Origin of the sequence: Prevotella sp. ne3005 (genome assembly GCF_900110085.1) — a bacterium.
Taxonomy (GTDB): domain Bacteria; phylum Bacteroidota; class Bacteroidia; order Bacteroidales; family Bacteroidaceae; genus Prevotella.
Window position 1 is genome coordinate 113,113 of record NZ_FOCK01000008.1, and the last position, 53,800, is coordinate 166,912.

Here is a 53,800-nt window from a genome sequence, read left to right on the forward strand (position 1 = left end):
TGTGTTCAAGGTCGGCGTAGTTCTCATGTAGCCAACGGCCGTACCGTATTAGTGCATGTATGTAATAGATGACAAAGACGATCATGACAGCTATCTGCCAGTAAGTCGTCACCTCAAAGCCATAGAACTCGTCGTGCCTGATAACACCCACGGCAGCAGCAACGACGATTGGCAATTGAGCCAAGCCCCACGGCCAGAGAGGGCGCTTACGATCCTGCAACATATGCAGCAGAAGGGCCATCACAAGTGGCACAAGGGTGACATGGTCGAGCGTAACTGCCACGATATTGCGCACCAAACGGTCGTCTGCCAGCCAATAGACGCCAAGCACATACCACCATACGTGGCTCAGTGCTGCCGTGATGAAGAAGGCAGCTGTCCATAGACGCAGCGCCATCGGGGGAGTAACATCTGGCGCAATGGCGTTGCTACGTCTTAGCCACAGATAGAGACCTATTGCCAAGGCCAATATGGCAACGCCGCCGTAGAGCATGAGAAAGAGGGTATCTTGAAGACTCTGTTGCGCGTACATTTATATTAATAGATTATTATTCTTCGTCGGTGGCAGCAAGCCCGGAGCGGTATTCTGCTGGCGTGATGCCATAGCAACGCTTGAACTGCTCACGAAAGTTGGGAGCAGTAAGCCCCACCTCACGGGCTATCTCGGTAATACTCTTCTCCGGATGTTTGGTAAGCAGGTCGTAAGCGACCTCCATGCGGATGGAGTTAATGTATTGTGGAAAAGACATTCCATCGGCAAAGGTATTGAGCTGATCATTCAGATGATGACGCCCAATATTAAAGCGCTGCATAATATCCTCACGCATTAGGTTGACTTGTGCGTAAAGACGTTCCTTGCGGATAACCGAATCGATGGTTTTAAATAGATCTTTATCCATTTGGTTGATATTTCATCTGCAAAGATACTCATAATTTATGGGATTTTGATGAAAATATATGCACGCATTTGGTACGTGTCCCAAATGCGTGCATCGGAAACGGGATAAACACCTCTTATCTTATAGATTCTGACGGTATTCAACAGGAGTCATACCATATTTACGTTTGAATTGTTCACGGAGGTTGGCAGGTGTGAAACCTACTTCGGTGGCGATGGCCGAGATAGTCTTAGCAGGTTCGTCGCGAAGCAGATATAGCGCCTTTTCCAGCCTGATTGTATTGACATACTGCGGGAAGGACTGGCCGTCAGCGTGCTCCGCCAGCAAGTCGTTCAATGTATGTCGACTGATGTTGAAACGATCGCAGATATCCTGGCGCTGCAGGCCGACATTGGCATAGAGGTGTTCATTACGGATAGCCGTGTCGATATGCTCAAAAAGCTCCGAATCGGCATCATTGACAGCACTCGAGTCGATGGGCTTTGGCTGCATGGCGTTAATCATGCGCACCAAGGCATGGTTCTTTTCACTGACAATACGCTTCTGACGGAAGAAGTAGATGGCAAAGGCGATAGCCAACAGAGCAACAAGAGCCACAGCGAGGCTAACGATGTGCGAACGCTCAGCCTCGGCTTCCTTCTCCCGAATCTCAAGTTGCTGTTCCTGGGCATGGTAGCGAGCGGCGTAATCGTGTGCCTCACTTCGGTGCAGGCTATCACTGACCATCTTGGAGAGAGCAGCATAGCGCGTTTGGTAATCGTAGGCCTCCGCGATACGACCTTGGGCACGGGCAGCGATGGCACGTGAGCGGAGGATGACAGTATAGTTATTGTTGAATGTGTCAGCACCCAAGCGATGCTCTATCTCATTGTAGGTACTCAAAGCCTCATCGTACATACCAAGTGCCATCTGCGTAGAAGTAATAAAGCGACGCGCTGCGAATGTCTGGCCGTAGCCGCTATGGTCGAAAAGCGACAGATACTCGCGGGCTTTCTCCCTTTCATTCATCAAGGCATACGCATGGGCCATGAATCCCCATGCCTGGGCACGGCTGAAGTCCAGATAACGATCGCGGTCACTAGGGCTATCGCTCCACGAAAGGCGATAGCTGTCCTCAGCATAGTCCTTGGCATGATGCTCATAGTGGTCGAGACGGTCGAGGATACGCTGCGCTAACGGGATAATTTCGTCGTAGCGCTCCAAGTCGTTGAGAGCATTAATCTTTCGTTTTACAGCAACGATGAACGCATCCATACGGTCAATACTGCCCGCGGCATCAAGATGACCTATGGCCTCGTCGAGTTTCGCGATTCCTTCATCCACTTGTCCCAGATAGGTCATGACGAGTCCAATATCGGCCTCCGTGCGCCATTGCTCAGTCTCTTCTCCCTGTTTTTGGCAAAGTTCGGCCTTCTTCGTAGCCCAGCGCAGATACTGCTCGTCATCGTGCTTGGCACGACTAGCAGCGATGAGCATATCGAGAACCCCCTCTTGCTCACTAGGCTCATTACGCACGGAGTCGTGGAGAAGCAATGCCTTGCAGATGATGATGGCCGAGTCTTGGCGTTGCTCCATGAGTGACTTACTATATATCTTGGCGCGGATGAACTGACCACGGTAGTCGCTGATGTTTCCAAGGAGCAACGCCGAATCGAGCAGAGCGAGTGCCCGTTCAGGCTGGGTGGCATAAGTCACTAACACCGAATCAGCCTGGTAAGGCGTATCATCCAAGTGCGGCAAATGTCTCACAGACTTATCATCTCCACAACCCATGAAGGTCAGGAGTGCGCCACACGTGATAAGAAAAAGTACAATCTGTCGCATAACGTATTTATCGAATAAAGCGACGCATCGGGGATACGTCGCTTCATTATTGTCATCTGAGATATTACTATACCTTGATCTCTACCTCAACACCGCTGGGGAGCTCGAGCTTCATCAGGGCGTCAACAGTCTTAGCCGTTGAACTGTAGATGTCAATCAGACGCTTGTAGTCTGACAGCTGGAACTGCTCACGAGCCTTCTTGTTAACGAAGGTAGAACGGTTCACGGTGTAGATACGCTTGTGTGTGGGAAGGGGGATAGGACCGCTGATGATAGCACCTGTGGCCTTAACAGCCTTCACAATCTTCTCTGCTGACTTGTCAACCAATTTATGGTCGTAGCTCTTCAGCTTAATACGAATTTTCTGACTCATGTCTTTAATTTTAAATATTTAATTTTAATATAAGGAGGCCGCTAAAGAGTCATTTGCTCAGCGGCACTCCGGATTTGCTTGTTTATACCAGGTCGGCGCGGCCCTTAACCTCCTCGAGCACAGCCTTAGCCAAAGCGCTGGAGAGCGGTGCGTGGTGATCGTACTCCATAGAGCTGGTGGCACGACCAGAGGTAATGGTACGCAGGGCAGTTACATAACCGAACATCTCTGACAGAGGAACCTGAGCCTTAACAACACGGGCACCACTACGAGCCTCTTCCATGCCTTCCACCTGGCCACGACGCTTGTTCAGGTCGCCAATCACATCACCCATGTTCTCCTCAGGTGTTACCACCTCAAGCTTCATGATGGGCTCCATGAGTACTGGCTTAGCCTGAGCGCAGACTGCCTTGTATGCCATCTGGGCAGCAATCTCGAATGAGAGCTGGTCAGAGTCAACGGGGTGGAACGAACCATCAACCACAGTCACCTTCAGTGAATCCATAGGATAGCCACCGAGGATACCGTTCTTGAGCGATGCCTCGAAGCCCTTCTGGATAGCGGGGATGAACTCCTTGGGGATGTTACCGCCCTTAACCTCATTGATGAACTGCAGAGGTCCATTCTCCTTGATGTCGTAATCCTCATCAACAGGACCAACGTTCACAATGATATCGGCAAACTTACCGCGACCACCTGACTGCTTCTTGTAAACCTCGCGGTAACCCATAACAGTCTTGGTAATGGCCTCCTTGTAGTTAACCTGGGGCTTACCCTGATTACACTCAACCTTGAACTCACGCTTCAGACGGTCGATGATGATATCGAGGTGAAGCTCACCCATACCAGAGATAATGGTCTGACCACTCTGCTCATCGGTACGAACAGTGAACGTCGGGTCTTCCTCAGCCAGTTTGGCGAGACCGTTATCAAGCTTGGCAACATCAGCCTGAGACTTCGGCTCGACAGCGATAGAGATTACCGTGTCGGGGAAGGTCATTGACTCCAGTACGATGGGTGCATTCTCATCACAGAGGGTATCACCAGTACGGATATCCTTGAAACCTACACCTGCACCAATGTCACCAGCGTCAATCGACTCCATAGGAATCTCCTTGTTTGAGTTCATCTGGAACAGACGGCTGATACGCTCCTTCTTACCTGAACGGGGGTTGAAGACGTAGCTTCCGGCAGTGATCTTACCAGAATAGACACGGAAGAACACCAGACGGCCCATGTACGGATCAGTTGCGATCTTGAAGGCGAGTGCTGATGTGGGAGCAGCCTCTGAAGGCTCACGGTCTTCCTCTTCCTCAGTGTTGGGGTTGGTACCCTTGATCACCTCCACGTCAACAGGAGCGGGCAGGAAGGCACATACGTAGTCGAGCAGAGGCTGTACGCCCTTGTTCTTATAGGAAGAACCAAGCAGCATAGGTGTGCACTGCATAGAGATAGTACCCTTGCGGATAGCAGCGATGATCTCATCTTCTGTGATAGAATCAGGATCGTCGAAATATTTCTCCATCAGAGCCTCGTCATACTCTGCAGCGGCCTCAAGCAGCTTGTTACGCCACTCGTCGCACTCTGCTGCCAGATCAGCGGGGATTTCCTCAACGTCATACTCAGCACCCATGGTCTCATCATGCCACAGGATGGCCTTCATCTTGATCAGGTCAACAAGACCCTTGAAGTTCTCCTCAGCACCGATGGGCACCTGAATCACAACAGGATTTGCACCCAGGATGTCCTTCATCTGCTGAACAGTCTCAAAGAAGTCAGCACCAGAACGGTCCATCTTGTTTACATAACCGATACGGGGCACATTGTACTTGTCGGCCTGACGCCATACAGTCTCAGACTGAGGCTGCACACCATCGGCTGCAGAGTAAGTAGCCACAGCACCGTCAAGTACACGCAGTGAACGCTCCACCTCAGCGGTGAAGTCCACGTGTCCCGGAGTATCAATGAGGTTAATCTTGAATGTCTTATTGTTCCATGTCCAGTTACAAGTGGTGGCAGCAGATGTAATAGTGATACCACGCTCCTGCTCCTGGGCCATCCAGTCCATCGTAGCGGCACCATCATGCACCTCACCAATCTTATGAGTCTTACCTGTATAGAACAGGATACGCTCAGAAGTGGTGGTCTTACCTGCATCGATGTGGGCCATAATACCGATGTTACGAGTCAAATGTAAATCGCGATTTGCCATTGTCTTGTTTATCCTTTAACTTCTTTACCTTATTATAATACCTATCTTAGAAACGGAAGTGGGCAAATGCGCGGTTAGCCTCAGCCATACGGTGCATATCCTCCTTACGCTTGAAGGCACCACCCTGGTTATTGAAGGCATCCATAATCTCAGCAGCCAGCTTGTCGGCCATGGACTTACCACTGCGCTTGCGGGCAAAAGCGATCATATTCTTCATAGACACACTCTCCTTACGATCGGGACGAATCTCGGTCGGTACCTGGAAGGTTGCACCACCAATACGGCGGCTCTTCACCTCCACCTGAGGAGTGATGTTGTCGAGGGCCTGCTTCCAGATCTCCAGGGCAGACTTCTCCTCGTTCTGCATCTTTGCCTTCACTGTCTCCAGTGCATTGTAGAAAATCTCATACGACTTAGTCTTCTTACCATCGTACATCAAGTGATTCACGAACTTTGAGACCTTCTGGTCGTTGAACACGGGATCCGGCAGGATCACACGCTTCTTTGGTTTTGCTTTTCTCATTGTTTGTTTTGAATGATTAAATTCTGCTTGGGGGCTGTTCTTACTTGTTCTTCAACGCTCTCACATGAGCATTTACTCAACCTTATAACATTTCTCCAGCAAAACGGATTAAATTTGATTTCTTTTGGCTCGACTGACCTTCTCCGGCCACTTCTTACTTCTTAGCCTTAGGACGCTTAGCACCATACTTTGAACGGCGCTGTGTGCGGTTTGCTACACCGGCAGTATCAAGAGTACCGCGAACGATGTGATAACGTACACCTGGCAGGTCCTTTACACGACCACCGCGAACGAGCACGATGGAGTGCTCCTGCAGGTTGTGTCCCTCGCCGGGGATGTAAGAGTTAACTTCCTTCTGATTTGTCAGACGAACACGGGCTACCTTACGCATAGCCGAATTAGGCTTCTTCGGGGTTGTTGTGTAGACACGTACACAGACACCGCGACGCTGAGGACAATTGTCCAGCGCGGGTGACTTTGACTTGTCAACAATCACCTTTCTGCCCTTTCTTACCAATTGTGAAATTGTAGGCATAATACTTTAATTTTTTAATTTATTATATATATATTGTTTATATTCAGCACTTTACAACGCCTATCCTCGCTCAGAAGGGCGTTTCGGGCTGCAAAGGTACAACTATTTTCCGATTCCACCTAATATATAATAAAGAAAAAGTGTCATACCTTGTTTGATTTAACAAGATATAACACTTTTTACTTTAATTAATAGCTAATTGCTATCTGATTACTTCTCATCGAGGACGGTTTCCTCAGCGAAATCGAGTACATTCTTGCGATTTGCCTGGATGCGCTCATACTCTTCTTTGGAACCGACGATAATCTTTTCAAACTCACGCAGGCCAGTACCGGCAGGAATCAGGTGACCGCAGATCACGTTCTCCTTCATACCCTCCAGATGGTCGACCTTTCCGCGGATGGCAGCTTCGTTGAGCACCTTCGTGGTCTCCTGGAACGATGCGGCTGACATGAACGACTTGGTCTGCAATGCGGCACGGGTGATACCCTGGAGAATCTGTGTAGACGTTGCGGGAACAGCATCACGCACCTGAACAAGTCTCAGGTCACGGCGCTTCAGCATAGAGTTCTCGTCACGCAGACGGCGGGCCGTCACAATCTGACCCTTCTGCAGGTTCTCGGAGTCACCGGCGTCGGTCACCACCTTCTTACCCCAGATACGGTCATTCTCCTCGGCGAAGTCGAGCTTGTCGACGATTTCCTGCTCGAGGAACGAAGTGTCGCCCGGCTCATTGATCTGTACTTTACGCATCATCTGACGAACGATAATCTCAAAGTGCTTATCGTTGATCTTCACACCCTGCAGACGATACACATCCTGTACCTCATTCACGATATACTCCTGAACGGCGGTGGGACCCTTAATAGCCAGAATGTCGGCAGGCGTAATCACACCGTCAGAAAGCGGTGTACCGGCACGTACGGCATCGTGCTCCTGTACCAGAATCTGTTTGGAGAGTGATACGAGGTAACGGCGCTGCTCACCAGTCTTTGAGGTAACAATGATTTCGCGATTACCACGCTTTACCTTACCCATGGTAACCTCACCATCGATTTCGCTGACAACAGCGGGGTTCGATGGGTTACGAGCTTCAAAGAGCTCAGTGACACGAGGCAGACCACCAGTGATATCACCACCCTTGGCAGCAGCACGAGGAATCTTCACGAGAGTCTCACCAGTCTTGACGGTCTGGCCATCCTCAGCAACCACGTGACCACCCACCGGGAAGTTATAAGTACCAATGATCTCGCCATCAGCACCAATCACGTCACAGGTAGGCACCTTCGAACGGTCTTTAGATTCTGTAACGATTTTCTCTGTCAGACCTGTGGTTTCATCAGTCTCAGCACGGAAGGTGACACCTTCGATGACATCGTTGAACTTAAGACGACCGGCATACTCGGTCACGATAACGGCATTGAACGGATCCCACTGGGCAATCTTATCGCCCTTCTTCACCTCGTCACCTCCATGGAAGTAGAGTGAAGAACCATAAGGCACATTCACGGTAGAGAGGATAATCTTGGTATTCGGATCGACGAAACGGAGTTCACCCAAACGGCTAACAACCATCTCACACTCATGACCGTCCTCATCAAACGGAACCGTGCGGACTTCCTCCAGCTCAATCATTGCGTGTTCATATTTACATACGATGCTGGCATTAGCAGCAGCGTTGGCAGCCACACCACCGGCGTGGAACGTACGCAGTGTCAACTGAGTACCCGGCTCACCAATAGCCTGGGCAGCAATCACACCAACAGCCTCACCCTTCTGTACCATGCGGCGTGTAGCAAGGTTACGACCGTAACATTTCATGCAAACACCCTTCTTCGACTCACAGGTGAGCACGGAACGGATCTCGACGCTCTCAATCTCAGCCTTCTCAATAGCCTCTGCGATGGGCTCGGTAATTTCCTCACCAGCCTCAACGATGACCTCACCGGTCTTAGGATTGATGACATCATGGACCGACACACGGCCAAGGATACGCTCCGACAGACTGGAGATAATCTCATCACCACTCTTCAAGGCTGAACACTGCAGACCACGCAGGGTGCCACAGTCTTCCTCAGTGATGATCACGTCGTGAGACACGTCTACCAGACGACGGGTCAGGTAACCGGCGTCGGCCGTCTTCATGGCGGTATCGGCAAGACCCTTACGGGCACCGTGGGTAGAGATGAAGTACTCCAACACCGACATACCCTCCTTGAAGTTCGACAGAATTGGGTTCTCAATAATCTGATGTCCTTCGGCACCTGCCTTCTGAGGCTTAGCCATCAGACCACGGATACCAGAAAGTTGTTTGATCTGGTCCTTACTACCACGGGCACCAGAGTCCAGCATCATGAATACGGCGTTGAAGCCCTGGTCGGCCTCAGTCATCTGCTTCAGCAGGATGTTACCGATATCATTGTTGACGTGCGTCCAGGTATCGATGACCTGATTATAACGCTCATTGTCGGTAATGAATCCCATGTTATAGTTGTCGGTAATCTGACGTACCTCCTCATTACCTTTCTTGATCAGGTCAGCCTTCTCCTTCGGGATGATAATGTCATCGAGGTTGAACGACAGACCTGCCAGATATGCCATACGATAACCAAGGTTCTTGATACCATCGAGGAACTCGCAAGCCTCAGCAAAGCCAACGTTCTTGATCACATTGGCGATAATGTCGCGCAGGCTCTTCTTGGAGATGACGGTATTCACGAAACCAACCTCCTTCGGAACGATGCCGTTGACGATGACACGACCTACGGATGTCTCGATCATGTGGCGCTCGGGGTTGCCGTCAACGATATCGTCGACAACCACCTTCACCAGTGCATGAAGATCACATTTGCCCTCATTATGGGCGATGATAGCCTCTTCGGGACCATAGAAGGTCAGGCCTTCACCCTTGGCACCCGGACGAATCTTGGTGATATAATAGAGACCAAGCACCATATCCTGTGAAGGCACCGTAATAGGAGCACCGTTGGCAGGATTCAGGATGTTATGGCTCTGGAGCATCAGAAGCTGAGCCTCAAGGATAGCCTCATTAGAGAGCGGGAGGTGTACAGCCATCTGGTCACCGTCGAAGTCAGCGTTGAACGCCGTACATGCCAGCGGGTGAAGCTGGATTGCCTTACCCTCGATGAGCTTCGGCTGGAAAGCCTGAATACCGAGACGGTGCAGTGTCGGTGCACGGTTCAGCAGAACGGGGTGACCCTTCATCACGTTCTCAAGGATATCCCAGATGACCGGCTCACGACGGTCCACAATCTTCTTGGCGCTCTTCACTGTCTTCACGATACCGCGCTCGATGAGCTTACGGATGATGAACGGCTTGTAGAGCTCGGCTGCCATCAGCTTTGGCAGACCGCATTCACCCATCTTCAACTCAGGACCTACGACGATAACCGAACGAGCAGAGTAGTCAACACGCTTACCGAGCAAGTTCTGACGGAAGCGGCCCTGCTTACCCTTCAGAGAGTCAGACAATGACTTCAGAGGACGGTTAGAGTCACTCTTCACGGCCGAAGACTTACGGCTGTTATCGAAGAGAGAATCGACAGCTTCCTGAAGCATACGTTTCTCATTACGGAGAATCACCTCAGGGGCCTTGATCTCCATCAGTCTCTTCAGACGGTTATTACGAATGATAACACGACGATAGAGGTCGTTCAGGTCGGATGTAGCGAAACGACCACCATCCAGTGGAACGAGCGGACGGAGCTCCGGCGGTGTCACAGGGATAATCTTCATGATCATCCACTCAGGACGGTTGATACCCTTCTCTACACTCTGACGGAAAGCCTCTACCACCTGCAGACGCTTCAGAGCCTCATTCTTACGCTGTACGGAAGAGTCACTGTTGGCACGGTCGCGCAGTTCATATGACAATGAGTCAAGGTCAAGGCGGATGAGCAGGTCATAGATGGCCTCTGCACCCATCTTGGCGATGAACTTATTGGGATCGCTGTCGTCCAGATAGTCATTATCAGCCGAGATCTGGTTGTCAACGATATCATTATACTCCTCCTCAGACAGCAGGTCAAAGACATTGGAACCGATGGCATCGTTACCCTCAGCATCCTTCTTGCCTGCCATGGCACCTGGCTGAATCACCACGTAACGCTCATAATAGATAACTGCATCGAGTTTCTTAGTAGGCAGACCGAGCAGATAGCCAATCTTATTGGGAAGGCTACGGAAATACCAGATATGCGCTACGGGCACAACAAGTTCGATGTGACCGGCACGCTCACGACGCACCTTCTTCTCTGTCACCTCTACACCGCAACGGTCGCAGACGATGCCCTTATAGCGGATGCGCTTGTACTTGCCACAGGCGCACTCATAGTCCTTTGTAGGACCGAAGATGCGCTCACAGAACAGACCGTCACGCTCCGGCTTGTAGGTACGGTAGTTGATGGTCTCGGGTTTGGTAACCTCTCCGAAGCTGCTCTCGAGGATTTCTTCGGGTGAAGCAAGTCCGATGGTAATTTTCGTGAAATTACTCTTTACTTTTGAATCTTTCTTGAAAGCCATATTTCAATTTTACCTTTTTTCTTGTTTACCTTATATTATTAATCAAGCGTGATGCTCAGGCCGAGACCGCGCAACTCGTGCAGCAGCACATTGAGTGACTCGGGAATACCCGGCGTAGGCATGGGCTCACCCTTGACAATGGCCTCGTAAGCCTTCGAACGGCCTACGGTATCATCAGACTTGATGGTCAGAATCTCCTGAAGCACATGGCTTGCACCGAATGCCTCCAGAGCCCAGACCTCCATCTCACCAAAACGCTGGCCACCAAACTGTGCCTTACCACCGAGCGGCTGCTGGGTAATAAGACTGTACGGACCAATCGAACGGGCGTGCATCTTATCCTCAACCATGTGACCGAGCTTCAGGAAGTAGGTGATACCTACCGTTGCCGGCTGGTCGAACATCTCACCCGTCTCACCGTCATAGAGGTGAGTAGAGCAGAGACGAGGCAGGCCTGCCTTGTCGGTCCACTCTGCCAGGTCGTCCAGCTTGGCACCATCGAAGATCGGGGTAGCGAACTTCACACCGAGACGCTTACCGGCAGCACCGAGGATAGCCTCGAAGATCTGACCGAGGTTCATACGTGAAGGCACACCCAGCGGGTTCAGCACGAGGTCAACAGGACGACCATCCTCAAGGAACGGCATATCCTCCTGACGCACCACCTTCGACACGATACCCTTGTTACCGTGACGACCGGCGAGTTTGTCACCCACACCAATCTTACGTTTCTTGGCCACATAGACCTTTGCCATCTGCAGAATACCGTTGGGCAGCTCGTCACCAATGGTGATGGCAAACTTACGGCGCTTCAGCTCTGCATCCAGCAACTTGTATTTCTTCATAAAGTTGATAATCAGCTTGGCTATCAACTCATTCTTATGCTCATCATTTGTCCAGTTGCTGATCTGAACGTCACCATACTCGAGGTTACGCAGGGCGGTAGCAGTGAACTTACTGCCCTTGGTGATAATCTCAGCACCAGTATAATCCTTCACACCCTGAGAGGTCTTACCCTTCGTCAACTCCAGGAGCTTGTCAATCAGGATATCCTTCAGGTCGCCAACCTTAGCATCATACTCCTCGTCAATCTTAGCCAACGTGATCTTATCCTGCTGCTTCGACTTACGATCCTTGATGGCACGGGCAAACAGTTTCTTATCAATGATAACACCCGACAGTGAAGGATTGGCCTTCAGTGAAGAATCCTTTACGTCACCGGCCTTGTCACCGAAGATGGCACGGAGCAACTTCTCCTCAGGTGAAGGATCGCTCTCACCCTTCGGCGAGATCTTACCAATCAGGATATCACCAGGCTCCACACGAGCACCGACACGGATGATACCATTCTCGTCGAGGTCCTTGGTAGCCTCCTCAGAGACATTGGGGATATCAGCCGTGAACTCCTCAACACCACGCTTGGTCTCACGAACATCCAGCGTATACTCATCCACATGTACAGAGGTGAGCACATCCTCGCGAACGATACGCTCGTTAAGCACAATGGCATCCTCATAGTTGTAACCCTTCCAAGGCATGTAAGCCACGAGCAGGTTACGACCCAGAGCCAACTCACCATTCTCCGTAGCATAACCCTCAGTCAGGATGTCACCCTTCTTCACACGCTGGCCCTTCTCACAGATAGGACGCAGGTCGATGGTCATGTTCTGGTTCGTACGGCGGAACTTAGCGATACGATACTCCTTCAGAGCGGGCTCGAAGCTGACGAACTCTTCGTCCTCGGTACGGTCGTAAAGGATACGGATCGTAGTGGCATCCACGTACTCAACCACACCCTCACCCTCTGCAGTCACCATCGTACGAGAGTCTTCACAAACCTGCTTCTCGATACCGGTACCTACGATAGGAGCCTCATTGTGAAGCAGAGGCACAGCCTGACGCATCATGTTCGATCCCATCAGTGCACGGTGGGCATCATCGTGCTCCAAGAACGGAATCAACGAGGCTGCAATAGAAGCGATCTGCTGCGGAGAGACATCCATCAAGTCCACATCTGTGGGAGGTACCACGGGGAAGTCAGCGTCCTGACGACACTTCACAACCTCACGGATGAACGTTCCGTCATCATTCAGCGGAGCATTACCCTGACCGATGATGTGCTCAGACTCTTCCTCTGCGGTGAGGTAGACAATCTCATTGTTATCGAGGTTGGCAACACCATTCTCCACCTTACGGTAAGGAGTCTGGATGAAGCCGAGTTCATTAATCTTTGCATAGACACACAGTGACGAGATCAGACCGATGTTCGGACCCTCAGGGCTCTCAATCGGGCAGAGACGACCATAGTGTGTGTAGTGTACGTCACGTACCTCAAAGCCTGCACGCTCACGTGACAGACCGCCAGGGCCCAGGGCGGAGAGACGGCGCTTGTGGGTCACCTCAGCCAGCGGGTTCGTCTGGTCCATGAACTGTGACAGCGGGTTGGTACCGAAGAACGAGTTGATCACGCTGGAGATAGTCTTCGCGTTGATCAGGTCTGTCGGCTGGAACACCTCATTATCACGTACGTTCATACGCTCACGGATGGTACGGCTCATACGGGCCAGACCGATGGAGAACTGATTAGACAGCTGTTCACCAACGGTACGTACACGACGGTTTGACAGGTGGTCGATATCATCGACGGCTGCCTTGGAGTTGACGAGCTGGATCAGGTACTTGATAATCTCAATGATATCCTCCTTGGTCAGCACGCGCACATCCATATCGGTGTCGAGACCAAGCTTCTTATTAATACGGTAGCGACCCACATCACCCAGGTCATAGCGCTTGTCAGAGAAGAAGAGGTTCTGGATCACCTCACGGGCGCTGGCATCATCTGCAGGGTCGGCATTGCGCAACTGACGATAGATGTAGAGCACGGCCTCCTTCTCAGAGTTCGATGTATCCTTGGCCAGGGTGTTGAAGATAATAGAGTAATCCTGGGCCATCGACTCGTCCTTATGTACGAGGATGGTCTGGGCACCACTCTCCAGAATCTGCATCATGTTGTCCTCGGTAATCTCGGTCTCACGCTCCATGAGCACCTCATTACGCTCGATGGAAACAACCTCGCCAGTATCCTCATCCACGAAATCCTCGTTCCAGCTCTTCAGCACACGGGCAGCAAGCTTACATCCCTGCACCTTCTTCAGGGCAGTCTTGTTCACCTTCACCTCCTCAGCGAGGTCGAAGATCTGCAGGATGTCCTTATCAGTCTCATAACCGATGGCACGCAACAAGGTGGTAACGGGCAATTTCTTCTTACGGTCGATATACGCATACATCACATTATTGATGTCGGTAGCGAACTCGATCCATGATCCCTTGAACGGGATGATACGTGCAGAGTAAAGCAGCGTACCGTTGGCATGTACACTCTGTCCGAAGAACACGCCGGGAGAACGGTGCAACTGAGATACAACAACACGCTCGGCTCCATTGATAACGAACGTACCATTGGCGGTCATATAGGGAATCGGTCCCAGGAACACATCCTGGACAACCGTATCAAAATCCTCATGATCCGGGTCAGTACAATACAGTTTCAGCTTAGCCTTCAAAGGCACACTATAGGTCAGGCCACGCTCCAGACACTCGTCGATGGAGTAGCGGGGCGGGTCAATATAGTAATCCAGGAACTCAAGAACGAAGTTATTACGCGTGTCGGTGATAGGGAAGTTCTCTGCGAACACCTTATACAAACCGTCATTCTTGCGTTCCTCAGGCGGAGTGTCCAACTGCAGGAAGTCTTTGAATGACTTTAATTGCACATCAAGGAAATCCGGAAACGGCATGGGATTCTTGACGCTGCCAAAGTTTACTCTGTTATCAATGATTTTTGAAGCCATATTTTATTTCTTCTTGTTGATTCTTACAACCGGTTTATCCGGAACAATCCGGATTATCCGGATCAAGAGACAAAAAATGGTCGGGAACTCTCTACTGGAGAGCCCCCAACCACATAGGTATTGTTGTGCGAATTACTTCAGCTCAACCTCAGCACCAGCAGCCTCGATGGTCTTCTTCAGATTCTCAGCCTCGTCCTTAGACAGACCCTCCTTAATGGTAGCGGGGGCACCGTCAACCAGATCCTTAGCTTCCTTCAGACCAAGACCACAAGCCTCCTTAACGGCCTTTACAACCTGGAGCTTAGCAGCACCTGCAGACTTCAGAACAACGTCGAAAGAAGTCTTCTCCTCAGCAGCAGCGGCCTCGCCACCAGCTGCAGGACCGGCTGCAACAGCAACAGCTGCAGCTGCGGGCTCAATTCCATACTCGTCCTTCAGGACTGTTGCCAACTCGTTTACTTCCTTAACAGTCAGATTTACCAACTGCTCAGCAATAGCTTTAATATCTGCCATTTTATTTAAAATTTTAATTGTTTTTAATGTTAATGTTACTTGTTCGCTTATTTGTTACGCTCAGCGATAGCGTCAAGCAGACCGTGGATCTTACCACCAGCATTCAAGCCAGATACGACATTCTTGATCGGCGACTGCAGCAGAGCCACAACATCGGCGATAAGTTCGTTCTTGCTCTTGATAGCTACCAGCTCATCAAGTTTGTCAGCACCTACGAAGAAGCTCTCCTCAGCATATGCACCCTTCAGGGCGGGGATACCTTCCTTCTTGTACTCCTTAATCAACTTGGCAGGCTCGTTAGCTGTCTGGGTGAACATGATAGCAGTGTTACCCTTCAGGCAGTCATACAACGGTGAGTAATCTATCTCAGAGGCCTCAAATGCCTTGTGCAGAAGCTTGTTCTTCACAACCAGCAGTTTGATTTCGCTCTTGAAGCACTTGCGACGGAGGTCAGAGGTCTTAGCAGCATTCAGTCCGGTAAGGTCTACCAGATAGAAATGAGGATAAGCCTTTAACTGCTCTCCGAGTTCTACGATGATAGTATCTTTTACTTCCTTTTTCATTTCAATCTTTCAATTTTCAATTATCAATTTTACTCAACTGATTTAGGATCTACCTTGATACCCATACTCATAGTGCTCGAGAGGAAAATACTCTTGATGTATGTACCCTTGGCGGCAGCAGGCTTCAGCTTGATAATGGTAGAGATGAACTCCTTCGCATTCTCAAAGATCTGATCTGCAGTGAAGGTCACTTTACCGATTGACGTGTGGACGATACCAGCCTTGTCAACCTTAAAGTCAATCTTACCCTGCTTTACTTCCTTTACAGCCTTAGCAACATCCATAGTAACAGTACCGCTCTTGGGGTTTGGCATCAGGCCACGAGGACCGAGCACACGGCCGAGAGGACCTAACTTACCCATGCAAGAGGGCATCGTGATGATAACATCAACATCTGTCCAACCGCCCTTGATCTTTTCGATATATTCGTCAAGACCAACATAGTCGGCACCTGCTTCCTTAGCAGCAGCTTCCTGATCAGGGGTACAGAGAGCGAGCACGCGAGTGACCTTACCAGTACCGTTCGGCAGCGATACCACGCCACGAACCATCTGGTTAGCCTTACGCGGGTCAACGCCCAAGCGTACATCGATATCTACTGAAGCCTCAAACTTGGTGGTGGTAATCTCCTTCACCAGTGCAGCGGCTTCTTTCAAAGAGTATGCTTTCCCTGCTTCAACCTTATCAGCTACCAACTTTTGATTTTTTGTCAGTTTACTCATTGTTCTAATTGAAGTTATTAATTATTTACCAGGGAAGTCCCCTTTTACAGTGATACCCATACTACGGGCTGTACCTGCAATCAGCTTCATAGCTGACTCAACGGTAAAGCAGTTCAAGTCCTTCATCTTGTCCTCTGCAATAGCTTTCACCTGATCCCAGGTCACGGATGCAACCTTCTTACGGTTGGGCTCTGCAGAACCGCTCTTAACCTTGGCAGCCTCCTTCAGCTGTACAGCTGCGGGAGGAGTCTTCAGCTCGAACGTGAATGACTTGTCAGTGTAGTAAGTGATAACGACAGGGATAATCTTACCTGCCTTATCCTGGGTTCTGGCGTTGAACTCTTTGCAGAATCCCATAATGTTGATACCCTTAGAACCCAGAGCAGGTCCTACTGGGGGCGAGGGATTTGCAGCGCCACCTTTAATCTGTAATTTGATTAATCCAGCAACTTCTTTAGCCATTTCTGTTAATAATTTATTGAATTGTTATATAAGCCTTGGGAGTGGAAGCCTCCCGCAACCATATATAGAATCGGCATACCGTAACAATTATGCCCTATTCTTTCTCTACTTGATTATAATTAAGTTCCAGAGGTGTCTTACGACCGAAGATCTTAACCATGACCTTCAACTTATGCTTCTCCGCATTCACCTCCTCAATGATTCCGCTAAATCCACTGAAAGGACCATCGGTCACCTTGACAGCTTCATCTACCATATAAGGTACGCTGATCTCCTCACTCTTGATCTCCGTCTCCTCGGCAACACCCAGGATACGGTTGATGTCAGACTGCTTGACAGGCGTGGGGTTATCCATACCGCCAAGGAAGCCCAGCACATTGGGGATGAAGCGCAAAGTGGAAGCCATCTCACCAACGAGATTAGCCTCTACGAGCACATAACCCGGAAGGAACAGCTTCTCCTTAACAACACGCTTGCCATTGCGGAGCTGCGCATACTTCTCTGTCGGCAGTAAAATCTGACTGACATTAGAAGCAAGAAAAGCATCCTTCTTCATCAGAGCCTCTAAATACTCCTTGACCTTGCCTTCCTTACCACTTACAGCGCGAAGCACATACCATTTCATTCCTGACTGAGCCATCTCTCTACAAATGTATTAGCCCGGATAAACCAGACTCATAAACGACTTGAATACAAAATCCATTGCCCACACCACCAAAGCGATAATCAGCGAAGCGGAAAGTACTACCACTGCGCTGTGCGTCAACTCCTTACGGGTCGGCCAAGTTGTCTTATGCGCAAGCTCGTCATAACAAGCCTTGCAATAATTAATGATCTTCTTAAACATATCCTGTTATATTTGCACGGGAAGGAGGACTCGAACCCACGACCCTCGGTTTTGGAGACCGATGCTCTACCAACTGAGCTATTCCCGTAAATTAAGCCCTCGCTGCTTGCGAGGGCTTAAGACTTATATTAGTCCTCGAACACCTCTGTGATCTGACCAGAACCAACCGTACGACCACCCTCGCGGATAGCGAAGCGCAGACCCTGGTTCAGGGCAACGGCGTAGATCAGCTCAACGGTGATCTCTACGTTATCACCAGGCATTACCATCTCAACACCAGCGGGGAGAGTGATCTCACCTGTGCAGTCCATGGTGCGGAGGTAGAACTGGGGACGATACTTGTTTCCGAACGGAGTGTGACGACCACCCTCTTCCTTCTTCAGGACATAGATAGAAGCCTTGAACTTCTTGAAGGGCTTGATCTGACCCGGATGGCAGAGCACCATACCACGCTTGATCTCGTTCTTGTCGATACCGCGGAGCAGCAGACCTACGTTATCACCAGCCTGACCCTCGTCAAGGATCTTACGGAACATCTCAACGCCAGTAACAACTGACTTCTTGTCCTCACCGAGACCGAGCAGCTCAACCTCATCACCTACGTGGATCACACCAGTCTCGATACGACCAGTAGCAACAGTACCACGACCTGTGATTGAGAATACGTCCTCAACAGGCATCAGGAAGGGCTTGTCGGTAGCACGAGGAGGCTCCTGGATCCAAGTGTCGCAGGTATCCATCAGCTCCATCACCTTCTGCTCCCACTTCTCAACACCGTTCAGGGCACCGAGGGCAGAACCACGGATGATAGGAGTATCATCTTCGAACTCGTACTGAGCGAGAATCTCCTGAACCTCCATCTCAACGAGCTCCAGCATCTCCTCATCCTCAACCATATCGCACTTGTTCAGGAACACAACCAGACGGGGAACGTTTACCTGACGAGCGAGCAGAACGTGCTCACGGGTCTGAGGCATAGGACCGTCAGTTGCAGCAACAACGAGGATAGCACCATCCATCTGAGCAGCACCAGTTACCATGTTCTTCACATAGTCAGCGTGGCCCGGGCAGTCAACGTGAGCGTAGTGACGCTTTGCAGTCTCATACTCAACGTGAGCGGTGTTAATAGTGATACCGCGCTCCTTCTCCTCAGGAGCGTTGTCAATCTGGTCGAATGACTTAACCTCAGAGAGACCCTGCTTAGCCAGAACGGTGGTGATAGCAGCAGTCAGAGTTGTCTTACCGTGGTCAACGTGACCGATAGTACCGATGTTTACGTGCGGTTTGGTGCGCACAAAATTCTCTTTTGCCATTTTGTTTGTTTATTAAATGTTTATATATTACGAATTTTCAGTCTCCTCCTAACAAATCAAGAGAGCTGTAACTGAGAGTTGAACTCAGGACCTCTTCCTTACCAAGGAAGTGCTCTACCACTGAGCTATTACAGCGAGTTTAGAGCGGAAAACGGGGCTCAAACCCGCGACCCCCAGCTTGGAAGGCTAGTGCTCTATCGACTGAGCTATTTCCGCAAAACATCTCTTGGAGTGGGTGCTGATGGATTCGAACCACCGAAGTCGAAAGACAGCAGATTTACAGTCTGCCCCATTTGGCCACTCTGGAAAACACCCAAATCGTTCCCGATCCTTTTCTTGAGTCTGAGGACAATTGGCTTGCGCCTATCCTCCGATTCTCTTCGAGCCTCTTGTCGGATTCGAACCAACGACCCCGAGATTACAAATCACGTGCTCTGGCCAACTGAGCTAAAGAGGCTTTTCTAAGCAGCCGCTCTCTGTTTCAGATTTACGACCTGTCGGAAAACGGCTGCAAAGTTACTACTTATTTTTGAATTACCAAAACTTTTCCAAGTTTTTTTTATCTATTCCTTAATTTTTCCTTGAATTTCTGCAGTTGAGCCCGCATAGAATCGACACAAAGGTCCACTCCTTCCTCAAATGAGTCACTTGTCTTCTCTACGAACAATGTGCTTCCGGGCACTGCCACAGACAGGCTTGTCTCCTTATTCTGAGCAGTTGCAGGCTTCACTACTTTTAGCTGCACCTCGACTTTCTGTATATCCTCAAAAGATTTTTCCAACTTGGCGACCTTCTTTTCGATGAACGCCTCTAACTTCTCGGTAGCGTCGAAATGAATCGACTGAATCTTAATCTCCATAATTACCTCCTATTTTTAAATAGTTATTAATAAGGGTTCAGGCTCTAGGGTGAGCCTCTTTATACACTCGCTTGAGTTGCTCGAACGTGGTGTGGGTGTAGATCTCGGTCGTACTGACGCTCTCATGACCCAACAGACTCTTGATGGACTCAAGTCCGGCACCGTTGTTCAGCATCGCCGTGGCGAAGGAGTGGCGGAGCACGTGGGGCGAGCGCTTCTTGATCGAAGTCACCAGCGTGAGGTTCTTATGAACGATGTCATACACCTGACCGCCAGTCATCCGCTTTCCCTTGTCGCTGAGGAACAGGGCACCGTCGCTATGCTCAAACTGTCCGTCGCGCACTGCCATGTAGTGGTGCAGCGTCTCGGCCAATTCCTCCCCAAAGGGAATGATGCGCTGTTTATTCCTCTTTCCCGTCACCTTCAGCTGTCCTGCCGTGAAATCGATGTCGCTGTCATTCAGCCCGGTCAACTCCGACCGTCTCAGACCCGCCTCATAGAATAATAATAAAATGGTACGCGCACGTACATCTTTATAAGTATTACCCCACTCGAGCTGATCCAGCAGCTTATCCATCTCTCCTTCGCGCAGGAACTGCGGCAGTGGTTTTGATTTCTTCGGCCCCGTCACGAGATGTGCAGGATCCTTCTCAACCAGTCCTCGCTTGAGGGAAAAGCGATAAAAGGAACGCAGAGCGCTCAACTTTTTGTTAATTGTTGAGGCAGTGTTTCCTTTATCCATCAGGCTCTCCATCCAGTCACGGATCAGGTCGGCATCCACCGCCTGCAGGGAAAGCCCGTTATCCCTTAAGCTGATATACGAATCAAACTCCCGAAGGGCTTCTTCGTATGTCTGCACTGTCTGCGGAGAAGCACTCCGCTCATAGCGCAGGTAGTTCAAAAACTGGTCAATCATCATAAAATCGCCACCAATGCTATTTCGGCTACGAATTTACGGAAAATTCTTGAAACTACCAAATTTTTTAGGAATATTTTTTATTCCTCGTTCGTGCGAAGCTGCTGTACGTAAACGGCGTGCTCCATCTTCAGGCGCTTCAGAACAGAGGGTTTGTCAAACTGCTGACGACGACGCAGCTCCTTAACAACACCTGTCTTCTCGAACTTTCTCTTGAACTTCTTGAGGGCCTTCTCGATGTTCTCGCCTTCTTTTACTGGTACAATAATCATTTGTCTTTGCTTTTATAATTTTATGTTAAACTTACTGCCTCGGGCACAGGTGCCACGAAAAGCGGGTGCAAAGTTACAACAATTTCACGAATCTACCAAGTATTTATCCTTTTTTTATTAAAAATATGCTGAAAATTCCCATTTCAGATGGCCGCACAGGCCTCACGGAGCCATTCTGCCTCATCTTCAGACAGATATGGCGAGAGAGTCTCTGCCACATGACGATGGTAATCATTGAGCCAGTCCACCTCCTCCTGCAGGAGCATCTCCTTGATAATGGGCGACTTATCAATCGGACAGAGGGTAAGCGACTCGAACTGCAGGAAGTTGCCGAATTCTGTCTCCTTATAGGGTACGATCAGCAGAGTGTTCTCTGTGCGGGCGCCACAACGGTCAGGAAGGTAGATGCCTGGTTCATCGGTAATGGTCATGCCTGCCACTAGCGGGGCCGGTTTCCACTCCATACGGAACTGGTGGGGGCCCTCGTGAACATTCAGATAGGTGCCTACACCATGCCCGGTGCCATGCAGGTAGTTCAGACCTTCGCGCCACATATCCTTTCGAGCCAGGATATCAATCTGGGTACCGCTGGAACCACTTGGGAACTTACAGAGTTCTATCTGGATATGCCCCTTGAGCACAAGGGTGTAGATATGCTTCTCCAGATCGGTAAGCGGTCCAAGGGCGATGGTACGGGTAATATCTGTCGTGCCATCAAGATACTGGGCACCACTGTCGAGCAACAGCATACCCTTAGGTTGCAAGGGGATATCTGTCTCTGGAGTGGCTTCGTAGTGAACGATGGCGGCATGGCTACCGTAGCCGGCGATGGTATCGAAGGAGATATCGCGGTAGAGAGGCTGTTCGGCTCGCAACGAGGTCAGTTTCTCATCAATCGCGATTTCCGTCAGTTCTGATATCTCTGGTTTCCCGATATAGCTGGAGAGCCAGTAGAGGAATTTCACCATAGCGATGCCGTCTTTCAGCATCGCCGACCTAAAACCCGCTATCTCTGTCGCGTTCTTGACGGTCTTCATCCGCTTCACAGGCGACTCTGCCTCCACAATCTCCGTCTTCGCGCTGCCATTCTGCTGGCCTTTGCTCCTCACCACCTCATAAAGCCGGTAGTTCACCTCATCAGGGTCGAGCAGGATATTATACTCGAAATAGGCCTTCAGACCGTTCTCCACCTGATCATAGTCCTCCACCTTTACCCCCTCAGCCTTCAGATAAGCGAGCACATCGGCAGGGAGTTTCACCTTATTAATATATAGAGTAACCGTTTGCGACGAAATCAGCAGATAACTCACGAACACAGGATTGCAATGCACATCCGTTCCACGCAGGTTCAGTGTCCAGGCGATGTCATCGAGTGCAGCCATCAGCATCCCGTCGGCATGCCGTTCACGCAAGGCCCGACGAATACGGCCAATCTTGTCATGGGTAGCCTCACCTGCATATTCCAGCGGATAGATCTCCACGGGATTCTCTGGAATCGCAGGTCGGTCTTTCCATATCAGCTTCAGCGGGTCGAAGTTCGTGCGAAGGGTTATCCCACCCTGTTTCCGCAAGTCGCTGATGAGGTCTCTGACGGCATTCGTGGCGTTCACCATTCCGTCGACGGCCACTTCTGCTCCAGTGCCACACTCCCTACCAATCCACTCAGCGACGGTGGGCGTACCCTCGATCTTCAGTTTCATCAGTTGGTATTCCGTACCCTTCAACTGTTCCTCTGCCGCCAGGAAATAGCGCGAGTCCGTCCACAGTGCAGCAGCGGTCAGCGTCACCACTGCCGTACCCGCCGAGCCGTTAAAACCGCTGATCCACTCACGGCCTTTCCAATGGTCGGCCACATATTCACTCTGATGCGGGTCTGTACTGGGGAAGATGCAGGCCGCCAGATGCTCGCGCCGCATCACCTCACGGAGGTCTTCAAGTCGCTGATTAATATCCATTTTCTCTTTGTTTTGCAATTTCGACTTTACAAAGGTACGAAGATTTGGTCAGAGTTTCAACGGATTAACTAAGATTAATATTCCAAATGGTGGAAATATGCGGCTTTTTTTGTAACTTTGCAGCACTTTTTGATTATTCTTTAAAATTATAATTATACAATTATGGCATTAACAAACGAGAAGTTGACCATCGTCGGCGCTGCCGGAATGATTGGTTCTAACATGGCTCAGACCGCTCTGATGATGGGTCTGACAACAGAGATTTGTCTTTACGATGTGTTCTCACCCGAGGGTGTAGCCGAGGAAATGCGCCAGAGCGGCTTCGACGATGTGAACATCGTTGCTACCACCGACGCCGAGGAGGCTTTCAAGAACGCTAAGTACATCATCTCTTCAGGTGGTGCTCCCCGTAAGGCCGGTATGACCCGTGAGGATCTGCTCGCTGGCAACTGTAAGATTGCTGAGGAGCTCGGTCAGAACATCAAGAAGTTCTGCCCCGACGTGAAGCACGTGGTAATCATCTTCAACCCCGCCGACCTCACTGGTCTGGTAACGCTGCTTTACTCTGGTTTGAAGCCTGGTCAGGTAACTACCCTCGCAGGTCTCGACACCACCCGTCTGCAGAGCGCCCTCGCCAAGAAGTTCGGTGTGATGCAGAATCAGATCACTGGTTGCGCTACCTATGGTGGCCACGGTGAGCAGATGGCCGTATTCGGCAGCCACGTGGAGATTGCAGGCCGCAAGCTGACCGACATCATCGGCACCGCCGAGTTCCCCGCAGAGGAGTGGGAGCAGATGAAGGTCGACGTTACCAAGGGTGGCGCCAAGATCATCGAGCTCCGTGGACGCAGCTCATTCCAGAGCCCCGCTTATCTCTCTGTTGAGATGATCCGTGCCGCTATGGGTGGCGAGCCCTTCCGCTTCCCCGTTGGAACCTATGTGAAGACCGACAAGTACGACCACATCATGATGGCTATGAAGACCACCATGACTGCCGATGGTGCTAAGTTCGAGGTTCCCCAGGGTACTCCCGACGAGAACGCCAAGCTGGATCAGAGCTACGAGCACCTCTGCAAGATGCGCGACGAGCTGGTTACACTGAACATCGTTCCTCCTGTATCTGAGTGGAGCAAGATCAATCCCAACCTCTAATCTCCGAGGCATGGCTCTGATTAAATCTTATCGCGGTCTCGCTCCCAAATGGGGGCGAGATTGCTATTTTAGCGAGAACGCCACGATTGTAGGCGACGTCACGATGGGCGACGAGTGCTCCGTATGGTTCAACGCCGTCGTGCGTGGCGACGTGGCTCCCATCACCATCGGCAACTGCACCAACATCCAAGATGGCAGTTGCGTGCATGTCACCCATGAGACTGGCCCTACCCATATCGGCAACTACGTGACGATTGGCCACAATGTCACCGTGCATGCCTGCACCATCCACGACAATGCCCTCATCGGCATGGGCTCCACCCTACTCGACGGCTGCGAGATTGGTGAAGGCTCCATCGTAGCCGCTGGTGCCCTTGTGCTTCAGAATACCAAGATTCCTGCTGGTGAGATCTGGGGTGGCGTACCTGCCAAATACCTCAAACCGGTCCGCCCGGGCCAAACCGACAACGCCAAACACTACGTTGCCTACTCTAAATTCTACCTTGAAGATCAGGAGTAACCGCCTTACCTCCAAGGATAATAAGCAAGTCCTATCGTCAGAGCGCGGTTCTTATACGACTGCATCAAAGCGAGGGTACTAGTAGTCTCAGGCTGTCCTGCTATGTCGTGGAAATCCGCAAACACATTGCAGCGCTTTCCCAAGTCCTTGTTCACCTTTACTGAAGCGTAAAGATGGGCACGTTGCTCAAGGAGATCCTTCTTACTGTTGAAGAGTAAGACGGACGACAGTCTGAAGCCATTACCCAACAACAGGGTTGGGGCGAACTTCAGGGTGAAGAAAGTGTCATCATTGGTAAGTTCCTCGATTTCGAGATGCTGGTGGTACACGTTGGCACCACCTGTAAGTCTGAGAGGCCCTTTATTCCAGGTGACAGACGCCCCCAGGCCTGTGAGTGACTGATTGGGTGTGGGCAGGTCTGTCAACAGCGTGTGCGTCGCACTGCCAGTTACCACCAACCGCTCCGTCTGATAGGTATAACGCAACTCTGACCGCCAGGCATACTGCGTCTTGTAGTCGGAATTATATTGGGAGGAGCTCTCTGCCAGATAGTCTATAAAGTTGCTGACGACTGGGTTGAAAAACGAGCGGTTGAAGACGCCTTGTACGGAATGACGCCCTTTATGATACCCTACGCTGGCAATCAGGGCATGGTCGTTGCGGTTGTGCGACCACAGGCCCTCGTCGCTCTTGTCGTATTGCCTATTCCAGAAGGTATTGTGCCTGAAGCGGTCGCCCAGGTTGATGGTCCACGGTCCCTTCTTATAGTCTAACAATACGTACAGGTCATTATAGAGGTATTGTTCGCGGTTTATGTCCTGATACCAGTCGTTTACATAGCCGCCCTCATAGCCTATGGTCACCGTGAGTGCCTGTTTCATGAGTGGGAAGCTGGCTTCCGCTATCCACCAAGGCGAGGCTGTACGATTCTTAATTATCTCTAGGTCATCGCTCGTATAGTTCATGCCCGCCTCGAAATAGAGGCCAGCCCCTTGTTCGTTGAGGTTGCGCTCATAGGTGGCCACCAGCTCGCCCCACCGTTGCCTGGAAAGCATACTCTCATCCTCTATATTCTGCATACGGTCCTTCTGTTCGCCATAGCCTTGTGAGAGCTTAAACTTCAGCAGATCGTCGTCAGTAATCTGCCAGTCCACGAGAAGCATCGCATTCTCCACCCCGTTGCGGGAAGTGACGGTAGTACCAGCCAATGACTCAGCCTTACCATACTGCAGATTAGTCTGCGCCAAGGCACGAACGGTGACGTTGTCGCCTCTATTGGCAACATTCGCATACAACTGACCGTTGCCATAGGTACTGCCATTAATTCCGAGTTTACCTGTCAGTCCCTTACCCTCCTTGAACTGTAGGTCAATGTATCCTGTGACACCATCCATCGCGTTGTTTACGTTGCCATAAACAAACACGGTGACAGCACTGAGATCACAGGCATTGATTTGGTTGAGCAGAGGCTCATAGTCGATGTTCAGTGTGATTTCATCGACACACAGCAGATAGTCTGCCGTAAGAGTCTTACCGTCAGTCGACATCAGTTCCGGACAGATATGCAATACATCCAGCAGCGTCATCTCCGGGTCGGGATTCAGCCGATCCACATGGATGATATACTTGTTGCCATCGTGCTCAATAATCTGTTCTGCCTCCTGTGCCCCCATTGAAAGGGAGTAACAGACCAGGAGCGCAACTGTCAGTAACCTTCTAAAATATGTAGTCTTAATCATAGGGAAAAAAATGCGATGGGTACCCTCCTCGCAATTTGGCTGCAAAGGTAGAAAAACTTATTGAAACAGCCAAATATTATCTCAAAAAGTTTTCCACACAAGCCTCATCCCATATTATTCCAAGCTTGGGAACAAAAAGCAAAAAGTATCACTTTTCGTTATAACCGTCTGGTTTTTAATAGCTTACTACAGGTGATAGATTCGTAAAAAGTATCACTATCCATCACTTGTAATGAAATGTTTTAACATATCTTTTCAGATGGATACCCCCTTCTTGCATCCATAGTCATGGCTATAACAACAAAGATTGCAGACTCCGGATTGACGGGATAATGACCAATAAAGTAAAACAACTTGTTTTACTTTATCAGAAAAAGGAGTGATACTTTTAAAAAACCATCACTGCATCTAATGCACATATTTACAATCGATTACAGCAAAAAGTGACACTTTCCTCAAAAATAGGAATATTCTTATGGAGAAATTATTAGCATATATTTGCAGTCTAACATGCAAAAGAAAAGTTTTACATGATTTGTCCTTTCAATTGAGCAGCCCTTCGGGGAGGCTGTTTTAGGAATTCTTAACCAGCCATAAGGCGAAGAACAGATCGTAAACCTTGTAGGTTCCCTTATCCTGAGTGAGCAGCCCTTTGTCTATCAATGCGGGAATGGCGGATTTCACTGAATTGGGTGACACAAGGCCATGCCGTTTGACGAACTTCCCACTGGTCACATTCTCTGCACATCCATCCTTTGCCACTGCAACCAACACGCGACTCTGTTTCTCTGGCAGCTGATACATCAGGTCCTCGTAGATGGGAGATGACACAGCTATAATCTCATCCACGGCCTTACTTACATCGTCTTCTACACATGTGGCATCGGCAGCTGTCCTGCTGAACAATTCGTTCATGACTCTCTGCATGTAATAGGTGACTCCGTCGAACTGGCTGTAAAGACGACTCACGACGGCATCATCAAGTCTTTTACCTTTCTTCTTGAAGTGAGAAACGCAGAACGCCGTATACCTGTCCAATGGCAGACGGCCAAGATGGTAAAGGGTGACACTCTGGTAGAATGGTCGTGCAGGAGAGGTGAAAATAGCTCCCATCAACTGTCTTCTGGAACCAGAAAACACGAAGTGGGCATTATTGCAGTATTGAACACGGGTTCGAATCTCAGCTTCAATATTCGGGTCACCGTATTTAGTTATCTGCTGGAACTCGTCAATGACAACCAAGCAGGGACGGTCTGCATTTTGCAGATAGGTGAAAATCTCGTCGAGCGTGGCTGTCGGTGATTGAATGTCGCCAACAGTCATAGTCCATGACGGTTGGCCGTTTATATCAAAAGATATACCTGAGCGTACTGATGCAAGAATAGCGAGAAACTTCTCCCATGCCTTCTTTCCTTTCGGCTTCAAGGTCTCCAAGATAGCGCTACCCAGTTTGGCAACCATCTCCGCAACAGTCTTGGTGGAATAGATATCCACAATAAAGGTATAATAATGGTCTGAGATTACCTTCTGAGCGAAGCAATGACGCAACAAGTCACTCTTTCCATATCTGCGCGGTGAGATCAACGCTACATTATTGCCGTTAGTCAGATAGCGTATAATGTCTGCTGTTTCTTTTTCCCTATCGCAGAAATATTCAGCACCTGCATAACCTGTTGTCACGAACGGGTTGTCAATCTTTACTATCTCCTTTGCCATGTTCCTTTTTGCTGGCAAAGATAGCAATTTTTCCATAAAATGGAAATCATAAAATGGAAAAACACGTCGATGTTAGCATTTTTTAGCTTAAGGAATCTAAATTCCCCACCAGACGGCATAGGATTCAAGGATTTGGGCACTACAGAATGATGTTTCTCTTGCCTGTTTCAAGGATTAATGAATCTTTTCTAATCCACAGGGCGGGTTGCAAGTTTCTTGCCAGTCTTATCCCAGGTATGAATTCAACTGCCTGAGCGGCTGGTTTATTCCAATATCACATAGAAGCGATGCAGACGTCATAGGTGTGAATTTCTGACCAGTTTTAGCGAAATAAACGCATTTTTACGAGGTCAGTCTGAAAGGGATTTGTCTGAGGTGAGGGTTGCGACGACGTATTCGCTCTGGGTACCGATACGGAACTTACCGCCCCAGATACCCAGACCAGAGGATATATAGAACTGGGTGTTGCCACGCTGATGGCTGCCCCACGAACATTCATAGATATGATCGGTGATCCAGGAGATGGGCCAAACTTGTCCACGATGGGTGTGACCACTAAGTTGGAAGTCGATGCCAGCAGTCTCAGCACGATCGAGGTTGTAGGGCTGATGGTCGAGGACTATTGAATATTGAATATTGAATATTGAAGATTGAAGATTCTTGGACGAGCCAAGCGGCAAAGCCGAGCGGAAGATTGAAGATTGAAGGGAGTCGACTAATTCCTTGACGGGTTTACGGCGCATGTTTGTGCGGTCGTCACGGCCAATGATGACAATGGCGCTATCCACGACGACAGCCTCATCGATGAGCAAATGGATGCCAGCATCCTTATAGAACTGCTTGGCTTCAGGATGACCTGCATAAAACTCATGATTGCCCAGACAGGCATAGACAGGTGCCTGAAGTCGATGGAACTCCTCAGCCATGCGCTCTTCCAAGAGCGGACGCATGCTGCCATCGATGATGTCGCCAGCAATCAGGATGAAGTCGGGCTTCTCGGCATTAAACATATCCACCCAACGGGCCAGTTCCTTACGGGGATTATGATAGCCCAGATGGAGGTCGGAGGCCATCACCACCTTATACGTCTTGGGCAACGGCTTCGAGGTCTTCAATTCCAGGGGTACGCGTACCTTATTATAATAGTGGAGGTTGCCATAGAGGAAGAGCCCGAAGATAAAGATGAAGACGGCCAGCGCAGCATAGCCGTTATGAAAGAGGAATGCCTTTGGCACCAGATGGACAAGACGCCCGAGATCGAGCACCAGGAAGAGCATGACGAGATAGAGCAGCACAATGAGGGAGGAGGTGCCTATCTCATAGGCAGCCTGGGCCACAGGCAGAGGGTAGCTATCAAACTTACGGGCGAAATTCATGAACAGCATACCTACACAGAGGATGCCAGCAAGGATGATGAGCAATTTCCAGATGGCCGAGAAGGGCAACATCACCCATACGTGCCAGGCGATGTAGATAATTGCCACCAGCGGCAGGAGCGTAAACATCATCATCCACATAGGCTTCATAAGATACTAAAGCGAAACGGCAGACAGCACTTTCTGGGTGGCTCCTGCCTGACCTTTGACAAACTGACCTGCCTGACGGCCCTGTTCTTTAAGATATTGGGCATCAGCAGAGAAACGATCCATGAACTGGGCAAAGTCGTCGTAGCCATGAATCTCGAGACCACCACTCTTTTTCAGCCCCTGAGCCTCCTGGAATTTCTGGTTGTTGGGGCCGAAGAATACAGGCACATCCCAGACGGCAGCCTCCAAGAGGTTGTGGATACCCACACCAAAGCCTCCACCCACATAGGCCACCTGACCATAGTGGTAGATGCTGGAGAGCAGTCCGAAGCAGTTGATAATCAGCACCTCGGCATCAGCCAGATCAGTCTGATTCTTATTCTTTTCTGCCTCAGTATAGCGGAGGACTTTGCGGCCTGTCAGGAGCTTTTCAATCTGCGCGAGATGGTCCTCGCCAATGACGTGAGGAGCAATGATCAGCTTCCAACCTTTGTGTTCATTAAAGTACTTGATGAAGATCTCCTCATCAGGAGGCCAAGATGAGCCAGCCACAAACACCTGAGGAGCATCCTTCACAAAGGCCTCAACGATGGGGAGCTGCTTGGCAGCTTCCTTGATCTGGAGCACGCGGTCGAAACGGGTGTCACCCACCACCGTTGCCTCCTTGATTCCTATCTTAGCCAGCAGTTCTTTGCTCACCTCATTCTGTACAAAGAAATGGGTAAAGCAGTTGAGCACACGGCCATACTGACGACCATACCACTTGAAGAACACCTGATCGGGACGGAAGATGCTGGAAACACTATAGACGGGCACACCTCTGTGTTTCAGGATGTGCAGATAGTTGTACCAGAACTCATACTTGATGAAGAATGCCATCACAGGGCGGATGGTCCGCAGGAAACGACGGGCATTGGTAATCGTGTCGAGTGGCAGATAGGTGATGATATCCGCACCTTCATAGTTTTTGCGTACCTCATAGCCTGAAGGCGAGAAGAACGTGAGCAGGATCTTATACTCCGGATGGTCGCGACGCAACTGTTCCATCAGCGGGCGACCCTGTTCGAACTCTCCCAGCGAGGCAGCATGGAACCACACATACTTCGCATTGGGATCGACTTTCTCTCTCAGGATGCGGAAAGCCTCGCGCTCACCACGCCACATCTTTCGCACCTTATCATTGAAGCGGCTGTAGACAGCCACTCCCAAAAGATAGAGGTATATAATCAGGTTGTATAACATCAGCCAAGTACTTCTATTGCGCGTTTCATTCTTGCAATCGTCTCCTCCTTACCGAGGAAAGCAGAAATGTCGAACATGCCAGGCCCTTTGCCTTCACCAACGAGCGTGAGACGCCAGGCGTTCATCACATTACCAAGCTTATACTCCTTCTGCTCCACCCAGGCATGAACTATCCGCTCCTGATTCTCAAGCGAGAAGTCATCGATGCCTTCGAGTACTGCGATGAGTTCATTCATCACAACAGCAGAGTCTTCCTTCCAGCGTTTCTTGGCCGTCTTCTCGTCGTACTCGGTGGGAGCCTCGAAGAAGAAGGAGCAGAGGGGCCACAACTCGTGGACAAACGACACACGGTCTTTCATCATCTCTGTCACCTTGAGGATGCGCTCTGAAGTCTCGTTAGGACAATGCGCCTTGACGATGGGCTCGAAAAGGGCGGCAATCTCCTCGTTGGACTTCTTCAGGATATACTCGTGGTTGAACCAGATGGCCTTCTCAAAGGCAAACTTGGCGCCAGCCTTCGAGCATTTGCTGATGTCGAAGAGGGGCACGAGCTCATCGAGAGAGAAGATTTCCTGTTCGGTGCCAGGATTCCAGCCCAACAGGGCGAGGAAGTTGATGACGGCCTCGGGGAAGTAGCCATCCTCGCGATAACCGCGAGAGGTCTCGCCACTCTTGGGATCTTTCCACAACAAGGGGAATACAGGGAAGCCCAGACGGTCGCCATCGCGCTTGGAGAGTTTTCCTTTGCCATCGGGCTTCAGCAACAGGGGCAGATGGGCAAACTGAGGCATCGTGTCCTCCCAGCCAAAGGCCTGATAGAGCAACACATGCAAGGGAGCAGAAGGCAACCATTCCTCACCACGGATAACGTGGGAGATCTCCATCAGATGGTCGTCGACGATATTGGCCAGATGATACGTAGGCAACTGGTCGGCACTCTTATAGAGCACCTTATCGTCGAGGATGTCGCTCTTCACCCGTACCTCACCACGGATGAGATCGTTGACAAGCACCTCCTGTCCTGCCTCGATCTTGAAACGGACCACATACTGCTTTCCATCGGCAATCAGCTGATCGACCTCTTCTTTCGAGAGGGTCAGCGAGTTGCGCATCTGACTGCGGGTGTGGCAGTCGTACTGGAAGTTCTGAATCTCAGCACGCTTGGCCTCCAGTTCCTCTGGGGTGTCGAAGGCGATATAGGCCTTACCGGCATCGAGGAGCTGCTGCACATATTTCTTATAGATGTCGCGACGCTCACTCTGACGGTAGGGGCCTTTGTCACCACCAAAGCTCACACCCTCGTCGAACTTAATGCCCAACCACTTGAACGACTCGATGATATACTCCTCGGCACCAGGCACGAAACGGTTGCTATCAGTGTCCTCAATACGGAACACCAAGTCGCCACCATGCTGCTTGGCAAAGAGGTAATTATACAAAGCGGTACGAACACCACCAATATGCAAAGCGCCCGTTGGACTGGGTGCAAAACGAACTCTAACTCTTCTTTCTGACATACTTTTTCTTATTTTTGCCTGCAAAGTTACGAAATTTAATTTTATTTTTGTATTTTTGCAACCATAAAAGCATAATATTGTTTAGAAATGAGCAGTTTTAACGTAAAAAACGATATCACATGGCGTGATTTTCTGATTCGGACAGGACTGATTGTCGCAACGGTGGCCATCATCGTATGGCTGATGCCGCGCAGCACTCACAATACTTATAAGATAGAAAAAGGTAAGCCATGGAGCTATGCCGACCTAAAAGCGCCTTTCGATTTTCCCATCTATAAGAGTGACGAGGCGGTGAAGGCTGAACGCGACAGTCTGATGAAGGAATATGAGCCTTATTACCTGTATGACAACGACATCGTAGTCAAGCAGCTGCGCCAATTCGCCAAGGACTATAGCGACGGCATACCCGGGCTGTCCAACGACTATATCAGTATCATTGCCAACCGACTGCGCGCTCTCTATACGCAGGGCATCATGAACAGCTCGGAATATGCTAAGCTGAGCAAGGACACTTCGCAGGTAATCCGCATCGTCGATGGCAAGAATGCCGTCAACATGCAGATTACAAAAGTCAACTCGGTCATCTCGGCCTATGAGCAGATCTTCCTTGACAAGTCGCTGGCTGCCCACCGTGAGATTCTCATGAAATGCAGTCTGAACGACTATATCACCCCTAACCTTATTTATGATAAGGAGCGCAGCGAGGCCAGCCTGAATGATCTGCACAACAGTATCGCTTTAGCAAGTGGACTGGTACAGCGAGGTCAGAAGATTGTCGACAGAGGCGATATTGTCGACACAAAGACCTATAACATCCTGCTTTCGTTTGAGAAAGAAATGCAACGTCGCGCGGAAGGCAATGACAAGATCAGTCTGACCATCATGGGACAGATCCTACTGGTGTTTATCATCATTACCTGCTTCACCGTCTATCTGACACTATTCCGTAAAGATTATTTCGACAAGATGCGCTCCACGGCCATGCTCTATGCCCTGATCATCATATTCGTGGTCATGGCCTCTGTGATGGTCAAGCACAATATCATGCATGTCTATATCCTGCCATTCGCCATGGTGCCCATCTTCATCCGCGTGTTCATGGACTCTCGTACAGCCTTTATGACCCACGCCATGTTGGTGCTCATCTGTGCCAGCTTCCTGCAGTATCCGCTGGAGTTTATTGCCGTAGAACTGGTGGCCGGACTGGTGGCCATCTTCTCCCTGAGAGAATTGTCGAGTCGTTCACAGTTGTTCTGGACAGCCGTCTTCGTGACCATCGCTGCCACCCTTACCAATCTGTCACTGGACTGGATACGTAACAATGACCTCACCAAGATCAGTTATAGTGAGTACAACTACATTGCCATCAACGGTATGCTGCTGTTCTGCTCCTATCCCCTACTCTATCTGATTGAGAAGGCCTTCGGCTTCACATCGAACATCACGCTGATTGAGCTGTCGGATATGAACAAGGAGTTACTTCGTAAGATGAGTGAGGTAGCCCCAGGCACGTTCCAGCATTCTATCCAGGTAGGAAACCTGGCAGCAGAGATTGCCAACAAGATTGGTGGAAAGAGCCAGTTGGTAAGGACGGGTGCGCTCTATCATGACATCGGCAAGATTGCCAATTCCATCTATTTCACGGAGAATCAGTCAGGCGTGAACCCCCATGAGAAGATGAGGTCTATTGACAGTGCCCAGATGATTATCAGTCACGTGACGGAAGGTGTCAAACTGGCCGAGAAATACAATCTGCCCGACGTGATTAAAGAGTTCATTACCACCCATCACGGACAGGGCAAGACCAAGTACTTCTACATACAGTACAAGAACAATCATCCCAACGAGGAGATCGACGACCTGCTTTTCACTTATCCTGGACCGAATCCCTTTACGAAGGAGCAGGCTATCCTGATGATGGCAGACACCGTAGAGGCAGCCTCCCGTTCGTTACCCGATTATACGGAGAAGACGATCAGAGAACTTGTCAACAAGCTCATTGACACTCAGGTTGCAGAGGGCTATTTCAAGGAGTGTCCCATCACCTTCCGAGACATTGCCTATGCCAAGACTGTGCTTATCGAGAAGCTGAAAACCATCTATCACACCCGTATCAGCTATCCCGACCTGAAAAAGTAATCCCTCAGATTGCACAAAAGTACCACTTTGTGTGCATAAACCTGCACAAAATTGCACATTTGTGCAGGTTTATGTGCAATTTCCGTTAATATACGTTAACTATGTGTACGCAAACGGAATATTTCCGAACAATATATTTACCTTTGCAGCCGATTTTAGTAAAAAGATGTTTAAGGATATGAAAAAAATCAATTTCGTGCTGCTCGGCGTGATGCTGACAGCAGCAACAAAAGCCACCGCAGGCGGTATCTTAACCAACACAAATCAGAGTATCGACTTTCTCCGTAACCCGGCTCGTGACGCTGCCATCGGTCTCGATGGTGTCTATAGCAACCCTGCAGGTGTGGCTTTCCTCCCCGAAGGATTCTATCTCGGCCTCAACTGGCAGTATGCCCACCAGACGCGTACTATCGAATCGACAAATCCCGTCTTTGCCCTGGGCAAGAAGAACAATGGCGCAACCACCAAAGTATTCGAGGGTGTGGCCGATGCGCCATGTATCCCATCCGTCCAGGCTGCCTATAATAAAGGTAACTGGAGTGTTCAGTTCAACTTCTCCGTCCCTGGCGGCGGTGGTGCCTGTGAGTTTAGCGACGGCCTCGGCTCTTTTGAGAGCGTGGTTGGCAACATCGCTCACCAACTGCAGCCACTCGGCGCTACCGGCTACGATATGGATGGTTATATGCAGGGCCGCCAATACTATTTCGGTTTTCAGTTGGGTGCCGCCTATAAGATCACCCAGGATCTGTCGGTCTATGGAGGTCTGCGACTGCTCTACGGTAATGCGACCTATAAGGCTAAGATCAGCAACATCATGGTAAACACCGAGGGCGGCTATTTGGACTTCAGCAGTTTTCTGCAGGGTGCAGAGACCACTGTCGATGGCGGCCTCAGCAAGGTAAATGCCGGTATTGCCCAGTATGAGGCAGCTGGGGTTCCCGTACCTGATGCACTCATTCAGCAGAAGGCCCAGTTGGAAGGTACAAAGCAGAGCCTGAATGCCCTGCAGAAATACTCACAGGGCGTGAACCTGCTCTGTAATCAGTCATCGGTGGGCATCGCCCCCGTCATTGGTGTCGACTATCGTATCGGCAAATTCAACTTCGCTGCAAAATACGAGTTCAAGACACAGATTCACATGAAGAACGAGTCGACCGTCAACGAGGCCAGTGAGATTCCTGCCGTCAACAAGTTCCGCGACGGTGAGAAGATTGACGAGGACTCTCCTGCACAGCTAGCCGTCGGCGCTATGTGGAACATCACCGATGACGTCCGTCTGAACCTGGGCTACCACCACTTCTTTGACACAAATGTCAACTGGTACAATAACACCCAGGATATGCTTGACGGTGGTACCAACGAATACCTGGGAGGCGCAGAGTGGGATGTTACCGACAAGCTGACCATCAGTGCCGGTGGGCAGTTAACCCGCTATCAGCTGACTGACAAGTACATGAACGACATGTCGTTTGTGGTCAACTCCTATAGTTTCGGCTTTGGATTCAACTACAAGGTTGCCAACAACGTCACCTTGAAGGCTGCCTACTTCCAGACGAACTATGACCACTATAAGCGCAATGATTATCCGCAGGCAGGTGTCAGTGACGACTTCACCCGTACCAACCGCGTCCTCGGTATTGGCTGCGACCTGAATTTCTAAGGATTTACAACGGATCTACATCACAGTAGATCTGCAAAGAACTATAGCGCTTGTCCTGAAGCATCTGCTGCTGGGCAAGCGCTAAATATTGGCGGACCTCCGACATCTTCAGTCCCATCTCCAGTTTCAATATGAGTTTGCGGATGGCCAATGACTTGACCTTGGCCACGGCAGGTTTGTCGGGACCAAGAACCCTGGCACCGAACCACTGGCGCAAACGGCTGGCCATCTCGATGCCCGCTGTCTCGACAAGGCTGTCGGAACGATGTTTCAGATAGACATAGACGAGTCGGTAATAAGGCGGATAGTGGAACTGCTGACGCTCGGCAATCAGAGAACGATAGAAGCCCATATAGTCATTCTGTACAACCTGTCGTATCAGTGGCAAATCAGGACTCTTTGTCTGCAGAATTACCAAACCGCGCTTACCCTTACGACCTGCCCTGCCACTGACCTGCGACATCATGGTAAAGGCATGCTCATAGGCCCTAAAATCAGGATAGTTCAACATGGTGTCGGCATTAAGGATACCTACTACTGAGACCTTGTCGAAGTCGAGTCCCTTACTAATCATCTGGGTGCCGATGAGCAGGTTGGTACGTCCTGCAGCAAAATCACTGATGATACGCTCATAGGCCTGGCGGCTGCGGGTAGTGTCAAGATCCATGCGGGCAATACGCGCCTCCGGGAAGATCTCGCGCACCTCCGCCTCAATCTTCTCCGTACCATAGCCACGCGTCTGCAGTTGGGTACAACCACAGTTAGGACATTCCGTCGGTACCTGATAGGTGTAGCCACAATAATGGCAGGTCAGCTGATTCAGATGACGATGGAGAGTGAGTGACACATCGCAATGCTGACAATGGGGTACCCATCCACACTGCTTGCACTCAATGACAGGAGCATAGCCTCGACGGTTCTGGAACAGGATGGCCTGCTCGCCACGTTCCAACGCTTCGCGTACCTTATTTAATAATATGGGAGAGAAGGGGCCACTCATCATCTTCCGATGCTGCAGGTCCTTGATGTCGACAACCTGAACCTCAGGCAATTCGATTCCCTGATAACGCTGGAAGAGTTCCACAAGAGCATATTTGCCAGTCCGAGCATTATGATAGGTCTCGAGTGAGGGTGTCGCCGTACCAAGTAGTGTCTTGGCACCAAACATCTGTGCCAGCATGATGGCTGCCGAACGGGCATGATAACGCGGGGCAGGATCTTGCTGTTTATAACTGGTCTCATGTTCCTCGTCGACAATGACAAGTCCAAGATGCTGGAAAGGCAACAAGACTGCACTTCGCGCCCCAAGGATGACCTCGTAAGGATTCTGCGAAAGCTGTTTCTGCCAGATTTCCACACGTTCGGCATCGGAGTATTTCGAGTGATAGATGCCTAGGCGATTGCCGAACACACGACGGAGGCGGTCCATCATCTGTACTGTCAGGGCAATCTCTGGTAGGAGATAGAGCACCTGTTTCTTCTGTTCCAGCGCCTGCTGAATAAGATGAATATAAATCTCTGTCTTGCCACTTGAAGTGACACCATGCAACAACGTCACGTTCTTTTTCAGGAAAGAGAACTGGATCTGATTGAAGGCATCCTGCTGGACAGGACTGAGCGGTTTAATGTGCTCCGGATGAGGTTCACCACCATGATTCAAGCGTCCTATTTCTTTCTCATAAGTCTCAAGCAATCCTCGTTTCACAAGGGCGTTGACTGTAGGCAGGGAATGACCTTGATTCAGCAGCTCGTCGCGAGTCAGTTCACTGGGAGATCCCTGGTCCCAGCCGGAGATAGACAGGTAATCGACAAAAGCCTTCAGTTGTTTGTCGGCCCGCTGCAACATATTCAAGGCAACATGAAGAGCCTGTTCGTTTTGGAAGGATGCAGCCAGCCTGATACACAGTTCCGTCTTGGGCTTATATCCGTCTTCAGCCTTCAGTCCTGAGGGCAGCGCGGCCTTATACACCTCTCCAAGGGGCGACATGTAATAGTCGGCAATCCACTGCCACAGTTTCAATTGCGTATCCAGAAGGATCGGGCTAAAATCAACCACCTGAAGGATATCTTTCGTCTGATATCCCTCAGGTGGCTGATGGTGTATGTTTGAGATGATGCCTATGTAGGTCTTGCTTCTGCCGAAAGGGACAACGACACGTGCTCCCACCTTTACTCTGCCTTCCTCAGAGGTCGGGACAGAATAGGTGAAGACACCGTCGAGCGGCAAAGGGAGGATGACATCAACAAACAAGACTTAGAAGAAATAAGCAACTGACAGCTGCCAAGCGTTCATCTTTCCATCATATTTGCCATTAAAGACGTCCTTAATGTCTTCGGCAGTGGAATGAACATCGAACTCACCTGTCTTACCCAGGGCTATATTATAATTTAGCGTTGCCTGGAAATGCTTGAGGAACATGGCGCCTGCTCCGATGTTGAAACTCAGGTTGGAAGAATTGAATTTCCAATCGGCAATCTGGCCGATAGACTTCTTTCCGCTCAGGTTAAACCCGAACTGAGGACCCGCAAACACAAGGATACTGGCAACATCACCTACTCCGAAGGCAAAACGGGCATTGACAGGAATCTGAATGCTCTGCTGCTTGATACTCTCGCTAGCAACTGTGGCATGACCCTCCCTGCTTTCAAACTCAACATTGAAAGAACGCTGGTCAAAAAGAAGCGAGGCGTCGATACCCAAGCCGACGACGGGTAACGTGAACTTTGCGGTAGGACCAATAAAGAAACCCATCTTATTCGAGGAATCAAACACGTCCTTACTAAAGCTCATACTCGTCAGATTAAGACCGCCTTTCACACCATAGTCAATCTGTGCCTTTGCTGACATGGTTATCGCAGCCAGAAACATTACTAAGGAAATAATCTTTTTCATAATTACATCTGTTTTAATTACATCTGGGCTGCAAAGATACGAATAAGAATGATAAAAACCAAATAAAATCAGATTTTAACATATTAATGACGCTGACGGCGCACTGTGACGCGGGCAGAACTGCCACCGCTGCTCTTTGAAGAAGACGACTTGGCTTTGGGGGCTTTGGAAGAACGCGAAGAGGATGATTTGGTCTTCGCAGACTTTGCAGACTTAGCGTTCACTGCCATCACATTATCTATGGAATCACGCTTGGCAGGGTCGCCGAAGATGGTCTTATGGAAGGCTGCCAACTCAGCCTCGATACGTTTCTGCTCGGCACTAAGTTTGTCGGCATCGCCATTGCAGAGTTGCAAGAGCGTCTTTCCCTGGGCATTATTCGTCTTATAGATCTTACCCTTATAGCTGTTCAGCGTGAAATAATCCGCCATCGACATGGTTGCTGCATTGTTTAGACTACTGGCCATCACCGTCTGGCGGTTGAGGAAGGGCTCCAGGTCGCCATATTTTACCCAGAAAAGCGGATATTGGGTGGACTCACCATCAAAGTCATCCTCACGCAACATCACCGGACAAAGGGCAAGCACCTTGATATGGAAAGAGGAATTTGCCTGGTCGTAGTAGGCACTCTCCTTCAGATAATATTTCTTCACCTCGGCAGAAGGGATATCGCTATTATCAACCTTTAGCTTACCATTTTGTTCCTCATAGAAGATATGATAATTGTCGAGGATGGTCTTCATCTCCACTTTTGCTTCGTCGGAGAAGTTATCACTACCATCCGTCGGATACTCATAGACAGGAACATAGCCGTTTTGTGCGAGTTTGAAGATATAGGTAAACAGGTTGAGCTGCCTACCCTGAGGCTCTACCGGAAAGTAAAGACCGGCATTGGCATCCTCTGTGAGGTCGAGTTCGCGATAGATATCACGACGCCACACCACCTCCTCTGGCATCTCCACTGCTGTCGGGAACGTCAGCTGGGCACGCATAGACATGGCCGAGGAAGGATTCTGCTTCTGCTTTTGCTCGGCAGGTTGAACGCGACTTCTTTGTGGCTGGCCTAAGGCAGAGCCTGCCATCATCATTATCATAGTCAACAACAATAACTTCTTCATATCTTCATCATTTTACGATTACTTCCATTGGATTAGTGAGTGTTCGGGTCAAGCCATCGGGGCCAACAACTGTCACACGGGAGATATAGAACCGACGGTTGCGGGCCAGTCTGCGGAACGTCTCCTTTTGACGACCAGAGAACGAGGCACCCTCAGAGGCCATCGGAACAGCATTACCCATATTATCGAAGAACACAGTTTCAAAACTCTGCACCCGGAAGGCGATGTCGAGGATGCCATCGTCGATAGCTGCTCCGATATTATCGGCGGCCACCAACTGACCTTTCGACAGACCACCACCCTTATAACGGGTGGGGTTGCCATGCTCATCCTTCATAGATATATAAGGTGTAGGATCAGGCAGTTTACGGACACGGAAGGTGTACTGTCCCATCTGTTGTGGACGCCCCGTATTGGTTGAGGTGACGGTTATCGTAGCATCCTGTCCAATCTTTGAAGGGCGGGCAATATATTTCCCGGGCCCCACAGCCCGCAACGTTCCATTGGTCATCGAGGCATGTACCTTGTTGAGGGGCACGCCCGGCACACTGACACTGATGGGGTTGTTGTAGCCGGCATAAAGCATATTCATCAGGTCGGCAGAGACGGTGGCACTAGGATCTACGACAGTATAGTCCTGGGAGAACTCACGACGGATTCGGTCGCCATTGCCATTGACGGTTTCCATGTAGCCTTTCAGTGTGAAGTCGCCCGTCCGTCCACACACAGTCTCATAGAGGCCGTCGGCCAGATTCACCTTTTGTCCTCCTATATAGATATCAGGTACCTGCGTGGTATCTACAGCAGCCATCACAATACGGGCAGAGAAGCGGTCGCCCCTGACAATGGTCTTGGAACTGGGTATCACGAAAGCGTCAAGCATATTGACACGGATATCCTTCACATCGATGTTGGAAACGAGGGTGTGCAACACTTCCCCTTCGGCATAACGTACATCACTCTGCAGTTTGGACAGCAGTGTCACGGCTGCTGCTGCTGGCATGGATTCAAACATATACTCCTGCCAGTTCTTACCCAGCGTCCGGACCTTCTTTGGGACTTCCGTCGTCAGGTTACTGGCTATAATCTGCTTTTGCTTCTCATCAGTCACCATCGTCAGCATCCGTTCACGGAAAGCATTGATAGCATCATAGAGTTTCTGCCCCTGTCCACTGGTCGGCGACAGCATCACATGGTTGGCTGGCTCCTGATCTTCCTTGTTACGGAGGTTGTTGATATCTCCATCCTCTCCATCTGCCTCCTTGACAATAGCCAGTTTCAGGTTGGCGGCAAAGTTAAAGAGCGAGTCGCTCATCTGCTTCACCTGTTGAGCCTTGTCAAACCACGCTTTTGTCTTCTGCGGGTTGGCTTTCATCTGTGTATCGAAAGCTTCGTAGATGGCATTGTTTTCTTTTGACGAGTTATTCGTGGTGCGGTTGAGGCTCTCCTCGACAATCGAGAAACCGTTGAGCACCTCATTAGAGACGTTCAGCGCCAACATAGCCATCAAGACGACATACATCAGATTGATCATCTTCTGGCGAGGGGATATCGGACGTTTCTTTATTGCCATGTGACTATACGTTCATCTTTTGCGTCATTGCCTCGATCATACGAGCATAGATCTTATTGAGCTCAGCAATTTGTGAAGCCATCTTACGGGTCTGCTCATTGATTTCATCGATGGTACCTATCTGTGAACTGGCACTCTTCAACTGCATCTCATAGACCTTGCAGATGCCTGTCAGCGTACGATTCAGATTCTCCATCTCCTCGGAATCAGTTGTCAGCTTCTGGCTCTGGGCAGAAACCTTCGATAGTGTTTCTGTCAGGCGTTTCAACTCGTCGACATAGCCGTTTGTCACAGCTTCAAGTTCAGAATTTGCAGGGGAATTTGCAGGGGGAACTGAGACTTTTGGAGTCGTCAATACATTCTGGGCTGATGAGGGTGGGGTTACTTCTACCTTCTCTCCGGGATGAATATCCAATTCCATCCCGTCGGTTGTCTTGTCGAACGGACGGTCGAAAGCGGAAAGGAAGAATACGATGACCTCTGTTCCCATTCCCAGGAATAGAAAAAAGTCTGCGCCATCCAAATGGGTCAACTTAAATAGCGTACCCAAAATAACGATGGAGGCACCCCAACTATAAGCATAGTTCAGGAACGTCTGTCCCGGCACGCTGTCCATCCACTTCTGTAAGCGGTAGATGAGATTATATTTGCTATATCTTGTCATTATTTCTTCCCTTTCTTTACTTTGGTTTTCTCACTGGTACTGTTGGCCAGGCTACGTACACAACGGAAGCCGATATAACTTCGAGGCTGATTCTGGTATTCAGACGTACGCCAGGCAGAGCGTATATAGGACTCAGGGTCTTTCCAAGAGCCACCACGCACACTCTTTTTCTTCAGACGATAGGGATCCTCAGGAGCCGCATTGTATTTTAACTGCGGGTTAATGTCGTTCATGGCCTCCACGCCTGCTTCAGTATAAATGGTAGAGGTCCATTCTGCCACATTACCAGCCATATCGTAAAGGCCGTTTGTATTGGCGGCATAGATGCCCACCCGACTGGTAATCAGATTACCGTCTTTGGTGTAATTACCATCGTCGGGCTTGAAGTTAGCATAAAAGCAACCTTTTCCACTGGCCACATCTTCATTGTCCCACGGGAACTCATTCTGATCCTTACCACGGGCTGCGAACTCCCATTCCGCTTCTGTTGGCAGACGATAGCGTTGCACATAACGGGCTGCAGGACCTAACCCTTTCAACAAATACTCCGTACGCCAGGCACAGAAGGCATTGGCCTGCTCCCAGGTAACACCCACAACGGGGTAGTCATTATAGGCAGGATTCGAGAAATAGTAGCGGAGATACATCTCATTGTCGGCATTGGGGAAATCATTTACCCAACAGGTGGTGTCGGGGAACACGTTGACGATATAGGTGTTCAGGAAATCCCAAGGGCCTGTCAGTTGACGGTTAATCGTCTCACGCACAATCCTGCCTTCATCATCGACATAGGCGGTATCCTTCGAAATCCACACCTGTTCATTGGGATCAACCGTCACATCCGTGTTCAGGTTTCGTTCCTGGGGATTCAGACGGTTGCGGCGCAGGGCTGCCGAGGCATAGTCATAAATCTCATAACGATAGTTCAGCTGACGATAATCCAACATCTTGTCACCAGTAACGGGATTAGTAACATACATACCGTCGATAATCTCCTGTTCGTCTTCGTTCGGACGGCGGGGCAAGGGCTTCTTCCAGTTGAGTACCATACCTATCTCCTCACCATCTTTATCCGTCTTAACCGTCTTATAGGTCTCGTCAAATTCTGAAAGACGCTCCCGGAGAATAGAGTCACGGACATAATTCACAAACTGACGGTACTTGGAGTTTGTGACCTCCGTCTCGTCCATCCAGAAACCATCAACGGAGATATCCCTGAGAGGTGTCTTCTTTCCCCACAGAGAGTCCTGTTTCTCCACGCCCATTTTCAAATGCCCCCGTTTCACGAGAACCATTCCATAGGGCGTGGGCTCGGTAAATGCCCGACCACCTGTGCCAGTCACCTCACCACCACTGGCAGACATCATCTTACTGCCAAAACAGCTGGTCATAAAAAGTAAAAAGGTTAAAAGGTAAAAAGGTAAAAGCCTTTTTGCCCATCTCTTTTTACTCATCCGAACTATTCTTTGTTCCATGTCTTATCTTTTTTACTATCTTACCTTCCTTACAGTATTCTCACGCTCTTATGCAGATTCTTACCCTTTTTATACAGGTTCAGTTCCGTCTGATAGCCCACGAACAGTTCATGGCTTCCATTGCCGAGGCTGACGGCAGAGGTGTATATCTCATAACTGTAGCCAATATGCACGCCAAAGAAACGACCACCTAACATCACCGTCACCGAGTTTGTCGGACTATAGGTCAAGCCAGCATACATCACCTTCTTCTCATGTTCATATTTCAGGCGCCCTGTCAGGTCGGCCCGCCACGCACTACCGTCAGTACGTCCAAGAGCAGAGGTTTGTATAGTTAAAAACGGATGACTAAGCCGAATATTGTATCCACCCGTTAAATAATATGTAGCAGAGATGTCCAGTTCGTTGGTTTCCCCTAATTCCACCTTAGGTGAATTCAGATGCAGTACAGAGAAACCAGCATACCAATCACGGGCCAGATAGTATAGCCCAGCTGAGAGGTCCAGCCCCGTACCATTTTCCGAGGATGAGGAAAAAGCCGGATCATCAGGATCCACCACGTCAACCTTACTACCATCGAAATTCTCACTTACCATTCCCGCCTGGATACCCGCACTGATCTTTCCACCCAAGAGGCGATGCTGATAGGCATATTGCAGACTTAGCCGTTTATGAGTAAACAAGCCTATCGCATCATTGAGGAACTGTAAACCCACGCCATGATAGGCACCCAACGCATAGAATGGCATATCGGCAGCGGCATACATTGTATTGGGGTTATGTTCAAAGCCTGCCATCTGAATGGCATAAGCCGCCGCCACATTCAACTTGGCCTCTTTGCCTACTGACGCAGGATTGAATGACGGTTCCATCGCCCAATAATGGCTAAAGGAAACATCATACTGCGCCCATCCCTTGATAGAAGAAAACAGCAACAAACATATTATAGCACAACCTCTATACACGTTATAATAACGAAACAACCTCCAGAATATTGCATCTGAAGGTTGTTTCGTCATCGTCTATAATTGAATATTTTCGATACGCAACTTTATCGTACCGGCAGGCACCCGGACTTCCACGACATCACCAACTTTCTTGTTCAGCAAGGCCTGAGCAATAGGCGATTTGATGGAAATCTTCCCTTCACGGATATTTGCCTCGTGGGGACTGGCTATCGTGTAGGTCATCCTGCTATTGTTTGCCATATTAGTCATCTCAACCTTACTGAGCAATTGCACAGTGCCTGTAGCAAGTCTCGACATATCTATCACACGTGCATTGGCCAACACTCTTTGTTTGAAACGTATCCTACCCAACAAACGCGACTGTTCACGCTTGGCAGCATGATACTCAAAGTTCTCGCTAAGGTCGCCTTTGTCGCGGGCTTCGGCAATAGCCTCTTTCACTTGAGGCAGTTCTACACTCTCCAGTTGACGGAGTTCAGCCACGAGTTTATCGTAGCCTTCTTGAGACATATATTCTACACTCATATAATCTGTTCTGTTTTTATTGTTTAATCATTTTCCATCTGAACGACTCACACTTCTATAAAGTTTTAGTTTTATTTAGCGATTAAACTATTAATGTGGCTACGCGTACCTTTTAAATACAAAATCATAGAAATCCTCGATGGGGTTGATGTTCTCATTATACACCTTTTTCAGGCCATTTTGAGCGTCCATCGTCAACGCAAAGCAGAGACTTAATAATGACAGGATTAATTTGTCATACGCCTGCTACTACTTCAATTTCAACTAATGCTCCTTTAGGTAAAGTTTTTACAGCAACAGCAGACCTTGCAGGGTATGGCTCTGCGAAAAACTCTGCATAAACAGCGTTCATATCCGCAAAGTCGTTCATATCGGCCATGAATATTGTAGTTTTCACTACATTGCCCATTGTCAAACCTGCCTCTTCTAGAATAGCCTTCACGTTGAGCAAAGACTGACGAGTTTGTTCCTTGATACCTCCCTCAACAAAACTTCCAGTAGCAGGGTCGATGGGAATCTGTCCAGAGGCATAAATGATATTTCCCACTTGTATTGCCTGACTATAAGGACCTATTGCCGAAGGTGCCTTTGTTGTCCTGATTACTTTTTTCATCTTCTTATGGTGTTTTGTTCACTTGCATATTTCTTCTATGGCCTTACGCTTCTTTTCCTTCGAATCATCGGCAGGATAGCCGATTGGAATCAGGACGGCAGCCTCTTCATTCTCTCCCAAGCCAAAGGACTTCTTACACAGTTCGGCATCAAAGTTACATACCCAACATGTACCAAGTCCCAGTTCTGTAGCAGCCAGACAAAAATGCTCAACTGCAATAGCAATGTCAATATCGCCGTGGTGTTTGCCATCGGATCTAACCCATTCTTCATCATGCAAGATAGAGGCAATGACAACAATAGGAGCCGTAGCGAACCATTCGCGATTATAGCACTGGCAGATTATCTTCCTATCTTCCTCGCTACTGACGAAGCGAAACTTCCAAGGCTGCTTGTTCACAGCAGATGGGGCCAACCGGACACACTCCATGATATAGTCCAGCTTATCCTGTTCAACACTCGTAGGCTGATAGCTCCTACAACTATATCTATTCTTTATAAGTTCTAGCAAATCCATATTATCTAAGTTTTGAGATGAATTTTTCTTTGTCAACAATGAATCTTAGATGTGTAGCTAGCGAGCACAGCTCGAGCGCTCCATCAAAGCCATCATAGCTGGGGTAGCAAGTACAGGCATATTTCCAGCCCCATCTGAAGAGCGGTCAAGCCTTCGTTTACAGTCAGTTCGCTTGTATATTCCAGTCCAAGTTCCAACATATTATTCAATAACTATCATTCTCATTTCTATGTCATCAACAGGTCTGTCAGCACGTCCAGTAGCAGTGCCTTGTATCATTTCAACCACATCAAGACCTTCCTCGACCTCTCCGAATATAGTATATTGGCCGTCAAGATGGGGAGTACCACCAATAGTAGAGTATATCTTCAACTGGTCATCGGTCAAGCCAGTTTTTCCTACCTTACTCTCAGCTTCCGCAGCCAGTTTGTCTTGCAATTCCTGTAGCCCTGCACGATTCCTGTCACGGCGCATCTGCATGATTTCAGCACGATGTTCTGCTGCAAGTTCATTGAATACAGCCTGAACCTTCTGCATCCTCAACTGCTTGGAAAACTGGCGAAGCTGTCCCTCATTATACACCTGGCCCCAGACAATATAAAATTGAGAGCCACTACTGCGACGATCTGGATTAACTTCGTCACCCTGTCTCGCAGCAGCCAAGGCACCACGTTTATGAAACAGTCCGTCCTTAATCTCGGCTTCAAGTGTATAACCAGGATCCCCCACACCAAGTATTTTTCCAGCAGGTGCGCCCTTTGAATCAGGATCGCCGCCCTGAATCATAAAATCCTTAATGACACGATGAAACAGTGTACCATCGTAATATCCTTCTTTCGCCAATTTCAGGAAATTGGCACGATGGATGGGAGTCTCATCATATAGGCGAACAACAATGTCGCCAAGCATTGTTTGAATCTTTACTTTACACTTCGTGCGAGAATTCTCACGCTCGGCAGAGTTCAAACTCATTTGGCTCTGCTCTCTCTTAATCGAATCTTTCATACTTTTTCTCTCAATTTGGCGACAAAATTACACAAAAATAGGGAAAAACACTCAATTCTGTAGTGAAGATGTGTTATTTTGGCAATTTTCAACTGAAAATTGAGTAATTTTGTAGCCGATTATAAATACAGTACAGAAACAATGATAAGATTGGAAAGATTAAGGACCTGGTTTCTGATAGCAGTTCTGATCATTTGCGGCGCTCGAACTTTTTCGTTTTGTTCGCAAAGAACCTATACAGATAATCCCACCAAGGGCAAAGTAGCAGAAATTCTGGATCGAGGCACAATCCTCTTTGGTACTACCGGTGACTACAGACCGTTATCATTCTGTGAACCCGATGGAACATATTGGGGCTTTGGTATTGATGTCGCCAACGAAATAGCAAGAAGGTTAGGAGTAGATATAGAATTCAAAAAGACCTCATGGCCTTCATTGACAGCCGACGTACTAACAGAACCTCAAATATTCGACCTTGCCATTGGTGGGATTACCATAACAGATACCAGACGGGAAACGATGCTCATGAGCGACGGCTATCTAGCTAACGGCAAGACCATCCTTTGCAGGGCTTCGGAGGCAAACCGCTACAAGTCATTGGCTGACATAGACAAACCCGAAGTGACCGTAATGGTGAATCCAGGTGGACTGAATGAAAAGTTTGCCAACGAGAACCTGACTCACGCTAAGATAGTGGTTCACCAAAAGAACGAGGAAATACCGACACTTGTAGCCGAAGGTGCAGCCGACGTGATGATAACGGAAATTACAGAGGCTCCTTATTATGTGCAGACTGACACCCGACTGGCAGCTCCACTATTGAACGCTCCATTTACTCATGGTGAAATTGGTGTCCTCATGCAGAAGGGGCAGGAGGATCTCCTGCAGATAGTGAATAATGTCATCCGTCAGATGAAGTCCGACGGCTCTCTTCGGAAACTGCATGAAAAGTACGGGCTATTATATGCCTACGAATAAAAAGAGATAATTATCGATGGACTACCTGCCTAAAGACCCTGCAATACTGGTTTCAAGCGTCAACATGCTTCTGAGGGATGAAGAGTTTGACACGTTGGAATCCCTGTGCTACAACTTTGGGACAGAGCCGAAAGATTTAAAGACCTACCTATACGGACATGGATTCGTTTACAGCGACGAGCAAAAGCAGTTCCGTCCGATAGGCTATGACAAAAACAGATGATAACGAAAGACAGTATAGAGACAGCCTACAGTTTCTTGCATCAGAAGCAGAGGATCTATGTTCATTCGACACTTGACTGGCAGAAAGACGACATTGAGATTGCTATTGCCTCGTATGCAGATGAAATGAGCCAGGAACTACTTGATGATATTTCTAGTGGCAGAGCTGACTTTCTGAGAGACCACAAACGGTTTCAAGAGGACATAACCGAGGCTGTTGAGATACTGGAAAATATGCTATAACAATGACCCTACAAGAAGCAATAGAAGCCCGCCATAGTGTAAGGGCATACAAGGAACTGCCATTGGCAGAAGATGCTCCATCATCGGATACACTCAGATGGACTTGGGCATAGCCAAGTATCACTTTGAGATTGGAGCCGGAAAAGATAACTTTGAGTGGGTATGAACAAGCCTATATTGCACAAGAAAACGTTTCAAGAACTAACTACGGACGAGCTATACGAACTGCTGAGAGTGCGTAGCGAAGTGTTCGTGGTTGAGCAGAATTGCGTCTATCAAGATATGGACGGAGATGATCAGAAATCTATTCATCTATGGTTGACTTTGGGAAACAGAATTGTAGCACTGGCCCGTGTATGTCCTGCCGGTACTCATATGAAGGAAATCTCGATTGGCAGAGTTATAACGATAGAACGAGGCAAAGGGTATGGTAAGCAGATTATGATTCACTCAATTGAGACAGCAGTCAAACATTTCGGTGCGACACACATAGACATTGAAGCTCAGGAGTATGCCAAGGAATTCTACGAAAGAGTCGGATTCAAACAGTCATCAGATAGTTTTATGCTTGATGGCATTCCTCACATAAAAATGACTTGGACAAGAAAAAGATAACAATCACATTACCTGGATTTCGTACTAATAATCTTCCCATCTTTTGACCAAGTATATATTCAGGATTCTTTACGACTAGTGAAAGTGCCACCACTAACAGTTAGTATATTGTCGTTATTGTCTTGCCATATTCAAATAATTATTCGCACAAAAAAACGAGGTGTGCAAAAAAAATACACACCTCGTTAATCTTCAATTACTTACAGCAGAATACTGCTTAGTATTCATCCTCGTTGAAAAGGAAGTCCTCTTTCGTTGGGTAATCGGGCCAGATGTCTTCGATGCTCTCATAAACATCACCCTCATCCTCTATCTCCTGCAAATTCTCAAGTACCTCCAAAGGAGCACCTGAACGAATTGCGTAATCAATCAATTCATCCTTGGTTGCGGGCCAAGGCGCATCTTCCAATTTGGAAGCCAATTCCAGTGTCCAATACATATTCTTAGTCTTTGGTTTTTTACTATGTTTTTAATTCGGGCGCAAAAGTAATCATTTTATTCCTATTTGCAAACATTTTGCCATATAATTTCACTTACGCCTGCGTTAAAATTTATTATTTTGGCTAAAACGAACAGATAATCACTTAATCTGTTCACATATTGTAAAGTCTCAGGACTTATTTGGGCAACTACTGACAATGCTACAATTCGACGTTCTGCACGGCGACAGACAGTACGACACACATGAGCTTGAGCAGCAACCTGCGTACCTCCTGGAAGGATAAACCCCTGGCGTTCCGGCAACAGTTTCATCATTCGGTCTACTTCTGACTCTAATAACTCAATCTCTCCATCAGCGAGTTTTGCAGAGTCGTATAGCGGTGTCTGGCTCTGATCTGTAGCAAGATTTGTGCAGACATTAAACAGATTATTTTGGATCCGAATAATCATATCATGATATTCACCCTCTGACAGCATCGCAGCCAAGAGTCCCAAATGGGAACTCAATTCATCCACTGTACCATAAGCCTCTAAACGTTCACTAGCCTTACTGACTCTAAAACCACCTACGATACTTGTCTGCCCTTGATCGCCTGTACGAGTATATACCTTAGTAATCTTCATAGATTTGTTGATTTTATTAGAAATTTATAATATAATTCATTTTATGCCTTTTTTTGTCAAACAGCACTATTCCACAATAATAGAGATCGAATGTCACCTTTGTCCGTTCATCGGCAACAATTTCATTCCAGAGAGCACGGTTCTGCCCGATCGCTTCAACAATAAGAACTGTATTATCAACCACCTTATTATAAATAGAAGCCAGACGACTACGGCAATCGCCTACGAGGCACAGTCTTATTAGTTCCACAGAATCACCGAACTTAGCATCACGACATCCTGCCTGCAGATATTGCTCAAAGCTGTCGCTCTCAATAACATGAGGCTGCCGCCAATTGGCGATACGGAAATAAAGAAGGCCCAACTTCCTTGTAAGCCAGTCATCCTCTTCGCCCAACAGTTCATACTGATAATATGGCCAATGCTCATTGAAGACATAACGCACCAGCCAATAGTCAGCAGGCGATTGGATGCCAAAACCTCGACAATGTCCAATACGGTTCAGCCAGACAAAGACATGTCGAACGCGCTGTATCACTGTAGCGATTTTAATCATGTGGCAAATTTACACACTTTTTCTGAGACTGAGTCATAATTATTGTTAAAGTTTAGGCAGATTCCATTGCCAGACGAAGAATTGTTCATATCTTTGCGATATCATTTTGATATCAATTTCAATCAACTTATTAATACTTATCATTATGGAAAATAAGGAATATACATTCAAAGGGACGGTGATGAACGGTTTTCTGATGCTGTTTATCAACATTGCAGTTCTGGTTCTCTCAATTGTAGGTATCGTGTATAGCATTATCCTATTAGACGAAAGCAATGGTGATTGCGGAGGTTGGTTATTGGGCTGCAGCCTCCTGTTGCTCATCGTAAATATCATCATGTGGTTCGGGCTAATGATGTTGGAGCCCAACGAAGCTAAGGTAACCACTTGGTTCGGAAAATACAGCGGAACCTTTGCACAGACAGGTTTTTATTGGATTAACCCCTTCTATGGTACGAAAAAGGTATCGCTTCGTGCGCGTAACCTCGATGCGGAGCCTATCAAGGTTAATGACAAGACAGGCAATCCTGTGATGATAGGCTTGGTATTGGTATGGAAGCTAAAGGACACTTACAAAGCACTCTTCGAAGTAGACTCCCAGACTATGGCAGCCAATCCCAACACAGTCGGATCTGACACAAAGGGACTGATGAATGCCTTGGAGAACTTTGTCCGTGTACAGAGTGATGCAGCTCTGCGACAGGTAGCAGGCCAGTATGCCTACGACGATGAAGACAGCAAAAATAATGAGCCAACCCTGCGTTCAAGTGCAGACGAAATCAACGAACAACTGGAGCAGAAACTCGACGAACGTCTGGCTTTGGCAGGCATCGAAGTAGTCGAGGCACGTATTAATTATCTGGCATACGCTCCTGAGATAGCTGCTGTTATGCTCCGTCGCCAGCAGGCTTCAGCTATCATTACTGCTCGTGAAAAGATTGTGGAAGGTGCTGTTTCGATGGTGAAGATGGCTCTTGACAAGCTTTCCAATGAGAATATCGTAGATCTTGATGACGATAAAAAGGCTGCGATGGTTAGCAACCTGCTTGTAGTACTCTGTGGCGATGAATCTGCTCAGCCGGTAGTGAACACAGGAACACTTAATCATTAATCAATGGCAGAAAAGAACACCAAAAGTTTTATTCTTCGCGTAGATACCGAAACAATGAACGCGATAGAGGCCTGGGCTGCAGATGAATTCCGCAGCACCAATGGTCAACTGCAGTGGATCATCACAGAGGCGCTACGCAAAGCCAAGCGGCTGCCCAAGAAAAAGAACCAAACACAAAATAAAGAAGATAATAAATAGTTAATTATATGAGTGATATTAAACTTAACATCGTGCGTACGGCAAAAGATAAGATCTTCGATATCGTCTTCCTTGTACTGACACTGACAATATGGGGAATCATCATCTGGCTCATCAGTCGCGCACCAGATATTGTGCCAACCCATTTCGGGCCTTCAGGAAAGCCAGATCACTATGGATCGCCCACCTTCATCATCATACCAAGTGTGATATTGACTATTGTAGCATTTATCTGCGCCTTTAGCATCTACTTCCCCGGTGGTAGCGTTAATCTGCCTTTCCACAATGGACCTGGCAACGCACGTCAGAAAAGATTAGGCGTTCTATTGTGCAGGATTATTGCAATCATGATGCTTGGAATCATGCTATTCATCGCCGTCTACACATTGGCCATGAAAGATCACGAAAGCATCCTACCATTTATAATCATTGTAGGTTCGATGATAGGTGTGTCGCTCGTATTCACGATTATGATGTATAGAGCGAAATAACAATGCCAACTTTGTCAAAACGAAGAAGCCCCGGGTCATTTCTGACTCGGGGCTCTCTGATAAAAGTGGCGGCCTCCTACTCTCCCGCATTGCATTGCAGTACCATCGGCGCAGGCGGGCTTAACTTCTCTGTTCGGAATGGGAAGAGGTGGGACCCCGCTGCAATAGCCACCTGATATGGGGTTTGACTATTTCCACACAAGAACAGAAGCAAGGACTAAGCCTTCTAAAACTTCATTACATCTGATAATATGACTCAAGCGAAAGATTTCGGGCAATTAGTAGTGCTCGGCTTTGACGTCACCGTCTTTACACCTGCACCCTATCAACGTCGTAGTCTACGACGACCCTCAATGGAGTCCTCATCTTGCGGCTGGCTTCGCACTTAGATGCTTTCAGCGCTTATCCAATCCAGACGCGGATACCCGGCGGTGCACCTGGCGGTACAACCGGTAAACCGGAGGTCTGTCCAACACGGTCCTCTCGTACTAGTGTCAGCACCACGCAAGACTCCTGCGCCCACGATAGATAGAGACCGAACTGTCTCACGACGTTCTGAACCCAGCTCGCGTGCCACTT

General features: G+C 48.9%; 50 protein-coding genes, 5 tRNA genes and 2 rRNA genes (1 of these 57 cut by a window edge). 11 read left to right on the forward strand and 46 right to left on the reverse strand.

What is annotated here, in order from left to right:
• From BMY16_RS12460 to BMY16_RS12580, 25 genes are all read right to left on the reverse strand, one after another.
• Window positions 1-532, reverse strand: the start of a protein-coding gene (locus BMY16_RS12460; protein WP_091842935.1) for a helix-turn-helix domain-containing protein. 587 nt of this gene lie to the left of the window's left edge; 532 of the gene's 1,119 nt are visible here — the first part of the coding sequence; its start codon is at window positions 530-532; its stop codon lies beyond the left edge, outside the window.
• Window positions 533-548: 16 nt separating this feature from the next.
• Complete coding sequence (locus BMY16_RS12465; RefSeq protein ID WP_091842938.1) at window positions 549-899, reverse strand: helix-turn-helix domain-containing protein; 351 nt, start codon at window positions 897-899, stop codon at window positions 549-551.
• Between the two features lie 120 nt (window positions 900-1,019).
• Window positions 1,020-2,723, reverse strand: coding sequence for a helix-turn-helix domain-containing protein (locus BMY16_RS12470; RefSeq protein WP_091842941.1), 1,704 nt, complete (start codon window positions 2,721-2,723; stop codon window positions 1,020-1,022).
• A 67-nt stretch (window positions 2,724-2,790) separates the two neighbouring features.
• Window positions 2,791-3,096 (reverse strand): 30S ribosomal protein S10, encoded by a 306-nt coding sequence (gene rpsJ / locus BMY16_RS12475; protein ID WP_013064715.1) that lies wholly within the window; start codon window positions 3,094-3,096, stop codon window positions 2,791-2,793.
• 82 nt (window positions 3,097-3,178) lie between these two features.
• Window positions 3,179-5,308 carry an elongation factor G gene (gene fusA, locus BMY16_RS12480; RefSeq protein WP_091842943.1) on the reverse strand — a complete coding sequence of 710 codons (2,130 nt, stop codon included), beginning with the start codon at window positions 5,306-5,308 and terminating at the stop codon, window positions 3,179-3,181.
• 46 nt (window positions 5,309-5,354) lie between these two features.
• Complete coding sequence (rpsG, locus tag BMY16_RS12485; protein WP_091842946.1) at window positions 5,355-5,831, reverse strand: 30S ribosomal protein S7; 477 nt, start codon at window positions 5,829-5,831, stop codon at window positions 5,355-5,357.
• A gap of 154 nt (window positions 5,832-5,985) precedes the next feature.
• Window positions 5,986-6,366, reverse strand: a complete 381-nt coding sequence (gene rpsL, locus BMY16_RS12490) for a 30S ribosomal protein S12 (RefSeq protein ID WP_013063973.1) — start codon at window positions 6,364-6,366, stop codon at window positions 5,986-5,988.
• A gap of 210 nt (window positions 6,367-6,576) precedes the next feature.
• The gene (rpoC, locus tag BMY16_RS12495; protein WP_091842947.1) at window positions 6,577-10,908 is read right to left on the reverse strand and encodes a DNA-directed RNA polymerase subunit beta'; all 4,332 of its coding nucleotides are present in this window, start codon (window positions 10,906-10,908) and stop codon (window positions 6,577-6,579) included.
• A gap of 38 nt (window positions 10,909-10,946) precedes the next feature.
• Window positions 10,947-14,759, reverse strand: a complete 3,813-nt coding sequence (rpoB, locus tag BMY16_RS12500; RefSeq protein WP_091842950.1) for a DNA-directed RNA polymerase subunit beta — start codon at window positions 14,757-14,759, stop codon at window positions 10,947-10,949.
• 132 nt (window positions 14,760-14,891) lie between these two features.
• Window positions 14,892-15,272 (reverse strand): 50S ribosomal protein L7/L12, encoded by a 381-nt coding sequence (rplL, locus tag BMY16_RS12505; RefSeq protein WP_091842953.1) that lies wholly within the window; start codon window positions 15,270-15,272, stop codon window positions 14,892-14,894.
• A 47-nt stretch (window positions 15,273-15,319) separates the two neighbouring features.
• Window positions 15,320-15,835 carry a 50S ribosomal protein L10 gene (gene rplJ / locus BMY16_RS12510; protein WP_091842955.1) on the reverse strand — a complete coding sequence of 172 codons (516 nt, stop codon included), beginning with the start codon at window positions 15,833-15,835 and terminating at the stop codon, window positions 15,320-15,322.
• Between the two features lie 29 nt (window positions 15,836-15,864).
• The gene (gene rplA / locus BMY16_RS12515; protein WP_091842959.1) at window positions 15,865-16,557 is read right to left on the reverse strand and encodes a 50S ribosomal protein L1; all 693 of its coding nucleotides are present in this window, start codon (window positions 16,555-16,557) and stop codon (window positions 15,865-15,867) included.
• Between the two features lie 21 nt (window positions 16,558-16,578).
• A complete protein-coding gene (rplK, locus tag BMY16_RS12520) occupies window positions 16,579-17,019 on the reverse strand; it encodes a 50S ribosomal protein L11 (protein ID WP_091842961.1) in 441 nt (146 codons plus the stop codon).
• A gap of 94 nt (window positions 17,020-17,113) precedes the next feature.
• Window positions 17,114-17,659: a transcription termination/antitermination protein NusG gene (gene nusG, locus BMY16_RS12525; protein WP_091842963.1), complete on the reverse strand. Its 546-nt coding sequence runs from the start codon at window positions 17,657-17,659 to the stop codon at window positions 17,114-17,116.
• A gap of 15 nt (window positions 17,660-17,674) precedes the next feature.
• Window positions 17,675-17,866 carry a preprotein translocase subunit SecE gene (gene secE / locus BMY16_RS12530; protein WP_091842966.1) on the reverse strand — a complete coding sequence of 64 codons (192 nt, stop codon included), beginning with the start codon at window positions 17,864-17,866 and terminating at the stop codon, window positions 17,675-17,677.
• Between the two features lie 15 nt (window positions 17,867-17,881).
• A tRNA-Trp gene (locus tag BMY16_RS12535) sits at window positions 17,882-17,954 on the reverse strand.
• A 40-nt stretch (window positions 17,955-17,994) separates the two neighbouring features.
• On the reverse strand, window positions 17,995-19,179 hold the full coding sequence (gene tuf, locus BMY16_RS12540) for an elongation factor Tu (protein ID WP_091842969.1): 1,185 nt from the start codon (window positions 19,177-19,179) through the stop codon (window positions 17,995-17,997).
• 63 nt (window positions 19,180-19,242) lie between these two features.
• Window positions 19,243-19,314: transfer RNA gene (locus tag BMY16_RS12545), tRNA-Thr, on the reverse strand.
• An 8-nt stretch (window positions 19,315-19,322) separates the two neighbouring features.
• Window positions 19,323-19,395: transfer RNA gene (locus BMY16_RS12550), tRNA-Gly, on the reverse strand.
• Between the two features lie 16 nt (window positions 19,396-19,411).
• Window positions 19,412-19,494 (reverse strand) — tRNA-Tyr (locus BMY16_RS12555).
• Window positions 19,495-19,562: 68 nt separating this feature from the next.
• A tRNA-Thr gene (locus tag BMY16_RS12560) sits at window positions 19,563-19,636 on the reverse strand.
• Window positions 19,637-19,738: 102 nt separating this feature from the next.
• Window positions 19,739-20,038: a ribosome hibernation-promoting factor, HPF/YfiA family gene (hpf, locus tag BMY16_RS12565; protein WP_091842971.1), complete on the reverse strand. Its 300-nt coding sequence runs from the start codon at window positions 20,036-20,038 to the stop codon at window positions 19,739-19,741.
• A 37-nt stretch (window positions 20,039-20,075) separates the two neighbouring features.
• Complete coding sequence (locus BMY16_RS12570) at window positions 20,076-20,957, reverse strand: tyrosine recombinase XerC (RefSeq protein ID WP_091842974.1); 882 nt, start codon at window positions 20,955-20,957, stop codon at window positions 20,076-20,078.
• A 77-nt stretch (window positions 20,958-21,034) separates the two neighbouring features.
• Window positions 21,035-21,226, reverse strand: coding sequence for a 30S ribosomal protein S21 (gene rpsU, locus BMY16_RS12575; RefSeq protein ID WP_028902393.1), 192 nt, complete (start codon window positions 21,224-21,226; stop codon window positions 21,035-21,037).
• A gap of 143 nt (window positions 21,227-21,369) precedes the next feature.
• On the reverse strand, window positions 21,370-23,181 hold the full coding sequence (locus BMY16_RS12580; RefSeq protein ID WP_091842977.1) for an aminopeptidase P family protein: 1,812 nt from the start codon (window positions 23,179-23,181) through the stop codon (window positions 21,370-21,372).
• 159 nt (window positions 23,182-23,340) lie between these two features.
• On the opposite strand from BMY16_RS12580, the gene BMY16_RS12585 reads away from it, so the two are divergent.
• Together BMY16_RS12585 and BMY16_RS12590 are read left to right on the forward strand one after the other, a co-directional pair.
• Window positions 23,341-24,333, forward strand: coding sequence for a malate dehydrogenase (locus BMY16_RS12585; protein WP_091842979.1), 993 nt, complete (start codon window positions 23,341-23,343; stop codon window positions 24,331-24,333).
• A 10-nt stretch (window positions 24,334-24,343) separates the two neighbouring features.
• Window positions 24,344-24,853, forward strand: a complete 510-nt coding sequence (locus BMY16_RS12590) for a gamma carbonic anhydrase family protein (protein WP_091842982.1) — start codon at window positions 24,344-24,346, stop codon at window positions 24,851-24,853.
• A gap of 5 nt (window positions 24,854-24,858) precedes the next feature.
• On the opposite strand, the gene BMY16_RS12595 is transcribed toward BMY16_RS12590, so the two are convergent.
• The 5 genes from BMY16_RS12595 to gltX all read right to left on the reverse strand — a co-directional run bounded on the left by BMY16_RS12595 (window position 24,859) and on the right by gltX (window position 32,593).
• Window positions 24,859-26,592, reverse strand: coding sequence for a TonB-dependent receptor (locus BMY16_RS12595; RefSeq protein ID WP_139207223.1), 1,734 nt, complete (start codon window positions 26,590-26,592; stop codon window positions 24,859-24,861).
• 573 nt (window positions 26,593-27,165) lie between these two features.
• The gene (locus BMY16_RS12600) at window positions 27,166-28,308 is read right to left on the reverse strand and encodes an AAA family ATPase (RefSeq protein WP_244513055.1); all 1,143 of its coding nucleotides are present in this window, start codon (window positions 28,306-28,308) and stop codon (window positions 27,166-27,168) included.
• A 350-nt stretch (window positions 28,309-28,658) separates the two neighbouring features.
• Entirely contained in the window at window positions 28,659-29,834 is a 1,176-nt protein-coding gene (locus BMY16_RS12605) for a metallophosphoesterase (RefSeq protein ID WP_170836099.1), read from the reverse strand.
• 6 nt (window positions 29,835-29,840) lie between these two features.
• The gene (locus BMY16_RS12610) at window positions 29,841-31,076 is read right to left on the reverse strand and encodes a 3-deoxy-D-manno-octulosonic acid transferase (protein WP_091842987.1); all 1,236 of its coding nucleotides are present in this window, start codon (window positions 31,074-31,076) and stop codon (window positions 29,841-29,843) included.
• Window positions 31,076-32,593, reverse strand: coding sequence for a glutamate--tRNA ligase (gene gltX / locus BMY16_RS12615; protein ID WP_091842990.1), 1,518 nt, complete (start codon window positions 32,591-32,593; stop codon window positions 31,076-31,078). Before gltX ends, BMY16_RS12610 begins: the two co-directional genes overlap by 1 nt.
• A gap of 87 nt (window positions 32,594-32,680) precedes the next feature.
• Between gltX and BMY16_RS12620 the strand changes: the two genes are divergently transcribed.
• Both BMY16_RS12620 and BMY16_RS12625 read left to right on the forward strand, forming a co-directional pair.
• Window positions 32,681-34,732 (forward strand): HD family phosphohydrolase, encoded by a 2,052-nt coding sequence (locus BMY16_RS12620; RefSeq protein WP_091842992.1) that lies wholly within the window; start codon window positions 32,681-32,683, stop codon window positions 34,730-34,732.
• Between the two features lie 178 nt (window positions 34,733-34,910).
• Window positions 34,911-36,392, forward strand: a complete 1,482-nt coding sequence (locus BMY16_RS12625) for an OmpP1/FadL family transporter (protein ID WP_139207224.1) — start codon at window positions 34,911-34,913, stop codon at window positions 36,390-36,392.
• Between the two features lie 4 nt (window positions 36,393-36,396).
• Here the strand turns inward: BMY16_RS12625 and priA are convergent, their stop codons facing one another.
• From priA to BMY16_RS12680, 11 genes are all read right to left on the reverse strand, one after another.
• Window positions 36,397-38,643, reverse strand: a complete 2,247-nt coding sequence (gene priA / locus BMY16_RS12630) for a replication restart helicase PriA (protein ID WP_091842998.1) — start codon at window positions 38,641-38,643, stop codon at window positions 36,397-36,399.
• Between the two features lie 3 nt (window positions 38,644-38,646).
• Window positions 38,647-39,285, reverse strand: coding sequence for a porin family protein (locus BMY16_RS12635; protein ID WP_091843000.1), 639 nt, complete (start codon window positions 39,283-39,285; stop codon window positions 38,647-38,649).
• Window positions 39,286-39,368: 83 nt separating this feature from the next.
• Window positions 39,369-40,403 (reverse strand): type IX secretion system ring subunit PorN/GldN, encoded by a 1,035-nt coding sequence (gene gldN / locus BMY16_RS12640; protein ID WP_091843002.1) that lies wholly within the window; start codon window positions 40,401-40,403, stop codon window positions 39,369-39,371.
• 7 nt (window positions 40,404-40,410) lie between these two features.
• Window positions 40,411-41,976 carry a type IX secretion system motor protein PorM/GldM gene (gldM, locus tag BMY16_RS12645; protein WP_091843005.1) on the reverse strand — a complete coding sequence of 522 codons (1,566 nt, stop codon included), beginning with the start codon at window positions 41,974-41,976 and terminating at the stop codon, window positions 40,411-40,413.
• A 4-nt stretch (window positions 41,977-41,980) separates the two neighbouring features.
• Window positions 41,981-42,640, reverse strand: a complete 660-nt coding sequence (gldL, locus tag BMY16_RS12650) for a type IX secretion system motor protein PorL/GldL (RefSeq protein ID WP_091843008.1) — start codon at window positions 42,638-42,640, stop codon at window positions 41,981-41,983.
• Entirely contained in the window at window positions 42,640-44,031 is a 1,392-nt protein-coding gene (locus tag BMY16_RS12655) for a T9SS ring complex lipoprotein PorK/GldK (protein WP_170836100.1), read from the reverse strand. Before BMY16_RS12655 ends, gldL begins: the two co-directional genes overlap by 1 nt.
• A gap of 113 nt (window positions 44,032-44,144) precedes the next feature.
• Complete coding sequence (locus BMY16_RS12660; protein WP_091843014.1) at window positions 44,145-45,134, reverse strand: PorP/SprF family type IX secretion system membrane protein; 990 nt, start codon at window positions 45,132-45,134, stop codon at window positions 44,145-44,147.
• A 3-nt stretch (window positions 45,135-45,137) separates the two neighbouring features.
• On the reverse strand, window positions 45,138-45,608 hold the full coding sequence (greA, locus tag BMY16_RS12665; RefSeq protein ID WP_091843017.1) for a transcription elongation factor GreA: 471 nt from the start codon (window positions 45,606-45,608) through the stop codon (window positions 45,138-45,140).
• Window positions 45,609-45,843: 235 nt separating this feature from the next.
• Window positions 45,844-46,221, reverse strand: a complete 378-nt coding sequence (locus tag BMY16_RS12670; protein WP_091843020.1) for a RidA family protein — start codon at window positions 46,219-46,221, stop codon at window positions 45,844-45,846.
• Between the two features lie 18 nt (window positions 46,222-46,239).
• Window positions 46,240-46,737, reverse strand: a complete 498-nt coding sequence (locus BMY16_RS12675) for a nitroreductase family protein (RefSeq protein WP_091843023.1) — start codon at window positions 46,735-46,737, stop codon at window positions 46,240-46,242.
• A 201-nt stretch (window positions 46,738-46,938) separates the two neighbouring features.
• Complete coding sequence (locus BMY16_RS12680) at window positions 46,939-47,709, reverse strand: peptidylprolyl isomerase (protein ID WP_091843064.1); 771 nt, start codon at window positions 47,707-47,709, stop codon at window positions 46,939-46,941.
• A 174-nt stretch (window positions 47,710-47,883) separates the two neighbouring features.
• Here BMY16_RS12680 and BMY16_RS12685 point away from each other — a divergent pair, with 174 nt between their 5' ends.
• The 4 genes from BMY16_RS12685 (at window position 47,884) to BMY16_RS12700 (ending at window position 49,800) form a co-directional block, all read left to right on the forward strand.
• A complete protein-coding gene (locus BMY16_RS12685) occupies window positions 47,884-48,720 on the forward strand; it encodes a transporter substrate-binding domain-containing protein (RefSeq protein ID WP_091843025.1) in 837 nt (278 codons plus the stop codon).
• Between the two features lie 16 nt (window positions 48,721-48,736).
• Window positions 48,737-48,943 (forward strand): DUF4250 domain-containing protein, encoded by a 207-nt coding sequence (locus BMY16_RS12690; protein ID WP_091843028.1) that lies wholly within the window; start codon window positions 48,737-48,739, stop codon window positions 48,941-48,943.
• Window positions 48,940-49,185, forward strand: a complete 246-nt coding sequence (locus BMY16_RS12695; RefSeq protein WP_091843030.1) for a hypothetical protein — start codon at window positions 48,940-48,942, stop codon at window positions 49,183-49,185. The genes BMY16_RS12690 and BMY16_RS12695 overlap by 4 nt, the downstream gene beginning before the upstream one ends.
• Before the next feature lie 162 nt (window positions 49,186-49,347).
• The gene (locus tag BMY16_RS12700) at window positions 49,348-49,800 is read left to right on the forward strand and encodes a GNAT family N-acetyltransferase (RefSeq protein ID WP_091843033.1); all 453 of its coding nucleotides are present in this window, start codon (window positions 49,348-49,350) and stop codon (window positions 49,798-49,800) included.
• 217 nt (window positions 49,801-50,017) lie between these two features.
• On the opposite strand, the gene BMY16_RS12705 is transcribed toward BMY16_RS12700, so the two are convergent.
• From BMY16_RS12705 to BMY16_RS12715, 3 genes are all read right to left on the reverse strand, one after another.
• Complete coding sequence (locus BMY16_RS12705; RefSeq protein WP_021852076.1) at window positions 50,018-50,239, reverse strand: DUF2795 domain-containing protein; 222 nt, start codon at window positions 50,237-50,239, stop codon at window positions 50,018-50,020.
• A gap of 62 nt (window positions 50,240-50,301) precedes the next feature.
• Window positions 50,302-50,865, reverse strand: a complete 564-nt coding sequence (locus tag BMY16_RS12710; protein WP_091843036.1) for a cob(I)yrinic acid a,c-diamide adenosyltransferase — start codon at window positions 50,863-50,865, stop codon at window positions 50,302-50,304.
• A gap of 16 nt (window positions 50,866-50,881) precedes the next feature.
• Window positions 50,882-51,421 (reverse strand): hypothetical protein, encoded by a 540-nt coding sequence (locus tag BMY16_RS12715; protein WP_091843038.1) that lies wholly within the window; start codon window positions 51,419-51,421, stop codon window positions 50,882-50,884.
• Window positions 51,422-51,566: 145 nt separating this feature from the next.
• Between BMY16_RS12715 and BMY16_RS12720 the strand changes: the two genes are divergently transcribed.
• From BMY16_RS12720 to BMY16_RS12730, 3 genes are read left to right on the forward strand one after another with little or no spacing between them, the layout of a single operon-like run.
• Window positions 51,567-52,532 (forward strand): SPFH domain-containing protein, encoded by a 966-nt coding sequence (locus tag BMY16_RS12720; protein ID WP_091843039.1) that lies wholly within the window; start codon window positions 51,567-51,569, stop codon window positions 52,530-52,532.
• Between the two features lie 3 nt (window positions 52,533-52,535).
• Complete coding sequence (locus tag BMY16_RS12725; RefSeq protein WP_091843042.1) at window positions 52,536-52,730, forward strand: type II toxin-antitoxin system antitoxin; 195 nt, start codon at window positions 52,536-52,538, stop codon at window positions 52,728-52,730.
• Between the two features lie 8 nt (window positions 52,731-52,738).
• Entirely contained in the window at window positions 52,739-53,221 is a 483-nt protein-coding gene (locus BMY16_RS12730; RefSeq protein WP_091843045.1) for a DUF1648 domain-containing protein, read from the forward strand.
• Between the two features lie 63 nt (window positions 53,222-53,284).
• On the opposite strand, the gene rrf is transcribed toward BMY16_RS12730, so the two are convergent.
• Together rrf and BMY16_RS12740 are read right to left on the reverse strand one after the other, a co-directional pair.
• A 5S ribosomal RNA gene (gene rrf / locus BMY16_RS12735) occupies window positions 53,285-53,397 on the reverse strand.
• 81 nt (window positions 53,398-53,478) lie between these two features.
• A 23S ribosomal RNA gene (locus BMY16_RS12740) occupies window positions 53,479-53,800 on the reverse strand; the annotation flags it as partial.

Bases quoted from the DNA above. Each gene is read 5' to 3' on its own strand.
- rpsJ (WP_013064715.1), bottom strand. From the start codon at position 3,096: ATGAGTCAGAAAATTCGTATTAAGCTGAAGAGCTACGACCATAAATTG.
- BMY16_RS12620 (WP_091842992.1), top strand. From the start codon at position 32,681: ATGAGCAGTTTTAACGTAAAAAACGATATCACATGGCGTGATTTTCTG.
- BMY16_RS12465 (WP_091842938.1), bottom strand. From the start codon at position 899: ATGGATAAAGATCTATTTAAAACCATCGATTCGGTTATCCGCAAGGAA.
- rpsL (WP_013063973.1), bottom strand. From the start codon at position 6,366: ATGCCTACAATTTCACAATTGGTAAGAAAGGGCAGAAAGGTGATTGTT.
- BMY16_RS12680 (WP_091843064.1), bottom strand. From the start codon at position 47,709: ATGAGTTTGAACTCTGCCGAGCGTGAGAATTCTCGCACGAAGTGTAAA.
- BMY16_RS12570 (WP_091842974.1), bottom strand. From the start codon at position 20,957: ATGATGATTGACCAGTTTTTGAACTACCTGCGCTATGAGCGGAGTGCT.
- BMY16_RS12715 (WP_091843038.1), bottom strand. From the start codon at position 51,421: ATGATTAAAATCGCTACAGTGATACAGCGCGTTCGACATGTCTTTGTC.
- rplA (WP_091842959.1), bottom strand. From the start codon at position 16,557: ATGAGTAAACTGACAAAAAATCAAAAGTTGGTAGCTGATAAGGTTGAA.
- gldM (WP_091843005.1), bottom strand. From the start codon at position 41,976: ATGGCAATAAAGAAACGTCCGATATCCCCTCGCCAGAAGATGATCAAT.
- tuf (WP_091842969.1), bottom strand. From the start codon at position 19,179: ATGGCAAAAGAGAATTTTGTGCGCACCAAACCGCACGTAAACATCGGT.
- gldL (WP_091843008.1), bottom strand. From the start codon at position 42,640: ATGACAAGATATAGCAAATATAATCTCATCTACCGCTTACAGAAGTGG.
- rplL (WP_091842953.1), bottom strand. From the start codon at position 15,272: ATGGCAGATATTAAAGCTATTGCTGAGCAGTTGGTAAATCTGACTGTT.
- BMY16_RS12600 (WP_244513055.1), bottom strand. From the start codon at position 28,308: ATGGCAAAGGAGATAGTAAAGATTGACAACCCGTTCGTGACAACAGGT.
- BMY16_RS12605 (WP_170836099.1), bottom strand. From the start codon at position 29,834: ATGAAGCCTATGTGGATGATGATGTTTACGCTCCTGCCGCTGGTGGCA.
- fusA (WP_091842943.1), bottom strand. From the start codon at position 5,308: ATGGCAAATCGCGATTTACATTTGACTCGTAACATCGGTATTATGGCC.
- BMY16_RS12470 (WP_091842941.1), bottom strand. From the start codon at position 2,723: ATGCGACAGATTGTACTTTTTCTTATCACGTGTGGCGCACTCCTGACC.
- secE (WP_091842966.1), bottom strand. From the start codon at position 17,866: ATGTTTAAGAAGATCATTAATTATTGCAAGGCTTGTTATGACGAGCTT.
- greA (WP_091843017.1), bottom strand. From the start codon at position 45,608: ATGAGTGTAGAATATATGTCTCAAGAAGGCTACGATAAACTCGTGGCT.
- BMY16_RS12595 (WP_139207223.1), bottom strand. From the start codon at position 26,592: ATGATTAAGACTACATATTTTAGAAGGTTACTGACAGTTGCGCTCCTG.
- BMY16_RS12670 (WP_091843020.1), bottom strand. From the start codon at position 46,221: ATGAAAAAAGTAATCAGGACAACAAAGGCACCTTCGGCAATAGGTCCT.
- BMY16_RS12690 (WP_091843028.1), top strand. From the start codon at position 48,737: ATGGACTACCTGCCTAAAGACCCTGCAATACTGGTTTCAAGCGTCAAC.
- BMY16_RS12625 (WP_139207224.1), top strand. From the start codon at position 34,911: ATGAAAAAAATCAATTTCGTGCTGCTCGGCGTGATGCTGACAGCAGCA.
- BMY16_RS12705 (WP_021852076.1), bottom strand. From the start codon at position 50,239: ATGTATTGGACACTGGAATTGGCTTCCAAATTGGAAGATGCGCCTTGG.
- BMY16_RS12685 (WP_091843025.1), top strand. From the start codon at position 47,884: ATGATAAGATTGGAAAGATTAAGGACCTGGTTTCTGATAGCAGTTCTG.
- BMY16_RS12710 (WP_091843036.1), bottom strand. From the start codon at position 50,865: ATGAAGATTACTAAGGTATATACTCGTACAGGCGATCAAGGGCAGACA.
- rpsU (WP_028902393.1), bottom strand. From the start codon at position 21,226: ATGATTATTGTACCAGTAAAAGAAGGCGAGAACATCGAGAAGGCCCTC.
- BMY16_RS12725 (WP_091843042.1), top strand. From the start codon at position 52,536: ATGGCAGAAAAGAACACCAAAAGTTTTATTCTTCGCGTAGATACCGAA.
- BMY16_RS12635 (WP_091843000.1), bottom strand. From the start codon at position 39,285: ATGAAAAAGATTATTTCCTTAGTAATGTTTCTGGCTGCGATAACCATG.
- hpf (WP_091842971.1), bottom strand. From the start codon at position 20,038: ATGGAGATTAAGATTCAGTCGATTCATTTCGACGCTACCGAGAAGTTA.
- BMY16_RS12700 (WP_091843033.1), top strand. From the start codon at position 49,348: ATGAACAAGCCTATATTGCACAAGAAAACGTTTCAAGAACTAACTACG.
- nusG (WP_091842963.1), bottom strand. From the start codon at position 17,659: ATGGCTCAGTCAGGAATGAAATGGTATGTGCTTCGCGCTGTAAGTGGT.
- rpoC (WP_091842947.1), bottom strand. From the start codon at position 10,908: ATGGCTTTCAAGAAAGATTCAAAAGTAAAGAGTAATTTCACGAAAATT.
- gltX (WP_091842990.1), bottom strand. From the start codon at position 32,593: ATGTCAGAAAGAAGAGTTAGAGTTCGTTTTGCACCCAGTCCAACGGGC.
- BMY16_RS12695 (WP_091843030.1), top strand. From the start codon at position 48,940: ATGATAACGAAAGACAGTATAGAGACAGCCTACAGTTTCTTGCATCAG.
- gldN (WP_091843002.1), bottom strand. From the start codon at position 40,403: ATGAAGAAGTTATTGTTGTTGACTATGATAATGATGATGGCAGGCTCT.
- BMY16_RS12610 (WP_091842987.1), bottom strand. From the start codon at position 31,076: ATGTTATACAACCTGATTATATACCTCTATCTTTTGGGAGTGGCTGTC.
- BMY16_RS12580 (WP_091842977.1), bottom strand. From the start codon at position 23,181: ATGGATATTAATCAGCGACTTGAAGACCTCCGTGAGGTGATGCGGCGC.
- BMY16_RS12660 (WP_091843014.1), bottom strand. From the start codon at position 45,134: ATGACGAAACAACCTTCAGATGCAATATTCTGGAGGTTGTTTCGTTAT.
- rpsG (WP_091842946.1), bottom strand. From the start codon at position 5,831: ATGAGAAAAGCAAAACCAAAGAAGCGTGTGATCCTGCCGGATCCCGTG.
- rplK (WP_091842961.1), bottom strand. From the start codon at position 17,019: ATGGCTAAAGAAGTTGCTGGATTAATCAAATTACAGATTAAAGGTGGC.
- BMY16_RS12675 (WP_091843023.1), bottom strand. From the start codon at position 46,737: ATGGATTTGCTAGAACTTATAAAGAATAGATATAGTTGTAGGAGCTAT.
- BMY16_RS12590 (WP_091842982.1), top strand. From the start codon at position 24,344: ATGGCTCTGATTAAATCTTATCGCGGTCTCGCTCCCAAATGGGGGCGA.
- rpoB (WP_091842950.1), bottom strand. From the start codon at position 14,759: ATGGCTTCAAAAATCATTGATAACAGAGTAAACTTTGGCAGCGTCAAG.
- BMY16_RS12720 (WP_091843039.1), top strand. From the start codon at position 51,567: ATGGAAAATAAGGAATATACATTCAAAGGGACGGTGATGAACGGTTTT.
- BMY16_RS12730 (WP_091843045.1), top strand. From the start codon at position 52,739: ATGAGTGATATTAAACTTAACATCGTGCGTACGGCAAAAGATAAGATC.
- rplJ (WP_091842955.1), bottom strand. From the start codon at position 15,835: ATGAAAAAGGAAGTAAAAGATACTATCATCGTAGAACTCGGAGAGCAG.
- BMY16_RS12655 (WP_170836100.1), bottom strand. From the start codon at position 44,031: ATGACCAGCTGTTTTGGCAGTAAGATGATGTCTGCCAGTGGTGGTGAG.